Annotated in this window: 62 protein-coding genes and 1 riboswitch (1 of these 63 cut by a window edge); of the genes, 23 read left to right on the top strand and 39 right to left on the bottom strand. The window is 60.5% G+C overall.

The features are described 5' to 3' along the window. Positions 1–904, bottom strand: partial view of a protein adenylyltransferase SelO gene (locus AKG12_RS02955; RefSeq protein WP_052817894.1) — the 5' portion only. The gene continues 557 nt to the left of window position 1, outside the view; the window shows 904 of its 1,461 coding nt (coding positions 1–904); its start codon is at positions 902–904; the stop codon falls past the left edge of the window. 187 nt (positions 905–1,091) lie between these two features. Between AKG12_RS02955 and AKG12_RS02950 the strand changes: the two genes are divergently transcribed. Then, entirely contained in the window at positions 1,092–2,810 is a 1,719-nt protein-coding gene (locus AKG12_RS02950) for a glycoside hydrolase family 32 protein (protein WP_052817892.1), read from the top strand. A 72-nt stretch (positions 2,811–2,882) separates the two neighbouring features. Continuing rightward, positions 2,883–3,056 carry a hypothetical protein gene (locus tag AKG12_RS02945; RefSeq protein ID WP_020009686.1) on the top strand — a complete coding sequence of 58 codons (174 nt, stop codon included), beginning with the start codon at positions 2,883–2,885 and terminating at the stop codon, positions 3,054–3,056. A 27-nt stretch (positions 3,057–3,083) separates the two neighbouring features. Here AKG12_RS02945 and AKG12_RS02940 read toward each other — a convergent pair whose 3' ends face one another. Continuing rightward, the gene (locus tag AKG12_RS02940; protein WP_197283296.1) at positions 3,084–4,472 is read right to left on the bottom strand and encodes an MFS transporter; all 1,389 of its coding nucleotides are present in this window, start codon (positions 4,470–4,472) and stop codon (positions 3,084–3,086) included. Positions 4,473–4,648: 176 nt separating this feature from the next. Between AKG12_RS02940 and AKG12_RS02935 the strand changes: the two genes are divergently transcribed. Further along, entirely contained in the window at positions 4,649–4,897 is a 249-nt protein-coding gene (locus AKG12_RS02935) for a hypothetical protein (RefSeq protein WP_046798648.1), read from the top strand. A 17-nt stretch (positions 4,898–4,914) separates the two neighbouring features. Here the strand turns inward: AKG12_RS02935 and AKG12_RS02930 are convergent, their stop codons facing one another. The 8 genes from AKG12_RS02930 to AKG12_RS02895 all read right to left on the bottom strand — a co-directional run bounded on the left by AKG12_RS02930 (position 4,915) and on the right by AKG12_RS02895 (position 11,086). After that, on the bottom strand, positions 4,915–5,256 hold the full coding sequence (locus AKG12_RS02930) for a type II toxin-antitoxin system RelE/ParE family toxin (RefSeq protein WP_052817596.1): 342 nt from the start codon (positions 5,254–5,256) through the stop codon (positions 4,915–4,917). Further along, positions 5,246–5,515 carry a ribbon-helix-helix domain-containing protein gene (locus tag AKG12_RS02925; protein WP_052817595.1) on the bottom strand — a complete coding sequence of 90 codons (270 nt, stop codon included), beginning with the start codon at positions 5,513–5,515 and terminating at the stop codon, positions 5,246–5,248. The genes AKG12_RS02930 and AKG12_RS02925 overlap by 11 nt, the downstream gene beginning before the upstream one ends. A 75-nt stretch (positions 5,516–5,590) precedes the next feature. Then, positions 5,591–5,791: a heavy-metal-associated domain-containing protein gene (locus tag AKG12_RS02920; protein WP_052817593.1), complete on the bottom strand. Its 201-nt coding sequence runs from the start codon at positions 5,789–5,791 to the stop codon at positions 5,591–5,593. 53 nt (positions 5,792–5,844) lie between these two features. Next, positions 5,845–6,267 (bottom strand): Cu(I)-responsive transcriptional regulator, encoded by a 423-nt coding sequence (gene cueR, locus AKG12_RS02915; protein WP_052817590.1) that lies wholly within the window; start codon positions 6,265–6,267, stop codon positions 5,845–5,847. Beyond that, a complete protein-coding gene (locus AKG12_RS02910; protein WP_052817589.1) occupies positions 6,264–8,849 on the bottom strand; it encodes a heavy metal translocating P-type ATPase in 2,586 nt (861 codons plus the stop codon). The genes cueR and AKG12_RS02910 overlap by 4 nt, the downstream gene beginning before the upstream one ends. Before the next feature lie 163 nt (positions 8,850–9,012). Further along, the gene (locus AKG12_RS02905; RefSeq protein ID WP_052817587.1) at positions 9,013–9,621 is read right to left on the bottom strand and encodes a class I SAM-dependent DNA methyltransferase; all 609 of its coding nucleotides are present in this window, start codon (positions 9,619–9,621) and stop codon (positions 9,013–9,015) included. 48 nt (positions 9,622–9,669) lie between these two features. Beyond that, on the bottom strand, positions 9,670–10,494 hold the full coding sequence (blaOXA, locus tag AKG12_RS02900; RefSeq protein WP_046798641.1) for a class D beta-lactamase: 825 nt from the start codon (positions 10,492–10,494) through the stop codon (positions 9,670–9,672). 112 nt (positions 10,495–10,606) lie between these two features. Further along, positions 10,607–11,086, bottom strand: coding sequence for a YcgN family cysteine cluster protein (locus AKG12_RS02895; RefSeq protein WP_046798640.1), 480 nt, complete (start codon positions 11,084–11,086; stop codon positions 10,607–10,609). A 266-nt stretch (positions 11,087–11,352) separates the two neighbouring features. Here AKG12_RS02895 and AKG12_RS02890 point away from each other — a divergent pair, with 266 nt between their 5' ends. Beyond that, positions 11,353–13,545, top strand: coding sequence for a transglycosylase domain-containing protein (locus AKG12_RS02890; protein ID WP_052817585.1), 2,193 nt, complete (start codon positions 11,353–11,355; stop codon positions 13,543–13,545). Positions 13,546–13,800: 255 nt separating this feature from the next. On the opposite strand, the gene AKG12_RS02885 is transcribed toward AKG12_RS02890, so the two are convergent. Further along, positions 13,801–14,700, bottom strand: a complete 900-nt coding sequence (locus AKG12_RS02885) for a LysR family transcriptional regulator ArgP (RefSeq protein ID WP_052817583.1) — start codon at positions 14,698–14,700, stop codon at positions 13,801–13,803. A 285-nt stretch (positions 14,701–14,985) separates the two neighbouring features. On the opposite strand from AKG12_RS02885, the gene AKG12_RS02880 reads away from it, so the two are divergent. From AKG12_RS02880 to AKG12_RS02870, 3 genes are all read left to right on the top strand, one after another. Continuing rightward, on the top strand, positions 14,986–15,594 hold the full coding sequence (locus AKG12_RS02880; protein ID WP_052817581.1) for a LysE/ArgO family amino acid transporter: 609 nt from the start codon (positions 14,986–14,988) through the stop codon (positions 15,592–15,594). A 111-nt stretch (positions 15,595–15,705) separates the two neighbouring features. After that, complete coding sequence (locus AKG12_RS02875; protein ID WP_046798636.1) at positions 15,706–16,293, top strand: DUF1214 domain-containing protein; 588 nt, start codon at positions 15,706–15,708, stop codon at positions 16,291–16,293. Next, positions 16,286–16,834, top strand: coding sequence for a DUF1254 domain-containing protein (locus AKG12_RS02870; protein ID WP_046798635.1), 549 nt, complete (start codon positions 16,286–16,288; stop codon positions 16,832–16,834). The genes AKG12_RS02875 and AKG12_RS02870 overlap by 8 nt, the downstream gene beginning before the upstream one ends. 20 nt (positions 16,835–16,854) lie before the next feature. Here the strand turns inward: AKG12_RS02870 and AKG12_RS02865 are convergent, their stop codons facing one another. Beyond that, positions 16,855–17,043, bottom strand: coding sequence for a hypothetical protein (locus AKG12_RS02865; RefSeq protein WP_046798634.1), 189 nt, complete (start codon positions 17,041–17,043; stop codon positions 16,855–16,857). A gap of 554 nt (positions 17,044–17,597) precedes the next feature. Between AKG12_RS02865 and AKG12_RS02860 the strand changes: the two genes are divergently transcribed. Then, the gene (locus AKG12_RS02860) at positions 17,598–18,542 is read left to right on the top strand and encodes a DUF2336 domain-containing protein (protein WP_285277722.1); all 945 of its coding nucleotides are present in this window, start codon (positions 17,598–17,600) and stop codon (positions 18,540–18,542) included. Between the two features lie 22 nt (positions 18,543–18,564). Here AKG12_RS02860 and AKG12_RS02855 read toward each other — a convergent pair whose 3' ends face one another. The 3 genes from AKG12_RS02855 to AKG12_RS02845 all read right to left on the bottom strand — a co-directional run bounded on the left by AKG12_RS02855 (position 18,565) and on the right by AKG12_RS02845 (position 21,617). Continuing rightward, positions 18,565–18,918 (bottom strand): DUF1491 family protein, encoded by a 354-nt coding sequence (locus AKG12_RS02855; protein WP_052817577.1) that lies wholly within the window; start codon positions 18,916–18,918, stop codon positions 18,565–18,567. 283 nt (positions 18,919–19,201) lie between these two features. After that, entirely contained in the window at positions 19,202–20,116 is a 915-nt protein-coding gene (locus AKG12_RS02850; RefSeq protein WP_046798942.1) for a peptidoglycan-binding domain-containing protein, read from the bottom strand. Continuing rightward, the gene (locus AKG12_RS02845) at positions 20,088–21,617 is read right to left on the bottom strand and encodes a sensor histidine kinase (RefSeq protein ID WP_052817575.1); all 1,530 of its coding nucleotides are present in this window, start codon (positions 21,615–21,617) and stop codon (positions 20,088–20,090) included. Before AKG12_RS02845 ends, AKG12_RS02850 begins: the two co-directional genes overlap by 29 nt. A gap of 485 nt (positions 21,618–22,102) precedes the next feature. On the opposite strand from AKG12_RS02845, the gene AKG12_RS02840 reads away from it, so the two are divergent. Together AKG12_RS02840 and AKG12_RS02835 are read left to right on the top strand one after the other, a co-directional pair. After that, entirely contained in the window at positions 22,103–22,528 is a 426-nt protein-coding gene (locus tag AKG12_RS02840; RefSeq protein WP_046798630.1) for a DUF5330 domain-containing protein, read from the top strand. Between the two features lie 194 nt (positions 22,529–22,722). Beyond that, on the top strand, positions 22,723–23,139 hold the full coding sequence (locus tag AKG12_RS02835) for a SufE family protein (RefSeq protein ID WP_046798629.1): 417 nt from the start codon (positions 22,723–22,725) through the stop codon (positions 23,137–23,139). A gap of 3 nt (positions 23,140–23,142) precedes the next feature. On the opposite strand, the gene AKG12_RS02830 is transcribed toward AKG12_RS02835, so the two are convergent. From AKG12_RS02830 to AKG12_RS02785, 10 genes are all read right to left on the bottom strand, one after another. Then, entirely contained in the window at positions 23,143–23,991 is an 849-nt protein-coding gene (locus AKG12_RS02830) for a DUF6456 domain-containing protein (protein WP_052817573.1), read from the bottom strand. Next, positions 23,984–24,406, bottom strand: a complete 423-nt coding sequence (locus AKG12_RS02825) for a helix-turn-helix domain-containing protein (protein ID WP_052817571.1) — start codon at positions 24,404–24,406, stop codon at positions 23,984–23,986. The genes AKG12_RS02830 and AKG12_RS02825 overlap by 8 nt, the downstream gene beginning before the upstream one ends. Before the next feature lie 392 nt (positions 24,407–24,798). Next, entirely contained in the window at positions 24,799–25,227 is a 429-nt protein-coding gene (ros, locus tag AKG12_RS02820) for a MucR family transcriptional regulator Ros (RefSeq protein WP_003497181.1), read from the bottom strand. Positions 25,228–25,660: 433 nt separating this feature from the next. Continuing rightward, entirely contained in the window at positions 25,661–25,993 is a 333-nt protein-coding gene (gene mnhG, locus AKG12_RS02815; RefSeq protein ID WP_046798626.1) for a monovalent cation/H(+) antiporter subunit G, read from the bottom strand. Then, positions 25,990–26,376: a cation:proton antiporter gene (locus AKG12_RS02810; RefSeq protein ID WP_052817568.1), complete on the bottom strand. Its 387-nt coding sequence runs from the start codon at positions 26,374–26,376 to the stop codon at positions 25,990–25,992. Before AKG12_RS02810 ends, mnhG begins: the two co-directional genes overlap by 4 nt. Then, entirely contained in the window at positions 26,373–26,852 is a 480-nt protein-coding gene (locus tag AKG12_RS02805; protein WP_046798624.1) for a Na+/H+ antiporter subunit E, read from the bottom strand. The genes AKG12_RS02810 and AKG12_RS02805 overlap by 4 nt, the downstream gene beginning before the upstream one ends. Next, positions 26,849–28,423: a Na+/H+ antiporter subunit D gene (locus AKG12_RS02800; RefSeq protein ID WP_046798623.1), complete on the bottom strand. Its 1,575-nt coding sequence runs from the start codon at positions 28,421–28,423 to the stop codon at positions 26,849–26,851. Before AKG12_RS02800 ends, AKG12_RS02805 begins: the two co-directional genes overlap by 4 nt. A 21-nt stretch (positions 28,424–28,444) precedes the next feature. Beyond that, complete coding sequence (locus AKG12_RS02795; RefSeq protein ID WP_046798622.1) at positions 28,445–28,822, bottom strand: Na+/H+ antiporter subunit C; 378 nt, start codon at positions 28,820–28,822, stop codon at positions 28,445–28,447. Next, positions 28,822–29,241 (bottom strand): Na+/H+ antiporter subunit B, encoded by a 420-nt coding sequence (locus AKG12_RS02790; protein WP_052817566.1) that lies wholly within the window; start codon positions 29,239–29,241, stop codon positions 28,822–28,824. Before AKG12_RS02790 ends, AKG12_RS02795 begins: the two co-directional genes overlap by 1 nt. After that, complete coding sequence (locus AKG12_RS02785) at positions 29,238–31,607, bottom strand: putative monovalent cation/H+ antiporter subunit A (RefSeq protein ID WP_052817564.1); 2,370 nt, start codon at positions 31,605–31,607, stop codon at positions 29,238–29,240. Before AKG12_RS02785 ends, AKG12_RS02790 begins: the two co-directional genes overlap by 4 nt. 202 nt (positions 31,608–31,809) lie before the next feature. Between AKG12_RS02785 and msrB the strand changes: the two genes are divergently transcribed. Continuing rightward, a complete protein-coding gene (gene msrB / locus AKG12_RS02780; RefSeq protein ID WP_046798941.1) occupies positions 31,810–32,217 on the top strand; it encodes a peptide-methionine (R)-S-oxide reductase MsrB in 408 nt (135 codons plus the stop codon). Positions 32,218–32,434: 217 nt separating this feature from the next. On the opposite strand, the gene AKG12_RS02775 is transcribed toward msrB, so the two are convergent. The 5 genes from AKG12_RS02775 to AKG12_RS29105 all read right to left on the bottom strand — a co-directional run bounded on the left by AKG12_RS02775 (position 32,435) and on the right by AKG12_RS29105 (position 35,044). Next, complete coding sequence (locus tag AKG12_RS02775; RefSeq protein WP_052817562.1) at positions 32,435–32,932, bottom strand: GNAT family N-acetyltransferase; 498 nt, start codon at positions 32,930–32,932, stop codon at positions 32,435–32,437. Between the two features lie 122 nt (positions 32,933–33,054). After that, complete coding sequence (gene trhA, locus AKG12_RS02770; protein WP_046798618.1) at positions 33,055–33,723, bottom strand: PAQR family membrane homeostasis protein TrhA; 669 nt, start codon at positions 33,721–33,723, stop codon at positions 33,055–33,057. 232 nt (positions 33,724–33,955) lie between these two features. Next, complete coding sequence (locus tag AKG12_RS02765) at positions 33,956–34,276, bottom strand: TraR/DksA family transcriptional regulator (protein ID WP_046798617.1); 321 nt, start codon at positions 34,274–34,276, stop codon at positions 33,956–33,958. Between the two features lie 60 nt (positions 34,277–34,336). Beyond that, positions 34,337–34,747: a universal stress protein gene (locus AKG12_RS02760; RefSeq protein WP_046798616.1), complete on the bottom strand. Its 411-nt coding sequence runs from the start codon at positions 34,745–34,747 to the stop codon at positions 34,337–34,339. Between the two features lie 48 nt (positions 34,748–34,795). Further along, a complete protein-coding gene (locus AKG12_RS29105) occupies positions 34,796–35,044 on the bottom strand; it encodes a hypothetical protein (RefSeq protein WP_082178664.1) in 249 nt (82 codons plus the stop codon). Between AKG12_RS29105 and AKG12_RS02755 the strand changes: the two genes are divergently transcribed. Both AKG12_RS02755 and AKG12_RS02750 read left to right on the top strand, forming a co-directional pair. After that, complete coding sequence (locus AKG12_RS02755; protein WP_052817560.1) at positions 35,027–35,887, top strand: VOC family protein; 861 nt, start codon at positions 35,027–35,029, stop codon at positions 35,885–35,887. The genes AKG12_RS29105 and AKG12_RS02755 overlap by 18 nt on opposite strands. 87 nt (positions 35,888–35,974) lie before the next feature. Further along, positions 35,975–37,159, top strand: a complete 1,185-nt coding sequence (locus tag AKG12_RS02750; RefSeq protein ID WP_046798614.1) for an AI-2E family transporter — start codon at positions 35,975–35,977, stop codon at positions 37,157–37,159. Positions 37,160–37,466: 307 nt separating this feature from the next. On the opposite strand, the gene AKG12_RS02745 is transcribed toward AKG12_RS02750, so the two are convergent. The 4 genes from AKG12_RS02745 to AKG12_RS02730 all read right to left on the bottom strand — a co-directional run bounded on the left by AKG12_RS02745 (position 37,467) and on the right by AKG12_RS02730 (position 40,931). Beyond that, positions 37,467–38,564, bottom strand: coding sequence for a bifunctional transcriptional activator/DNA repair enzyme AdaA (locus tag AKG12_RS02745; RefSeq protein ID WP_052817558.1), 1,098 nt, complete (start codon positions 38,562–38,564; stop codon positions 37,467–37,469). Positions 38,565–38,727: 163 nt separating this feature from the next. After that, positions 38,728–39,453, bottom strand: coding sequence for a polysaccharide deacetylase family protein (locus AKG12_RS02740; RefSeq protein ID WP_052817556.1), 726 nt, complete (start codon positions 39,451–39,453; stop codon positions 38,728–38,730). A gap of 62 nt (positions 39,454–39,515) precedes the next feature. Further along, positions 39,516–40,424, bottom strand: coding sequence for a dihydrodipicolinate synthase family protein (locus AKG12_RS02735; RefSeq protein ID WP_052817554.1), 909 nt, complete (start codon positions 40,422–40,424; stop codon positions 39,516–39,518). 105 nt (positions 40,425–40,529) lie between these two features. After that, positions 40,530–40,931 carry a DUF930 domain-containing protein gene (locus AKG12_RS02730; protein ID WP_046798610.1) on the bottom strand — a complete coding sequence of 134 codons (402 nt, stop codon included), beginning with the start codon at positions 40,929–40,931 and terminating at the stop codon, positions 40,530–40,532. Positions 40,932–41,167: 236 nt separating this feature from the next. Between AKG12_RS02730 and AKG12_RS02725 the strand changes: the two genes are divergently transcribed. The 5 genes from AKG12_RS02725 to AKG12_RS02705 all read left to right on the top strand — a co-directional run bounded on the left by AKG12_RS02725 (position 41,168) and on the right by AKG12_RS02705 (position 47,660). Further along, positions 41,168–43,267, top strand: coding sequence for a S9 family peptidase (locus AKG12_RS02725; RefSeq protein ID WP_052817552.1), 2,100 nt, complete (start codon positions 41,168–41,170; stop codon positions 43,265–43,267). Positions 43,268–43,765: 498 nt separating this feature from the next. Then, positions 43,766–44,776, top strand: a complete 1,011-nt coding sequence (locus AKG12_RS02720) for an ABC transporter substrate-binding protein (protein WP_046798608.1) — start codon at positions 43,766–43,768, stop codon at positions 44,774–44,776. Between the two features lie 244 nt (positions 44,777–45,020). Continuing rightward, on the top strand, positions 45,021–45,929 hold the full coding sequence (locus AKG12_RS02715) for an ABC transporter permease (RefSeq protein WP_052817551.1): 909 nt from the start codon (positions 45,021–45,023) through the stop codon (positions 45,927–45,929). Continuing rightward, positions 45,922–47,058 carry a quaternary amine ABC transporter ATP-binding protein gene (locus AKG12_RS02710; protein WP_052817549.1) on the top strand — a complete coding sequence of 379 codons (1,137 nt, stop codon included), beginning with the start codon at positions 45,922–45,924 and terminating at the stop codon, positions 47,056–47,058. Before AKG12_RS02715 ends, AKG12_RS02710 begins: the two co-directional genes overlap by 8 nt. Positions 47,059–47,372: 314 nt before the next feature. Further along, a complete protein-coding gene (locus AKG12_RS02705) occupies positions 47,373–47,660 on the top strand; it encodes a hypothetical protein (protein ID WP_046798605.1) in 288 nt (95 codons plus the stop codon). A 10-nt stretch (positions 47,661–47,670) separates the two neighbouring features. On the opposite strand, the gene dmeF is transcribed toward AKG12_RS02705, so the two are convergent. Beyond that, the gene (gene dmeF / locus AKG12_RS02700) at positions 47,671–48,669 is read right to left on the bottom strand and encodes a CDF family Co(II)/Ni(II) efflux transporter DmeF (protein ID WP_052817547.1); all 999 of its coding nucleotides are present in this window, start codon (positions 48,667–48,669) and stop codon (positions 47,671–47,673) included. An 84-nt stretch (positions 48,670–48,753) separates the two neighbouring features. Further along, entirely contained in the window at positions 48,754–49,026 is a 273-nt protein-coding gene (gene dmeR / locus AKG12_RS02695; RefSeq protein WP_003509296.1) for a Ni(II)/Co(II)-sensing transcriptional repressor DmeR, read from the bottom strand. Between the two features lie 127 nt (positions 49,027–49,153). Between dmeR and AKG12_RS02690 the strand changes: the two genes are divergently transcribed. The 5 genes from AKG12_RS02690 to AKG12_RS02670 all read left to right on the top strand — a co-directional run bounded on the left by AKG12_RS02690 (position 49,154) and on the right by AKG12_RS02670 (position 52,328). Then, positions 49,154–49,507, top strand: a complete 354-nt coding sequence (locus tag AKG12_RS02690) for a hypothetical protein (RefSeq protein ID WP_052817545.1) — start codon at positions 49,154–49,156, stop codon at positions 49,505–49,507. Between the two features lie 109 nt (positions 49,508–49,616). Beyond that, positions 49,617–50,030 carry a MerR family transcriptional regulator gene (locus AKG12_RS02685; protein ID WP_046798602.1) on the top strand — a complete coding sequence of 138 codons (414 nt, stop codon included), beginning with the start codon at positions 49,617–49,619 and terminating at the stop codon, positions 50,028–50,030. Positions 50,031–50,109: 79 nt separating this feature from the next. Beyond that, on the top strand, positions 50,110–51,057 hold the full coding sequence (gene pip, locus AKG12_RS02680; protein WP_052817543.1) for a prolyl aminopeptidase: 948 nt from the start codon (positions 50,110–50,112) through the stop codon (positions 51,055–51,057). 194 nt (positions 51,058–51,251) lie between these two features. Further along, a complete protein-coding gene (locus tag AKG12_RS02675) occupies positions 51,252–51,740 on the top strand; it encodes a GNAT family N-acetyltransferase (protein ID WP_003509304.1) in 489 nt (162 codons plus the stop codon). 21 nt (positions 51,741–51,761) lie between these two features. Further along, complete coding sequence (locus AKG12_RS02670; protein WP_052817541.1) at positions 51,762–52,328, top strand: type 1 glutamine amidotransferase family protein; 567 nt, start codon at positions 51,762–51,764, stop codon at positions 52,326–52,328. 174 nt (positions 52,329–52,502) lie between these two features. Here the strand turns inward: AKG12_RS02670 and AKG12_RS02665 are convergent, their stop codons facing one another. The 3 genes from AKG12_RS02665 to AKG12_RS02655 are packed head-to-tail and all read right to left on the bottom strand — an operon-like array spanning position 52,503 to position 53,729. Then, on the bottom strand, positions 52,503–52,817 hold the full coding sequence (locus AKG12_RS02665) for a hypothetical protein (RefSeq protein WP_052817539.1): 315 nt from the start codon (positions 52,815–52,817) through the stop codon (positions 52,503–52,505). 4 nt (positions 52,818–52,821) lie between these two features. Then, positions 52,822–53,535, bottom strand: a complete 714-nt coding sequence (locus AKG12_RS02660; protein WP_052817537.1) for a CbtA family protein — start codon at positions 53,533–53,535, stop codon at positions 52,822–52,824. A gap of 11 nt (positions 53,536–53,546) precedes the next feature. Further along, complete coding sequence (locus AKG12_RS02655) at positions 53,547–53,729, bottom strand: CbtB domain-containing protein (RefSeq protein ID WP_046798597.1); 183 nt, start codon at positions 53,727–53,729, stop codon at positions 53,547–53,549. 160 nt (positions 53,730–53,889) lie between these two features. Beyond that, positions 53,890–54,118, bottom strand: a riboswitch (cobalamin riboswitch). Between the last annotated feature and the right edge of the window lie 313 nt (positions 54,119–54,431).

Below are 54,431 nucleotides of genomic sequence, written 5' to 3'. Positions count from 1 at the left end.
ACAGGCATTCCGCCAGCCTGGCGATGTTCCATTGGGCGATGCCAGGCTGGTTGTTGAAGGCGTAACGGCCCTGTGCATCAATGGAAGAGAAGACCTTGTTGGGGTGGTATTCATCGAGGAAGGCGCAGGGGCCGAAATCGATCGTCTCGCCAGAAACTGCCATATTGTCGGTGTTCATCACGCCATGGATAAAGCCCACCATCATCCAGCGGGCGATAAGGTCGCATTGCCTTTCAGCGATGCCGCGCAACAAAGCGAGGTAAGGATTATCGGCGGTTTTTTCCTCGGGGTAATGGCGATCGATCACGTAATCGGCGAGGCTCCTGATTGCCTCGTCATCCTCCCGCGCGGCGAAGAACTGGAAGGTGCCGACACGGATATGGCTTGCCGCGACGCGGGTGAAAACGCCGCCCGGCAGCCCCACTTCACGCTGCACCCTTTCGCCGCTGAGAACGGCCGCCAAGGCCCGCGTGGCGGGAATGCCAAGCGCATACATCGCTTCCGAGACGATATATTCACGCAGCACCGGTCCGAGGGCGGCACGCCCGTCTCCCCTGCGTGAAAACGGCGTAGGGCCGGAGCCCTTCAGCTGGATATCCCGCCTTTTGCCATTCACGTCGATCACTTCGCCGAGAAGAATGGCGCGGCCATCACCAAGCTGCGGCACGAAGCCACCGAACTGATGGCCGGCATAGGCCATGGCCAGCGGCTCGGCCCCCTGCGGCACCACATTGCCGGAAAAGATCGCCGCCAGCCTTTCGTCGTCGAGACCGGAAACATCCAGAAGGAGTTCGTCTGCCAGCCGGCGATTGAAGGCGATGAGGCGCGGCGCCTTCACCGGCGTCGGCAGCACGGCGGCGCTGAACCGTTCCGGCAGGCGGGCATAGGAATTGTCGAATCTGATCACGGGTAAACTCCCTGCTTTTGCCTTTATATGGGGCCGGAAGGCGAAGGATGCGAGCGATAAATGCCACATCCACCCGTCACACTATGCCTATAGCGCCGCTGATTGTATTTTGCGCAATGAACTTTCCAGCGCCATCATCGTTCCTATGCTTGACCCGCAGAATGCCGAAATGAAAGGAACAGCAATGAGCGTCGTTGAAACCGTGACGGAAGTACCGGAAAGCGCCATCCGCACCATTCACACCGACTTGCCCGTCAACGCCACCTTCCATGTCTGGCTGAAAGCGAAAAAGGCCGCCGAACCCGGCGCCGTCTCCTTCTCCAACCAGAATGGAAAATTCGCTGAAGTTTCAAGCGTCAATACGGAAGAGTTCGGTTTTCGAATCTATCAGGTGTTCGGCGGTGGTCATGTGGAATTGAGTTACGATACGGTGACGACAGCCGTTTCCGTCATCTATTGGTTCACTGCTTCCGATGTGCTCGAAACCGGCATCACCGTCGTTCATACCAAGCCTGACAATGCCGCCCCGGAACTGCCTGATAGTTATCATTTCCGCCCGCCCTTCGGCTGGATGAACGATCCGAATGGCTTTGGACGTTTTGAAGGCCGGCCGCATCTGTTCTATCAGCATTATTCGCATGGGCTGCGCTGGAACACGATGCATTGGGGCCACGCCGTTTCTTCGGACTACCTGCGCTGGCGGCATCTGCCAATCTTCCTCTTCCCGTCGGAGGATCTGACAACCCGCCCGGACAAGCGTGGCGGCGCCTATTCCGGCTCCACCATTCCGCTGGTCGAAGGGTCAGGCATCCGCGTCTTCTTCACCGAACAGGTGCAGGACCGCGTTCCCGAACAGCAGATCCAGCTCACCGCCACCTCCTCCGATCTCATCATGGCGGGGCAGGCAGACGTCATTCTGGCCCACCGCCCGGACGGACAGGGGCTGACACCGGATTTTCGCGATCCTTACGTATTTCGCGGCCCCGACGGGCTGTGGAAAATGCTGCTCGGCAGCCAGAGTGACGGCGGCGGCGTCATCCTGCTTTACGAGACGCTGGACCCCACGGCCGCATCGGGCTGGACCTATGTCGGCAAGCTGTGGGTGGAAACACGCTACAGGACGACAGCTATCGAATGCCCATGTCTGCTGCCATTGGACGGCCCGGCCAATGCCCGCTCCACCCGCTGGGTGCTGATCTACGGGCTGATGCATTCGGAAGATCCGCAAACCGGCCGCAAGAACCTCACCATGGCCGATGTCGGCTGGTTCGACGGCAAGATCTTCACCAAGGAATCCGGTCAGGAACTGGATTTCGGCACCGATAACTACGCCTTTCAGGCCTTTCTAGATGGCGACAGCATCATCGGCATCGGCTGGCTGGCCAATTGGGCTGATGCCAATCCGGAAATTGATTTTCCCACTTCCATGACGCTGCCGCGCCGGATTCACTACGTCAACGGCGAGCTTCTGACCCCGCCCATCGGCGCTGCGGAAAGCCTGCGCAGCCATATTCTCGACCGCACCCGCCTGGCGACGGGTGAGCGTGTCACCTTCATCAACGGCGCGGTGGAAATTCTGATCGAGCTTGCCTCCCCCGGCGCTCCTTTCGAACTGGCGCTCGAGCATCCGACAGTCACGCTCGGCCTCGTTTCCGATGAAACGGGCCTGTGGATCCGCCATGAAGACGGGCGCGATGGCCCCTCGCCACATTATATCGCCAAGGGCGCACGGGCCTCACGCATCCGCATTTTCCTGGATTACGGTTCCATCGAAGTCTTCGCCAATCGCGGTCGATATGTGGGCACAAAACGCATCGAGGGTTTCGAACCCGTGCGTTCGGCGCTGCTGAAGGCGGCTGCCGGCGCGGTGGTGCACGCGACCAGCTGGGCGCTCAAACCGTGAGGAACCTTTTGGCGGATATGGCGGTTGATAGACCAGCAACAGCCGACCAGCCCGCAAAAAAGGAGAAACGGCATGACCAAAATCCGCGATACCAGCGACCCCATTCTGTTTCCGACCGAGGCCAATGAAAACAAGGCCGAGAAAAAACGCGCCGGCAAGGGCATCATCATCATTATCGGCGCGATCGCGATCATGTCCTTCGTCGTTTATCTGGCGGCGATCACCATCGCCGCCACGCAGTCTTAACGCTTCGCCTTGTCCGGAAACCCGTGCTCAGCCCCGTGCGCTTCGCAGCCCGCGGGCGGTCAGGAGCGCAATGAGCGACACGGCGGCACCCAGCCCGTAAAGATAGACCATCGGCATCGTCACATCCGCATGCTCGATCTGCGCAACGAGATCGGTGGCGGCAGCGACGGTGCCGCTCGCCCCCGCGCCGGCCGCCGCCCCCAGCGTGGAGACCGTGGGAAGCAATGCACCGGTCATCTTGCGCTCTTCTTCCGGCGCTGCCTCCATGGCGGCCTGGCTGATGCCGGCCCATGACATGCCAAAGGCAGACCCGATCAGGATTTGCCCGAGCAGCATTTCACCCCAGTTTCCGCTTGCAAGCCCCAGCCCCAGCAGGGCGCAGCCCGGCACCATCTGATAGGGACCATAATGCAGGAAAATTTCTCTCAGGCGGATCGATCGCAGGCTGCCGATCAGCATCGCAACGAAGCTCCAGGCAAGCGGCATCGTCACCACGATGAAGCCAGCGAAGGTCGGCTCATAGTGCCACAGATTGATGGCGACATAAGCGAGATAGACGCTGCCCAGCGCATGGGCATAGGACATCAGGAACAGTACCCAGAAACCGCTGCCCAGCACGGTTTTCAGCCGGAAAGAATCCTTTGGGAACAGGCCGGAAGAAGGACGGATGCCCACCCGCAACGAGGCCCATAACAGCGCCGCACCTGCCAGCAGGCAGATCGCCCGCAGGCTCGCATCCTCGAAGGCGGAAGGCGCGGAAAAAGCCAAGGCGCCAACAAGGCACAGAACCAGCGGCAAGAGTGGTTTACGCGTCGCCGCCACCGGCCGCTCGACTGAGACGGCGACGGTCGTGTAGACCAGCAGAAGCACGATCAACGGCGCCGACAGCAGGAATGTGGCGCGCCAGGACATGTGCTCGGTGGCGAAACCACCGGTCAGCGGGCCGATGAAGGAGGCGACCGCCCAGATCGCCGCCTCGATGGCAAAGACCTTCGGCAACAGGCCGGAGCGGAAACCGGCGGGAATGAGGCTGTAGCACACCGCCACGATCAACCCGTCGGCCAGCCCCTGCAATCCCCGGCCGACGACGACCCATAAAAAATCCCCGGCGATTGCCGAGAGGACCGAGCCGAAGGAAAAGATCAGGCAGCAGAGAAGCAAAACGGCGCGTGCGCCAAAACGCTCGCAAAACAGCACGGCAGTGACACCGCCGGCCACGGAACCAACGAAGTAGAGACTATAGGCCCAGCTATAATAAGCGGCGCCGCCGATTTCGTTGACGGCGACGGGCAAGGCCGTCACCACCGCGAACTGGTTGAAGGCGTGCAGGCCGATACCGGAGGAAATGACGGTCAGAAGCGAGAGGTTCGCCCCGCTCAGCAATTCGCCCCAGCCGTTTTTCTCCGTCATTTCCATACTCGTCAAAGCCGTATCCTTTCCATTTTTGCGATACGGCGGGCAAACTAGAACCTCAAGCGCCATTGAGGTCAAGACGGCTTTTTCACGCAATTTGGTTTGAAGGAATTGGCGGGCGACAGGAACCCTGCGCGCGGCCGGCCGTTTGCTGAAGAACCGACAGAAAGGATATCGTCATGAACCGCAAGAAAATCATGCCGCTCAACGAAGACGCCATGAACGAGGATCTGCTCGATGTCGACATCGACGCCCTTCCCGCCAAGGGAGAAATTCCGCAATCCATCGAACAGGAAATAGAGGAGGAAGAAGCCGAGAGCGAAGATGATCCCTATCAGGAAAGCGACGAGGCCCTTCCCGACGACGCGGAAGAGCGGGTGATCAACCGCAATCCTTCGCGGGAAGGCGGGGCTTTCGACGAGGTTTAATCGGGGCTGCCAGAGCCTTATGCAAGGCGCTGCAGCATATGGCGCTGATGGTCCTGCCCGCCGAAGAAGACGGCAAGAATACGCACGGTCTTTTCGCCCTCATCGACATCGAAATAAAAAACTGCCTGATTTTTCGTTACCCGGCGAAGGCCGGGTAGCAATTCTGGTGTTAGCGTTCCCTGGAACGGCGCTTTGTGAAGAGCGTCCATATCCGCCTCAATCGATCCCACCCGTCGTGCAGCCCGCGTGAATGCGGCCGGCAAAGCATCGCCAAGATCGAGATAGGACTGGACGAGATGGTCGAGAATGAGGCCGAGGTCCTTGTCCGTCTGTGTCGAACGCAGGACCCTAAAGGCCATAGCCGGCCTTTTTGGCCGCGATCATGGCCGCGGTTCTGTCCTTGCCCTCCCCGATCGATACAAAGTCGCCCTGCCTGCGTTCGACAAGCAAGTCGCGAAGCGCGGCGAGCTCCGCGTCCTTCAGTTCGGTTTCCTGCCGAAGCAGTTCCAGCCCGCGCTGTACCACGGCGCTGAGGCTGGCATAACGCCCCTCCTCCACCAGCCTGCGGGCGAAGCTATCCTGCTGATCGGAAATGGATACGGATGCCTTGACGGACATTGCGGCACTCCTTTTGCATGGAGGGTGTGCTACTCAGTAGCACACCCTCCATATTCATTCCAGCACCAATGACTTTCAGCCCACCCGTTCCGGCGAATAACCGGCATCACGGATCGCCGCTTCCGCCGCTGCGGCGTCGCCCGCCACTGTGAGTTTGTGGGTAGCGAGATCGATGCTGACAGACGCGTCGGGCAGCACCTCGGTGAGAGCGCCGCGCAACGTCTTTTCGCAATGGCCGCAGGTCATGTCAGGGATGAGGAAGGTGGTTGCACTCATGGTTTTCTCCAGTTGACCGGCACGCCTGTTTGCGTGCCGGGTGTCATTGCAGTTCAGTGGGTTCTGGCGGGCTTGCCTTCGTTCTTTTCGGAACCCGCGAGATCATCGAGGATCGGGCAATCGGGCCGGTGATCGCCGCCGCAGCAATGGGCGAGATGGGACAGCGTCTTCACCATGCTCTTCATCTCGGCGATCTTCTGCTCGAGATCGGCGATATGGACGAGCGCGATCTCCTTCACCGCGGAACTCTCGCGGCTCTTGTCCTGCCAGAGTTTCAGCAACGTCTCGGTTTCTTCCAGCGAGAAGCCCAACGTGCGCGCCCGCTTGATGAAGCGCAGATTGTGCACGTCCTGCTCGCCATAGACCCGGTAGTTATTACCGGTGCGGGCGGCGGGATTGATGAGGCCGATCTGCTCGTAATAACGGATCATCTTGGCGGAGACGCCCGATGCTTCCGATGCCTGGCCGATATTCACGACGTCACCTCCCGATGGGCCACCTTGGCCCGTTTCAACCGCAGCGCATTGGCAAGAACGAAGACGCTGGAGAGCGCCATGGCGCCCGCGCCGATCATCGGCGACAGCGTGATGCCGAAGGCGGGATAAAGCACGCCCGCCGCAACCGGTATCAGCGCCACGTTGTAACCGAAGGCCCAGAACAGGTTTTCCTTGATGTTGCGCATGGTCGCCCGGCTCATCTCAATGGCGTTGACTGCGCCGAGAAGATCGCCACCGACCAGCACGACATCGGCGCTTTCGATGGCGACATCCGTACCGGTGCCGACGGCGATGCCGATATCGGCCTCGGCCAGCGCCGGCGCATCGTTGATGCCGTCGCCCACGAAGGCCAGCACCTTGCCGCCTTCGCGCATCTCGTGGATCGCCTTCACCTTGCCCTCGGGCAGCACTTCGGCCACCACGCGGGAAATACCGACCTGCCGGGCGATTGCGTTTGCCGTGCGGGCATTGTCGCCCGTCACCATCGCCACTTCGATACCCATGGCCTGCAGCGCCCGGATGGCGGTCACACTCGAGGGCTTCAGCGGATCGGCGACGGCAATCGCAGCCGCCAGCCTGCCGTCGATGGCGGCATAAAGCGGCGTCTTGCCTTCGTCACCCAGCCTTGCGGCGGCGTCAGCGAAGATATCGACCGAATGACCGAGTTTGGCCATGTAACGATCCGCGCCGACTTCGACCCTACGGCCATTGACGGTGGCGGCGATGCCGTAGCCCGTCACGCTTTCGAAGTTTTCGACAGTCGCAGGTTCGAGTCCTGCAGGGGTCGCAACCTTCTTTTCTTCCGCAGCCCGGACAATGGCTTCGGCAATCGGATGTTCCGAGCGGCCTTCGACGGCGGCGACCAGCGCCAGCACTTCATTATCGGCAAACCCTTCCGCAACCACCAGATCGGTCAGTTCCGGACGGCCCTTGGTGACAGTGCCGGTCTTGTCAACCACGACGATCTCAGCCGAACGCAGTTCCTGCAGCGCCTGTCCCTTGCGGAACAATACGCCCAGCTCCGCCGCCCGGCCGGTGCCGACCATGATCGAGGTCGGCGTGGCAAGACCCATGGCGCAGGGGCAGGCGATGATGAGCACCGCGACCGCATTGACCAGCGCGAAAGTATAGGCAGGCTCAGGACCAAAGATTGCCCAGACGATGAAGGTCAGCACCGCAATGGCGATGACAACGGGTACGAAGAGCGCGGTGACGCGGTCGACCAGCAGCTGGATCGGCAGCTTGGACCCTTGAGCCTCCTCCACCATGCGGATGATCTGCGACAGCATGGTGTCGGCACCCACCTTGGTCGCCTTGAACTTGAAGGCGCCGGTCTTGTTGATGGTGCCGCCGACGACCGCTGCGCCGACCGTCTTTTCCACCGGCACGGGTTCGCCTGATATCATCGATTCATCGACATAGGACGAGCCTTCGATGACTTCGCCATCCACCGCCAGCCTTTCGCCGGGGCGGATGACAACGATATCGCCCATCACCAGATCGTCAGGGGAAATATCGATGGTCGCACCGTCGCGCTCCACGCGGGCGGTCTTTGCCTGCAGGCTCATCAACTTGCGGATGGCGTCTCCCGTGCGGCCGCTGGCGCGGGCTTCGAGAAGCCGCCCGGTCAGGATCAGCGTAACTATGACGGTGGCCGCCTCATAATAGACGAACTGCGCTTCTGCGGGCAGAAGATCTGGCGCGAAGGTCGCCACCACGGAATAGAGATAGGCCGCCGTGACGCCCAGCGCCACCAGCGAGTTCATTTCCGGCGCGCCACGCAGCAGGGCCGGAAAGCCGGTCTTGAGGAAGCGCAGGCCCGGCCCGAAAATCACCGCCGTCGCCAGCACGAAATAGATGTAATAGAGGTTCTGCGTATCGATGATGCCCATCAGCCAGTGATGCATCGGCTCATAGAGATGGCCGCCCATTTCCAGCACGAAAAGCGGCGCGGTCAGGATGGCGGCAATCGTCAGGTCGCGTTTCAGCGCGCCCTCTTCACCCGCATGCTGCATATGGTCATGGCCGCCACTTTCGCCAGCCGTCGCCATCTGGTCGTGGCCCTGATGATGTCCATGGTGCTGGCTGTGGCCTTGATGGGCGGAATGATCGTGCGGCTTGCGTGTCGTCAACGCAAAGCCGGCGAGCTTTGCCGTTTCCACCAGCGCATCCCGCTCACGCCGGCCGCCGATGGTTTCCACCGCGACCTTTCCGGCCGCAGCGTCCACCTTCACGTCGACGGTGGTGGCAACGGCGTCCAGAACGGCCTTCAACCGCCCGGCATCCGCATCGCTGCGCAGGCCTTCGACCGCAAATTCATGCCGGTCCGGTGCGATATCGTAACCGACCTTTTTGATGGCGGCGCCGAGCGTCTTGGCCGAAAAGCCCTCGGCGGGCTCGACAGTGAGCTTCTTTGTCGCGAAGTTCACCGAGCTTGATGCAACGCCCGGCACCTTGGCCGCGGCCGTTTCCACGCGCCGCACGCACGACGCGCAGGTCATGCCTTCCACGGGAATGGAAACCGGCTGATTTGAATGGGCGTGTCTGACTGTCTCGTTCATGGGAAATCCCCTTTCGAGACCTTATGTAGGGCTTCCCATGATGGGAAGGTCAAGGTATGGGCAAGCTTTTTGTTGAACACACAATCGTGAGCACGGGCACCGGCCATAAAAGCAGGGATTTCCATCGTTTACCTTTGCTGTCGGGTCACCGCGGGCTCGCCTTTCAGGCCGCGACGCGTCTGGCGAGATAAACCGTCGCCCCACCGCATTGCGGATCATTGACGATGTGATCGAGAAGCCGGAACCCATGTGCGGCGAGCAGGCTTTCATAATCATCGCGCGCAAGGCTGGCGTGATAAAGCGGCTTGCCCTGAAACGTGCCGATCGCTTCGCCATGTCCCGGCCCGGCCGTGAACATCAGGACCGCACCGTCATTGGCGTGCCGGCGGAAAATACCGAACATCAGGCGCTGATCTTCAGGCTTCAGGTGGAAAAAACTGTGCCAGGCGATCAAACCGTCAAAACGGCGACCGAGAGCCAACTCACGCATATCTGCGACCACCCACAGATTTTCCGGAAACCGGTTGCGGCAAAGTTCGATCAGCGGCAGCGACGCGTCGATGCCCGTGACGTCATAGCCATTGGCGATGAAATAGCCGGCAATCGGTTCGCCAGAACCGCAGCCGATATCGAGAATGGAACCGCCGCCGAGCAAAAGCGAGGTGAACCTGTCCAGCCAGGGTTTTTCGGCAAGGGACCGGCCGCGCTCCTTGTCGAAATCAGCGCCGTGTTCGGTATAGAGCCCGATGACATCACGGGAGGCGTTCGACATTTCCTGATGTCCTTTCCCGGGTTCAGCGTAACGCGGCGACGCCGTTCTTTACCGATGCACCGCCAGCCGCGGAATATCGCGCAGGAAGGCGTCGCGTACGGCGGGGCCGAGCGGTTCGTTGGATGGTTTGTCGGAAACGCGCAGCCTTGCGAAGACGATGTGCTGGCCTTCCCGCTCCGCCCAGCCGACGAACCAGCCGAAGGGGCGGTTGCGATCTGGGTTGCCCTTTTCATCACGCATGTAGCCGGTGCCGGTCTTGCCATGCACGGCCCAGCTTTCGGGCGCATCAAAGACGGGCACGATCGCCCGGGTCTTTGCCTGCGCGTCACGGGAAAAAGGCAGGTTACCGGCCAGCAGACGGCGGATGAAGCCGACCTGTTCCACCGGTGAGATGGTCAGCGACGAACCGAGCCAGGAATGGGTGAGGCCGTTATTCTTGCCCGGTTCGCCGGAAACATCGGCATTGCCGTAACCGAGACGCTTTACATAAGCGGCGAATTTTTCCGGGCCGAGACGGCGGGTGACTTCGCGCGAGTACCACAGCACCGAATCCTGCTCCCATATGGTGGGATCGACCGTCTTGCGGTCCGAAGCGCGGGCCTCCGTGCCCGGTTTCCAGTCCCAGGCGGGCGACTTCTCATCCTGAAGGATGCCGGCATCGTAGCCGATCAGCGCCAGCGGCACCTTGAAGGTGGAGGCCGGGGCGACGCGCTGGTCGCAGGCGCCCTGCTGGTTGATGACGGCCCCCGTCTCGATGGAGGTGACCAGCGTGCATTCAAACGCCTGCGGCTGTTGCTGGGCAGAAGCGGAAAGCGGCAGGAAGCCCGGAAGGGCAAGGCACGAAAGAACGATGGCGGGCAGCCGGTAGCGCATGCGTTTTGATGTCCCTCGTCCGCATTTTGCGGATCATTTGCCTGAATGGTGAGAGCGGTCTAGGTGACTGATGGGGCAGGAATAGGACCAAAACGAAAATTGACGTCTTCCGTCAAGTCCGTTCCTTTTCGCCTGCCCTCTCACCCACTGTCAGGGGCCAATCGACCACATAATCCTCGAAGTCGTCAACATCCACATCCGCCTCGCTGATGGTTCTGCCGCGTGCCGAAATGCCGGCCTGATGCACCGTGTCCGTGTCGCCGGAGACGAGATAGTGCCACCAGTACAAATCCTTGCCGTCGCGCACCAACGCATAGGCGCAGGTGGGCGGCAGCCAGCCGATCTCATGCACCTTCTTCAGGTCAAGCTGGATACAGTCCGGCACGGTGGCGCGGCGGTTTTCATAGTCGGAGCATCGACAGCTTTCACCGTCCAGCAGCACGCAGCGGACCGAGGTGAACACCACTTCGCCGGTGTCCCAGTCTTCCAGCTTGTTCAGACAGCACAGGCCGCAGCCGTCGCACAGGCTTTCCCATTCCTCGCCGGTCATCTCGGTGAGCGATTTGGTTTTCCAGAACGGCGCGTCATTCATCGTTAACATTTCCGTTTCATTTTGATCTCTTGGACGGGAGTGTTTAACCGGTCCCTAATCCTTTATATCGTATCGCCAAGGGCTGGTTTGTACGATATTTTAGCATATTGGCGGCGGTTGAAGGGTCATTGGCCCGCAAGAAGTCACTACGTCAAGCAATTCCGACATAACCATGCCACGCTTTTGCGTCGGGAATGGGTTGAAGCAGGAATTTCGGGCAGGCATATCGACGGGCCGCGTTGCGTTGAACAGGAAAACATCGCCAGGTGCAGGAAGAAAAAGACGATAAAAACGGCCGCAAAAAGCGGCATATCCTGCTCCGGATCGATAGCTTCATCGACTCCGGCCTGTGGACGGCTGCGGCACGGCTGGTGGATTTCTGGGAAGACGTCACCATCGCCTCACGCAAACTGCATGTGCGCGGCTGGAAGAAACTTGTCGTCAACCTGACCTGTGATGCGCTGACCTTCGGAACGGCAGGTGCAGTCGTGCTTCTGGCGCTGGCCATGCCCGCTTTCGAAGAGACCAAGAAGGACTGGCGTTATCGCGGCGATTTCGCCGTCACCTTCCTCGACCGTTACGGCAACACCATCGGCCATCGCGGCATCATCCATGAAGACAGCGTGCCGATCGACCAGATGCCGGATCATTTCATCAAGGCGGTTCTGGCGACCGAAGACCGGCGTTTCTTCGACCATTTCGGCATCGACTTCATCGGCCTTGCCCGCGCCATGAGCGAAAATGCCCGCGCCGGCGGCGTGGTGCAGGGCGGCTCGACGCTGACGCAGCAGCTCGCCAAGAACCTGTTCCTCACCAATGAGCGCTCGCTGGAGCGCAAGATCAAGGAAGCCTTCCTCGCGCTCTGGCTTGAGAGCAACATGTCGAAGAAGGAAATCCTCAGCCTTTATCTCGACCGCGCCTATATGGGCGGCGGCACCTTTGGTGCTGCTGCGGCGGCGCAGTTTTATTTCGGCAAGAACCTGACCGACGTGACGCTTTCGGAATCCGCCATTCTGGCCGGCCTGTTCAAGGCGCCGGCCAAATATGCGCCGCATGTCAACCTGCCGGCGGCCCGCGCCCGCGCCAACACGGTGCTTTCCAACCTGGTTCAGAGCGGGTTGATGACCGAGGGCCAGGTGATCGGCGCGCGGCGCAACCCGGCCACCGTCATCGACCGCGCCGATGTGAAGGCGCCGGATTATTTCCTCGACTGGGCTTTCGACGAGGTGCAGCGGCTGGCTGCCGAAGGCAAGTTCAAGGACCATACCGTCGTCGTGCGCACCACCATCGATACCGGCCTGCAACAGGCGGCCGAACAGGCGATGGAAATGGAGCTGCGCGAATATGGCGAGGGTTACCGCGTCAAGCAGGGCGCGATGGTAATGATTGAAAACGGCGGCGGCGTGCGCGCCATGGTCGGCGGCCGCGACTATGGCGAAAGCCAGTTCAACCGCGCCACCGCAGCCCTTCGCCAGCCGGGCTCCTCCTTCAAGGTCTATACCTACTCGGCCGCCATGGAAAAGGGCATGAAGCCGGAAACGCTGATTTCCGATGCGCCGGTGACCTGGCGCGGCTGGTCGCCGCAGAATTACGGCCGGTCTTATGCCGGCAAGGTGACGTTGCAGATGGCGCTCGCCAAATCCTACAATACCGTGCCTGTGCGGCTCGCCAAGGATGTGCTCGGCACGCAGGTGATCGTTGATACCGCCAAGGCCATGGGCGTGGCCACGCCGCTGCGCAGCGACAAAACCATTCCGCTCGGCACTTCGGAAGTCACCGTTCTTGACCAGGCCACGGCCTATGCCGTGTTCCCGGCCGATGGCATGCAGTCACGCCGCCACGGCATCGAGCAGGTGATGGATTATGAAGGCAACGTTCTCTACGATTTCAGCCATGACGAGCCGCCCGCCAAGCGGGTGCTTTCCGAAGACGCCAATTCCAAGATGAACCAGATGCTGGTGACCATTCCGGTCATGGGCACGGCCCGGCGCGGCGCACTGGATAACGGCATCGTCTCCGGCGGCAAGACCGGCACTTCGCAGGCCTATCGCGACGCCTGGTATGTGGGCTTTACCGGCAACTACACCACGGCCGTCTGGTTCGGCAATGACGAGTTCACGCCGATGAACAACATGACCGGCGGCGCGCTTCCGGCCATGACCTACAAGCGGCTGATGGACTATGCCCATCAGGGCATGGAACTGCGTCCCATTCCCGGCATCCAGAACCCGCTGCCGACAGGCGCGCGCCCGCAACCCTCGGCAGAAGTCGCATCCGCATCCGCCAGCACGCCCGCCATGCCGGCACTCACGCGCCCGCGTTCGCTCTCGGCAGAGGCGACACGCGTCATCCGCTCCATCGCCAAGAAGATGAAGGACGCTTCGGCTTTGAGCGTAGCGACGCAGAAGGTGGCGGATGCGTCCTTGCGCGAGGGCGCGGAGGATGCGGCGCGGCGGTGAGGTTGCATCGCGTGGAAGACGTTGCCTTCCGAACCTGTGGTTCACCCCCCTCTGCCCTGCCGGGCATCTCCCCCTCAAGGGGGGAGATCGGCAGGAGGCACTACCTCCACTTCATTCTCAAGCCTAGAGATGGGCGAGACCTTGCCGCAGATCGATCTCCCCCCTTGAGGGGGAGATGCCCGGCAGGGCAGAGGGGGGTGAGCCACTCGCTCAACCGCTACCGTCTCCCTAAACCGCAACCCGGTGTGAAATGCATCACCGCAACAACACCGCCCTCGCCGTCTCCACCACATGCGACGTCAACACCCCGAGGCGCTCCGCCGCAAGCCGATTGACCTGCCAGTAAAGCGGAATATCCAGCGGCGTGCCGGGAACGACTTCCACCAGCCTCCCCGCCTTGAGGTGCTCCCCCACAAGCTGCACCGGATTGAGACCCCAGCCCATGCCGGCAAGGCTTGCCTTCACGAAACCATCGGTCGAGGGCAGCCAGTGGGTGGGATAGGAGATGTCTTCTCCCAGCGCCTGCCTGATCCAGCTCGCCTGCAACCTGTCCTTCTGGTTGAAGGTCAGCCCAGGCGCGCGGGCAAGGGCGGCCGGGGTGACGCCATCGGCGAAATGACGGGCCATGAAATCCGGGCTGGCGGTAGCGTGATATCTGAGCACACCGAGTGGTGTGACGCGGCAGCCCTGCACGGGCTTGGCATGGGCGGTGACGGCGGCAAGCACCCTGCCCCCGCGCAACCATTCCACCGTGTGATCCTGATCGTCCACCGCGATATTGACGAGATAATCGCTGCCGCCGGTGAATTTCGAAACCGCATCCAGAAACCAGGTGCCGAGGCTATCGGCATTGGTGGCGATGTTGAGTGTCACGCGCTCCTGCACCGATCCCGCTTCCGCCAGCGCCGGAAGCTGGCGGAACAATTCGCTTTCCAGCATACCGACATGATCCATATGCCGGCAGAGCCATTCGCCCTTTTCCGTCGCCACGCAAGGGTTGCCGCGCACGATCAGCACCACGCCCAGCCGCTCCTCCAGCTGTTTGATACGCTGCGAGACGGCCGAAGGCGTAACGCACAGCACTTGCGCCGCCTTTTCGAAACTGCCGGTCTGGGCCACGAGCGCCACAGCCCGCATGGAGGGATAGTCGAGCACTACGGCACCTCATGCAGGGTTTGGAGGTGGCGTGGGGGCCTTGGAAGCCATAGGCAACGGCCTCTCCTTCCCTCATTCCTGTGCTTGTCACAGGAATGAGGGTAGAGAGATGGCAACGTTGTGGAAAATCGAGAGGTTGAAGAGAGAAGTTCGACATTAGACCAGCTTATCTGGATTGAGTTTATTTAATTGGATTAAACTATCTGGCGGAAATATCCAAGCACTCGGTCGGGAAGCAACGCCTTCGGCCATTACACATGGAAAGAGGCAGGGGCCGCGACACGCATGGACATTCAAATCTTCTTCACTGGCCTGACGATGGGCCTCAGCCTCATCGTTGCCATCGGCGCGCAGAATGCTTTCGTTCTGAAGCAGGGGCTGGCGCGCTCGCATGTGTTTGCGGTCTGCGCCACCTGCGCCATTGCCGATGCGCTGCTGATCACCGTCGGCGTCTTCGGGTTTCAGCGGATAAGCGCCGTCATGCCGGCGCTCGATCCCATCATGCGTTATGCCGGGGCTGCCTTCCTCATCTGGTATGGCGCCAAAAGCCTGCATTCGGCGCTGCGTTCATCCGAAGCGCTGTCGGTGGCCGAGCGGCAGGAGGCGAGCCTGTGGCAGACGCTGGCCATTTGTCTGGCGCTCACCTTCCTCAATCCGCATGTCTATCTCGATACAGTCGTGCTGCTGGGCACCATCTCGACGCAATTTCCCGGCTTTGAAAAGACCTTTGCGGCGGGTGCGGCCACCGGCTCGGTGCTGTTCTTCTTTTCGCTGGGTTATGGCGCCCGCTGGCTGCGGCCGATCTTCGAGAAACCTTCCGCCTGGCGCATTCTCGAAGGCGTCATTGCGGTTACCATGTGGGCCATCGCCTTCAAGCTGGTCATGGGTGCGTGAGAACCGGAATTCGCCATCCCGCTCATTTTCACAAAGACTAAACAAAGGGCACCATTTTCCAAACGGGGAATCAGTGATAGTCCTCGACCTGTTCAAAAACGGGAAAACAGCGTGTTCCGAGTTCCATTCCTTGTCGGCATTGCCCTTCTGATCGCCTTTGGCGGCGGTATTGCCGTAACACTCGCGGCGCTTGAGGCGACATCCGGTTTCGGATCGATCCGCATCGGTTCCTGGGACGCGTTTCCCGAAGCGCAGACGATCGAGGCTGACCCTTACGCCAAATCGCACCGCGCCGATGCCGGCAGGCTGCTCTACGGCACGACCGAGGGGCTGGCCTTTACCGCCTCCGTCGACAGCGATGGCCAGCGGCTCAGCGGCGAATGCCGTTACCGGCTGGCCGGCGCGGTGCCGCCTTCACGGTTCTGGACGCTTTATACCGCCGATCAGCAAGGCAATGTGCTGGCCGAAGATGCCGGGCGGCCCTTCGCTCTGAATTCCCGCACACTCCTGCGCAGCGCCGATGGCGGCATCGACGTCACCATCGCCCCCGACGCCCAGACCTATAACTGGCTGGCGGTGCCGCAGGGCCAGACATTCAAGCTGGTCATGACGCTGCTCGACACGCCGGTTGCCGGCAGTTCCGGCCTGATCGACATCGCCATGCCGCAGATCCGCAAGCTGGGGTGTGGCAATGCTTAGGGTTCTGCTCGCCATCCTCACCGGCCTTGTCGCCGCCGCCGTGCTGCACGTCATCATTCTTCTGGCGATACCGCATTTCAGCAATCGCGATGCCTATACCCGCGCGGTCGCGGAAGGAAAGCCGCATCTGTTTCATCTGCTCGAAGAGACGACGGAGAAAAAGACGTTTGCCAGCGGCGATCCCTTCATGCGGGTCGCGGTCTGCACGTTCAATATTGAGGAAAAGCCCGTCCGGCTCACTGCCGTTGGCGTTGTGCCCTTCTGGTCGGTCGCGGTTTACGACAAGGCCTCGAACGAGGTGTTCAGCATGAATGACCGCACGTCTGCCGGCGGGGTGATGGATATTCTGGTCGCCGATGCGGTGCAGATCGCCGCCATCCGCAAGGCGCAGCCGCCATCGCTGTCACAGGCCATTCTGGCGGAATCGGATCAGACGGAAGGATATGTGGTGTTGCGGACCCTGGTGCCGCAGCCAAGTTTCGGAGAAGAGGCAGAACGTTTCCTGAACGAAGCGAAATGCCAGCCGACGCCGTGGAAATAACGCCGGTCTTTCAGATATAATCAGGATTTCAAGGCAGTTTCCGGTACGGATTTGCCCTTGCGAACGACCTTGCCAGCGGGCTCGGTTTCGCGCTTTTCATAACGCACGCCGGTAAACAGCACCACCTTCGCGGGGCCGATTACCCTGGCCGCAATGCCGGCGGGACGCAGGCTTCGTCGGGCGTCACCAATTGGAATAATCTCTGCCATGCTTCTCTCCTCTTCGGGAGTCAATGTTGCCCATGGGAACCGCGCAAGCCTCGTCTTGCGTCGGGAATTTCATCACCATCACATTGCGCATAATCCAGCCCACAGGCTGGTTTTCGCATGTCCCTAAAACCGCAGAAGGCTTTAGCGCGGGACTATGCGGACATTCAGGCATTTCGCCGCCATTTTGGCTTTTATTCCGAACGTCAGAATAACATGGAATCCTAATACTGCCCATGAAATTACAAACAGACAGAGGTTAATGATCCGTTAACCCTAATCGCTGGACGGCAATTTATCGCCGACAGGGCTGCACCCGTTGAAAACAAAGGCGATGCGGCAAAGTTCCATGACATTTTTTCCGTCATGAAGGTTTTAAAATTTCCTTGTTGATAGAGGCAGAATATCTCTTGCCACCCCCCATAGTTAACAGGACGTCAACGGATTTGCTCTAATTTGAGCCGATATTGTGTTTGCGTTTGTTGGGTAGTGCGTTGACCGACCGGTTTCGAGAACTTGAGAGGCCAAGAGCCGTGAGGAAGAAAGATGTGGTGCTTATGGCCACGGTGACGAATTTCGAGAATGTTTCCCATCCGTCAAAAACGGACCTTCGGCAGTTTGCCGAACTTTTCATGCCGCTTTTCAACGCCTCCACCGAAGAAGCCAAGCGGGAAGCGATTGCCGCCCTGTCGCAGCATCCGAGCGTGCCTTCGGCCGTCGCCTTCTTCATCGCCTGCCAGCCGATTTCGCTTGCGGCCCCCTTCCTTATCGCGTCGAAGTGCCTCACTGACGAAACGCTGATCACCATTGCCCGCACGCAAGGTGCCGCGCATGCCCGCGCCATCGTGCGCCGCGAAGACCTCTCCCCCACCGTCATCGATGCGCTGGTTGGCCTGCGGCATGCCGAAGATCTGAAGCGGCCGGATGAGCCGACGAATGCTGCCGAACCGCAGATCGTGGCAGAAGCCGTCGAGCCGCAGGTGGTGGACGTGGCCATTCCTGAGACGACCACGAAAACTGATGCCGTATCCGCACTTGAAGAAGAAATGCGCCAGCGGATCAAGCAGATGGCGCATCATCTCAACCGCCCCGAAGGTGACGTGCTTGGTCTGCGCCGCCTGAGCGAAGTGCAGGAAGCGCTGCTCGTACGTTTCGCCCGTGAGCGTAACGCCCGGCAGTTTGCGGTGGCGCTGGCGGATTCGCTGTCATCCAGCTACTGGCTGTCGGAACGTATCATGCTCGATATTTCCGGCGCGCAGCTTGCGACCACGCTCACCGGGCTTGGCATGGAGTTTTCCGAAGCCGCTTTCGTCTTGCAGTGCTTTTATCCGCACCTTGCCGCCGCAGAAGATGACATGAGCCGCGCCGAAGCGCTGCTCGACCGTCTCGACATCGTCGAGTCCGAAGAGCGGGTGGAAAGCTGGCGCAGGGCGGACAGCTATACCCATGGCCGCGAGCGGCCGAGCCGTATTACCGTCGTTCCCCGCAAAACCGGGACGTGAGGGGCAAGCGGCCTTTGGCCGTCTAAACCGGCGGCTGGTCCACCAGCGTCAGCAGAGCGCCGATCTCATCCGTCTCGATCTCCACGATCCACAGATCGCTGTCGAAGCGCCGTTCCTTTTCCAGCAGGGCGGCACTTTCCTCACCCTCCGCACCGGCAAGACGCGTTTCGAAACGGCGCTCAGCGCGGATTTCCTCGTCATCGGCAAAACTTTGCGGCGCCGGTCCATAGAGATTTTCACGGCCATCGCGCAGGCGCTGGCGGATGAAGATCGCACCCGCTTCCTCCGCACCCTTCTTTTCGACCGCGGCAAATCCACCGGCGGCGAAAACGCGGCGGATGAGGGCTGAGACGAAGATTTCGGATTTGAGGCGCATTGGCAGTGCTTTCGATGGAAACAATGAGACGTGCTCTCGATGTTGGATTTGGCAAAGGTGAGTGTGGCTTTCCCCCCCTCTGCCCTGCCGGGCATCTCCCCCTCAAGGGGGGAGATCGATCTGCGGCAAGATCTCGCCCATCTCAACGTCTGCGAATGAAGCGGTGGTAGCGCCGCTTGCCGATCTCCCCCCTTGAGGGGGAGATGCCCGGCAGGGCAGAGGGGGGTAAAGCCACACTTACCTCCGGCCCGCAGTCAACGGACAACCTCTTGAAGCTTAAACCTCAAATCGCGCCGATCGACTTCAGTTTCTTCAGCACCACTTCGCTCGGTTCACCGGTTTCCGGCAGGCGATAGTGTTTTTCGAAAGCACGGATGGCGTTGCGGGTCTGCTGGCCGGCCACACCGTCCACCTTCACGTCGGCATAGGCGATATTGATCAGCCCCTGCTGGATCTTGGCGATCAGCGCGCTGCTTGCGGGTTTTGCGCCAGCAGTCGCGCTGTTGAGGGAGGCTGGTTCGGCCTTGACCTGCGGCTTCTCCGCCTTGCGGATGGCGGCGGCGACCGGGTCGATTTCCACTCCGCCGCCGGTATTGGCGTCGGATGGCCGGTCCTTTGGAATTGCAGCAACGGTGGCGCCGTCGATCCTGAGGGCTGCCAGCACCCGGGTCGTCGGCTCGCCGGTCTGTTCCATGCCGAGCGTTTCTTCGAAGAACATGATGGCGGCGGCGGTCTTCGGCCCCATGCGGCCATCCGCGTCGCCTTCGTAAAGCCCGCGTTTCTTCAGTTCACCCTGAATATCGGCAACGATCTGCTGCGGCTTCTGGCTTTCGGCTGGCGGCAGCGCCGCAGTCTCGGCGGCCGGTGGCTGCGTCGCTTCCGTCTCTGCCGGCCGCTCTATGCGAAAGGTGGTGACGTTGCCGTGGGTGCCGAGCGGCTCTGCCGGGCGATAACCGGCGATCCCGTTCGGGTTTTCCGCATCGCGCGTGCGCAGGAAGGGAGACGGGTGAATGCCCGGCTGATACCAGAGCGCATTGGCCGCGACAAAGCCGAAGACGACCGCGAAGGCACCGCAGCCGCCAACCAGTTTTGGATGGCGCAGGACTTCGCGCCCGATGGCCGCAACCACCAAGGAAACAAACCCGGCGCCAATCTGGGCCGTTGTTTTCTTAGGCGATTTTCGCTTTCGCGGGGCCATCGTCACCATCCTTCTTCATAATCGCAGCCATTTCGCCGAGTTGCCGGATGCGCGGCGGAAATTCCACCATGCGTTCAGTTTCGGCGTCTTCGCCACCCGCCATGCCGGAACCATCGGCAGGCAACATGATCGTTACGACCGTCCCCTCGCCGGGCTGGCTGGCGATGACGAAGGTGCCGCCATGCAGTGCCACCAGCCCCTTGACCAGGGACAGCCCAAGACCCGTGCCCTCATAGCGACGGGTATATTCATTCTGAACCTGCATGAAGGGCTGGCCCAGCAGGTCAATCTTGTCGGAAGCGATGCCGATGCCGGTATCGCTGACCGTGAGTTTCAGCATCTTGCCTTCACGCGCGGCGTCGATTGACACAACACCACCCGCATCGGTGAATTTTATGGCATTGCCGGCCAGATTGATGAGAACCTGGCGGATGGCGCGCTGGTCGGCCGAGATTTCGCCGATGCCACGCTGGATGCGGCTCGTCAAAGTCAGGCCTTTTTCCTTCGCCTGCAGGCCAAGCATCGCCTCGCAGGACGAGATGGTTTCGGCAATCGGGAAGCTTTCCATCAGCAGCTCGTAGCGGCCGGCTTCCAGCTTGCTCATATCAAGCATGGTATTGACGACCGACAGGAGATGCGCGCCGGACTGGCGGATCAAGCCGACATATTCGCGCTGACGATCATTTTCCAGCCGGCCGAAATATTCACCGGCCAGAATATCGGAAAAACCGAGGACGGCGTTGAGCGGCGTGCGCAGCTCGTGGCTGACGGCGGCAAGGAAACGCGACTTGGCGTCATTGGCCGATTCCGCCTCTGCCGCCTTGCGGGCGACATCGCGGCGCAGCAGTTCGACCTCGGTGACATCGGAAAGCTGGGCAACGACGCGGCGAAGCCGGCCGGCCGTGCTGCGGATCGCCGTCATCTCGATACGGGCATGCATGAACTGCGCCGGGCGCGATTTCGCGCCGGTCTCAAACCGAAGCTCGGCGCTGGCCTTGTCCTCGCCCTGCCGCAAAAGGTCGAAGGCCTGCATCAGGTCGATACGGTCAGAAACATAAACATATTCGGCAAAGACGTGGTCTTTGCAGGCCTGAAGCTCGGCCGGAAATTTCTCGCGGTCACGACCGGAGACGCGTTCGACAAGGCCGTTTTCATTGATGGTGAGCACGAGGCCCGGCACCTGCGACGCTGCAACAAGGTCGTCATCAGCCGCAGGGGCGGACGAGGATGCCGAACCATGCAGCGGCCGGGAAAAAGCGATCGACACGGCGGCAGCGGACAGGAACAGCGCCAGCACCAGGGCTGCGCCGATGGGCAGCGCGATGGCGGGGCTGAAGACGAGGCTGAAGAGGGCGGGCACAACCAGAAGGCCGACGGCGCCGAAGGCAATCAGCCGGCGCAGGCGCGCAATGGTTCCGGCGCGCCTTTCAGCGTCCTCTTCCATGCGCGCAAGCCATCTGCCCGCGGCATGGTCGACCAGTGCGACCGCTTTTTCTCTCATATTACGCAATACCAAACCTAAATCCCTGAGGCGGATCTTATGGTCCCGACAATAGAAGGCGGCGGCTTAAGGAATGGATAAAAAGAATGGCCTCAAACGGCCTTCAAATGCACCGCAGTCCCAATACGGGGCATTTATTCGAAGCTTTGCCAATCATGGTTAATGACGGGTAAGCGACGGATTTCGCTTCATTTTTGCCATCGTGTTAACCTTTGTGGCAAAGCGTGCCGCCGCTTTGCCCCGGAACGCGCGGCCTCTGTCGCAATTATGCTTAACATGGACTGTTAAAATGCGAATGAATTGAGGGCAGACGTCCCGATGCGAGGAGAATAGATACAATTTGAATTAAATTGCGCCGCTTTTTGCAATTGGCTGTTCGCCGGTCGCCTGTAGCTTCTCCCCAAGCCCGAAAAACGGGACAAAGGCCAATGACCCGAAACCGGGCGGGGCTTCAAAACAAAGATCATCTGGCAGGGTGTCTGACAATGTGGTTTCTGATCAAAGGAACATTCTGGTTTTCGCTGGTGCTGGTGGCGCTGTCCTATTTCGGTAGCTACAACGACCCCACCAAGGAACCTTCGGCATTCGATCTTCCCAGCGCCGTTTCGGCCGCCGGTGAGGCCTATCGTTATGTCAGCGCCATCTGCATTGAAAAGCCTGATGTCTGCGTCAAAGGCGCCGAAACCTTCCACGCGCTCGGTGAGCGGGCAAAGGAAGGCGCCAAGGTCGCCTATGAACTGCTCGACGCGCAGCTTGCCGCCGGTGACAAGACCGCTCCCGCCGCCGAAGTGGCTGTCGAAACCGAGAAACTGGCCGAAGCGCCTGCTATCAGCGTCGAATTTCCCGGAAATACCGACATGCTGAAGACCGGCACGGTCATTCCCCTGCCGCAGAAGCGCCCTGCCCCCTGATTATTTCCCGGTCGCGCACCGCCGCGCCGCCCCTTCTCTGCAGCCGGATATGCCCGTCTGCGTGACTGCCTGCCAAACTTGCCCACGGAAACCTGTTTTCCGTGGGCTTTTTCATGGCCTGCACGGTTCAAAAGCGGTCGCACTTGCCCTATATCGTAGCAAAGACATGCAATAATGGACGATACGGCGCGCAAATGGCCTCTCTCGAAACGATCCTTGATGACTTCGCCTTCCTCGACGACTGGGAGGATCGCTATCGCTATGTCATCGAACTCGGCAAGGCGCTGCCCGACCTACCGGAGGACAAACGCACGCCTGAGAACAAGGTGCAGGGTTGCGCCAGCCAGGTCTGGCTCGTCAGCCATAGCGACGGTGCGGAAGACCCTCTCATGACCTTCGAGGGCGATTCCGATGCGCATATCGTGCGCGGCCTCGTTGCCATCGTCCTTGCCGTCTATTCCGGTAAAAAGGCCTCCGAAATCGCCGGCCTGGATGCCATCGAGGTGTTCGACAAGATCGGGCTGGTGGAGCATCTGTCGTCGCAGCGTGCCAATGGTCTGCGCTCCATGGTCAAGCGCATTCGTGAAGAAGCAAGGCTGCTCGCCGCCTGACCATTACCCGCCTGAGCACCACCGTGTCAGCGTCATTGCCGCCATCGGCGGACGATAATCCTCTTCGCCCCAATGGTGGCTTGTCCGGCTGGCGCGGCTGGGCGGCGGTGCGTAGTGTCTCGCGAGCGACAGAAGTGCCGCCCTGAGCAGGAGTTTTGCGGAACGCGCCGGCCATTGCCGCTCCCGCTCCACCACCTCCAGCCCCTTTTCAAAACAGCAGACATCGATGGCGACGCCCGCAAGCTCTGGCCCCATGGCATCGGCGGCGCGGGCAAACCGGACCCGTGCGGCCATCGCCGCCTCGGTGAGATCAAGTGTGCCGCCCGCCTCCCCCTTTGTTCGGTTCGCTATTCGCGGCTCCCAAGTTGCCGTCACCTTCGGGCTGAGATGGCCGCGATGGAAATCAGCCGAGAGGCGTTCGCCCGCCTGCAAGGCTTCCGTTGGGAAAAAAGCCGTGCCATCCCGCTCCTTCAGGCGGGAAAAGGCCATGAGGGGCGACGTGTTGAGGTTCTGCCGGGCCGGTTGTCTGTCGCCATCGACATCAACGACAACGCTCTGCAAATCCCGATGCTGCTCCTGAAATATTTCGTCCCGATCCTTCGCCATCGCGCGCTTGAGATAAGAGGCGAGCGGCGGCGCGGCAGACACCCTGTCTTCCCGCCTCTCGACCAGCCCGGAGGAGAGCGCAAGCTGCATCAGGGCCGCCGGCAACCGCAGTGCCGAACGCCCCTCCCGCGTTCGGTGCAGGAGGATATCGCTCCCGTCTTCGCGGATTTCAGCCGGGCCGGCTGCGATGCAACGCAGAAGCCGCAGCAGGGCCGGATCGACCGGAGTGCCTGTTGCCTCACTCATCCCGCACTCCTTTCATCACATTGAAAATGCTGCCGGCCAACCGTTCCAGCGCAGCGACGAATTCGTCAAAGGCCGGCTCGTCACGGCGGTCCTCGATAACCTGGCAGGCATGGCCGACCGTGGTTCTGTCCCGGCCGAAACAGGGGCCGATATCCGACATGGGAATGCCAAGCTGCACATGGCACACATACATGGCGATCTGGCGGACATGGCATTCGCTGCGCCGCCTGTCGCGGCGTGCGCCCAGCCGCTCACCGGTCAACTGCACCATTTCAGTGGTCAGCTGCCGGATCAGCCGGCAGATGCGGGCAACCTCATCCCGCCCGGCGGCAGGCGGAAAACGGCGAAAATGACGATCGGCGACCGGCACACATGGCCGCGCTGGAGCAGGCAGGGGCAATATATCCGACGGCATATGCAACTCCTCTACGAATAGGAATTAATTCATACACCTGAGAACGACTGTGGGGAAGCGTGAATTTGCCGGGAGAGAATATACGCTTGATATGGTTTTACTTTTGCAGAAATGCCGCGCGCGATAAAGGATTTTTTTCCTCACACAAGATTCGACGCGGCAATAAAAAAGCCGGTCGACGGACCGGCTGGACATTCATGTGGCGGGAAAGACAGCTTCAAAGGAAACATGTGAAGCGGGCAGGCTCCGCTTGCCGCCTTCTTCCCGCCGGGGAGAAGGCGGCAGCGGGTAGGTTGAGGGGGGCCACGTCGGCGATATGCGGAGTGCTTGCCCCCTCATCTGACCCTTCCGGCCATCTTCTCCCCGGCGGGGAGAAGAACAGGCAGATTCGATTAGCGGCTGGCCTTGCGGCGCTGACCGAGACCCATTTCCTTGGCGAGCCGCGAGCGGGCTTCGGCATAAGCGGGTGCAACCATCGGGTAGTCGACCGGCAGATCCCATTTTTCGCGGTATTCTTCCGGCGTCATGCTGTGGTGTGTCGTGAGATGGCGCTTCAGCGACTTGAACGAGCCGCCGCATTCCAAACAGACGATATGATCGTCCTGAACAGACTTGCGAACCGAGACAGCAGGCTTCTGCTTTTCGACATTGACCGCCACCGATGCCGGTGCCGAGGTGCCGCTGAGTGCCGTGTGAACATCCGAAATAAGGCCGGGAAGGTCTGTTACCGGAACGACGTGGTTGCTAACATAGGCAGCCACAATATCCGCCGTCAGTTCGACCAGCAGATCCTGGGCGTTACCGTATGCAGTTTCCGTCATTTAAGTATCTCCTGTTTATTTATCCCCGGAAGCGGACGAACGCCGCTTCGAGCGATGTGAAGTTACCCGGTGCCCCACCTTCGCCCTGTTGAAACCAACGTGAAATCTACCCCTAGATTTCAAGCGAAAACCGGAAACGTATTGATCCGAGATTCAACTTATGGCCCGCGACATGGGCAGCAATGGTCTTATGGACCATAGATTAGACATTAATAAAATGTCTATGCCGACTATGAAGAGGCTAGATGCAAATCGCGATTAGCAACTTTACACTTAATTTGGATAACAGCAAAACAGCAAAAGTCAAATTGCTATTGTGAATTTTTCAGTTCAAAACAGTCTAATGGCAATACAAAAAATTACGGGTAATAAAATACTATGCCAAGTAGCAATTGAAAATGAACACCCCCTATTATTAGGGGGATTTTCAACTTCAAATTTTCTTGAGGTCATCAACTACCGATTTAACATGAAGCGGATAACCTGCCTTGTGAGCGGCCATAGCCAGAAGATGTGCAGAGACCGGTGCGGTCAGAATGAAGAAAAAGAAGCCGGCAAGCGCCCGTGCCAGCGTCGACAAGTCCATCGAATGAATGCCCACGGCCAGAAGCAGAAGCCCGGACCCCACCGTTCCCGCCTTGGAAGCCGCATGCATGCGGGTATAGACATCGGGCAGGCGATTGAGGCCGATTGCGGCGATCAGTGAAAAGGCGGCTCCCGAGACCGTCAGTGCCGCAACGAGGATAGCCACCAGCCAGCCGGTCATTTTCCGCCCTTTCGCTTTTTGCCAAGATTTTGATTTTGCGATTTTTTTTCCATGGATTCCGACGCTCTTCCGCCATCCAGAACCGCCTTCGACTTCCGCCCGCCATCTGCGCCGCGCGCCAGCACGAACCGGGCAAAGGCCACCGTTGCCAGAAAACCGACAAGCCCGAGCGCAATCGCGATATCAACATAAAGGGTGAAGCCGGTGCGGATGGCGATGACCGCAATGAAGCCGATGGCGATGCCGACCAGCATGTCCAGTGCGACGATCCGGTCCGGCAGAGTCGGCCCGATGACAACACGATATACTGTCAGCAAAAAGGCTGCCGAGAGTACAACCGAGGCAAGTATAGTTGCAAATGAAACTATTTGTTCCGGCGTCATTTCTGAAACGCCTCCATGATCTTTTTTTCAAAGCCGTTGCGGATGTCGTTCCTTGCGGCTTCGATATCGCTGCAATCGATTGCGTGGACGTAGAGCGTTTTCCTGTCCTCGGATACATCAACCGACAGCGTGCCGGGGGTGAGCGTGATGAGATTGGCGAGCAGCGTGATCTGGAAGTCCGTCGTCACCGTCAGCGGATAGGCGAAGATACCGGGCTGCACGTCGAGTTTCGGCCGCGTCACCAGCACCGCCACTTTCCAGGCGGACAGCGCCAGTTCCTTGAAGAACAGCAGCACGAGCGACAGTATTCGCGTCAGCCGCAGCCAGTGATTGTTGCCCCTGGGTATCTGATGGCGGATAAGCCCGAGCGCCAGTGCCGAAACGATGACGCCGAAAACGATATTCGCCGGCGTGACGCTGCCGGTTATGGCAAGCCAGATGGCGAGGAACATCGACAGGACGATATAGAGGCTCATGGTTTGCCTCCCTCGGGAAAGACCGACTGGATATAAGCCTGGGGATCACCGAGCCCCGCAGCCGCCTGCTGGCTGAGACTTAGCAGGCTTTCCGGGAACAGGCCGAAAAATACCACCAGCAAGGTCAGTCCGAGCAGCGGCACGACGGAGGGCACCGCCAGAGAGGACTGTGCCTGCAATGGCGGCTGGCCTGCCAACGTTGCCGGGCGCCAGAAACACAGCAGGAAAATCCGTCCGAAGGCGATGGTGGCGATGAAGCCGGAGACAAGAATGGCGGCGGCGAGCCACCAGGCGCCGATATCGATCGCCGATTTGACCAGCACCGCCTTCGGCCAGAAGCCGGAAAACGGCGGCAGGCCGGAGCCGGCGAAAAACAGCGCCAGCGCCAGCGCCGAAAACCATGGAGCCTGCCGGTAAAGACCGCTGAGCGCCGTCAGGCTGAAGCCGCCACCGAGACGGGCGGCATGGCCGGCGGCAAGATAAAGCGCCGTCATCAGCACCATGGAATGCAGCGCGTAAAAGATCGCGCCTGACACGCCCGACGGCGTGCCGATGGCGATGCCGGCCATCATGTAACCGATGCCTGAAATGACGATGTAACCGAGCATGCGGCGGATATCGTTCTGGGCGAGTGCGCCCATCGCGCCCAGAACCATGGTCAGCGCTGCGGAAACGGCGATGACGATGCTGAGTTCCTCCCTCTCGACCGGAAACAGCATGACCATGACGCGCAGCAGCGAATAGATGCCGACCTTGGTGAGCAACCCGCCGAACAGGGCCGACACGACGATGCGTGGCGTGTGATAGGAAGCGGGCAGCCAGAAATTCACCGGAAAGGCGGCGGCCTTCATGGCAAAGGCGAGCGCGAAGAGGCTGGCGAGCGTCATCAGCGGCGCGGTTCCGCGCAACCCGTTCGCCTTCAGCGCGATATCGGCCATGTTGAGCGTGCCGAAGATGGCATAGAGATAACCGACCGTGATCAGGAACAGCGTGGTGCCGATGAGGTTCAGGATGGCATATTTCAGCGCCCCGTCGATCTGCTCGCGGGTCGAGCCGAGCACGATCAGGCCGAAGGACGAGATCAGCAGCACCTCGAACCAGACATAGAGGTTGAACAGATCACCCGTCAGGAAAGCGCCGGTGACACCGGCCATCAGCAGCATCAGGAACGGATAAAACCCGTATCGTCTGCCGCTTGAGTCGATATCGCTGCCGGCATGAATGGCACCGGCGAGCGCGACGATGGCAGCCGCGAGCGACAGCAGCGTGCCGGTGAGATCGGCGGTAAATGCGATCCCGAAAGGCGGCAGCCAGCGGCCCATGACCATGGTGAACGGGCCCTGCGTCGCGACCTTCCACAAAAGCGCTGCATCGAGAAGCACGAGCAGGAAGAGCGCGGCGACGGCAACGGCCGCGTGGTGGCGAATGGCGTGGCGCATCATCATCAGCACCGCGCCGGTGCCGATGCAGAGCGCGACCGGCAGGATGATCAGCCAGTCGGACAGCGGCACGGGTGCCATGACAAGTGCTGCGGAAAGATCGGTAACTGCGGAAGGGGTGGAGGAAGCCATGTCTGTCTCAGCCTCGCCCGCTCAATAACCGAGCGGCGGCATAGGCTCGCCGGCCGGTTCTGCGGTGCGCATTTCGTCCGTATCGTCGGTCTGCAATTCCTGGAAGGCACGCCAGGTCAGCACCAGAAGGAAACAGAAGAAGGAAAAGGAAATCACGATTGCCGTGAGGATCAGCGCCTGCGGCAGCGGATTGGCAGCACCCGCCGGCAGGGCATCCATGCCGGCCGGGATGATCGGCGGCACTTCGCGCGTCAGCCGGCCCGCCGTAAATAACAGGAGGTTTACGGCATTGCCGAGAATGGCGATGCCGAGCAGCACGCGGATGCTGTGTCGCGAAAGCATGAGATAGATCGCCACCGAAAAGAAGATGCCGACGAGAATGGAGAAGACCGCTTCCATCAGTCGCTTTCCCTTTCTTCCAGTGCCAGGGCAATGGAGGTGATGGCGCCGACCACAACGAGATAGACCCCGATATCAAAGGACATGACGGTGGAAAGCGGCACTTCGACGCTAAACAGGCTCGGATAGACCCAAAGCCCGGTCATGAACGGCACGCCGGCAGCAATCGAAACGAGGCCGGACAGCATCGCCATCAGCAGACCCGCTCCTGCAATCGCGAGCGGATGAAACACGATGGCGCGCCTGACAGCCGCCACGCCATAAGCGATGCCATAGATCGCCAGCGCCGAAACGGCGATCAGCCCGCCGATGAAACCGCCACCCGGCTCGTTATGGCCGCGCAGCAGCACGAAGATCGAGAAGAGCACCATGAGGCTGGTGATGACCGGGGCGACGGTGCGCAGAATGAGCGTATTCATGCCTGCGCTCCCTTCTTCTTCGTGGTCTTTACCGGCCCCTTGACGGACGCAGCCGGGCGGATGCGGATGAGCGCAAGGATGGCGAGACCGGTGATCATCACCACGGCGATTTCGCCCAGCGTATCCGTACCGCGGAAATCGACGATGATGACGTTCACGACATTGGCGCCGTGGGCGATGACCTTGGAATAGGTATTGTAGAAGTCCGTAAGGCGGTTATCGAAGCTCGCTTGCGTCGCCCGCATCAGGAACAAGGCAAAGCCGGTTCCGCAGGCAATGGCGATGGTGCTGTCCAGGAGCTTCTGGCCAAGACCGCGATGGTCCGACGGCGACAGGCGAAGCCGCGTCATCACCAGCGTCAGAATGACCACCGACAGGGTCTCGACCATGAATTGCGTAAACGACAGGTCGGGCGCGCCGAACAGCAGGAAAATGACCGCTACCGCAAAGCCCTGAATGCCAAGCGCGATAATGGCGGTGAGCCGGCTCGACGCCGTCAGCACCGCAACAAGCCCCACCACCGCAATGGCGATGAAGGTCAGTTCATGGATCTGAATATCGTGCGGCCAAGAGGGCATCGCCGGAAGTTCGCCGTAAAGAAACAGCGGTACAAGCAGCACGGCGGCGATGACGGCGAAGGTGGCGGTGACGTAAAACTCCAACCGGCCGGGCTGAATGAGCCGTGTGACGTGGAAGGAGATTTTCACCAGGGCTTCGATGAAGACATCAAAACCCCTGTCCGGCCCGGCTCCCAGCGCCTTGAACGTGCGGTCCACCAGGCTGCGAAGGGGGACAAGCTGCGTATAAAGGACGATGCCGAGCGCGATCGTCAGCAGCGACAGGCCGAGCGGCACGCCGATATGGGGAATGAGCGAGATTTCCACCGGGCGCGGCTCACCGGCGATGGCGCTTGCCATGGGGATGGAGATGTAGAAATGCGCGATGCCGGAAAAAAGCGCGATGGTGAGCCCTTTCAGCGCCAGGAGCGCCGGGCCGAGCCAGAGCAGCAGCGGGCCTTCATGCGCGTGTTTCGGGGTTTTCACCGGCTTGCCGAGGAAGGGCTTCAGCCCCACTGCGAAGGCAACCGCGAACATCAGCGCATTGCCGAGAATGGCGATGCCGGTAAACAGCACGGCGCGCGGATTGCCATGCGCCAGCGCGTAATAAATCTCTTCCTTGGCGAGGAAGCCGAAAAACGGCGGCAGGCCAGCCATGGAAATCGCCGCCGCCAGCGCCGCCGCAAAGGTGACAGGCATGGCCTTGCGCAAGCCGCCAAGCTTCGTGACATCGCGCGTACCGGTCTCGTGGTCGATGATGCCGGCGACCATGAACAGCGCGCCCTTGAACAGCGAATGCGCCACGAGATAAAGAACGGCCGCCTCGATGGCATGGTCCGAGCCGAAACCGGTGAGCATCACCAAAAGGCCGAGCGACGACACCGTGGTATAGGCGAGCATCAGCTTCAGATCAGTCTGGCGCACAGCCAGCAGCGCGCCGGTGAGCATCGTCAGCCCGCCGAAGAAGGGCAGCAGGATCTGCCATGCGGCCGTGTCTCCGAGAACCGGGTTGAGGCGCATCAACAGATAGACGCCAGCCTTCACCATGGTTGCCGAATGCAGATAGGCGGAAACCGGTGTCGGTGCTTCCATGGCGTTGGGCAGCCAGAAATGGAAGGGAAACTGCGCCGATTTGGTGAAGGCGCCACCGAGGACCAGAAGCAGCGCCGCCAGATAAAACGGGCTGTCGCGCAATATATCGCCGCCGCGCACCAGCATAGACAGTTGCGTCATGCCGCTGATGTCCCAGATGAAGATCAGCCCGGCAAGCAGCAGCAGACCGCCGCCGCCCGTCACCACCAGCGCCTGCAGTGCGGCGCGGCGCGAGGCCGGGCGCTCATGATCGAAGCCGATCAGCAGGAAGGAGGTGATGGAGGTCAGCTCCCAGAAGACGAACAGCATCAGCAGGCTGTCGGAAACGACGACGCCCAGCATGGCTCCCATGAACAAAAGCAGGAAGGACAGGAAGCGGCCCTGCTGCGGATGACCTTTCATATAGCCGCCGGCATAAAGCACGATCAGCAGGCCGATGCCGGTGATCAGCAAAGCGAAGGTCAGCGACAGGCCGTCGATGAACCAGGAAAAGCTGAGATTGAAGCTCGGCACCCAGGCATAACCGCCGGTAATCACGCCGCCCGCTGCGATCTCGGGCAGCATCAGCGCGAAATGCACAAAGGCCAGACCCGGCGCAAGCGCCAGCACCCAGGCGGCATTGTGCCCAAACCTTTTCACCAGCACCGGTGCGGCAAGTGCTGCCAGAAACGGCAAAAACAGCGACAGGAATGTCAGCGCTGTGACATCTGATGTCATTCACATCTCCCGGGGTGTCCCCCACCCCTGCGCGCCAATGAATGGCGTTCTTTTTCAAATCGATTTTTCCAGTTAAGGCATAGACAAAGCCATCTCAACCCAAATCGACACTTACGGCTCATAACGAACGCGTTATGACGCCCGCCCCTTTCAATCGGAAGCGGCGATGATTATCTGTGGCGAGAACAGAAAGGATCATTCCATGAGCGATCTGACACCCCCCAAAGTGAACAAGAGCGATGCCGACTGGCGTGAACAGCTGACGCCGGAGCAATATCACATCCTGCGCGAGCACGGCACGGAGCGCCCTTTTACCGGTCCCTATTGGAACTCCACCGAAAAAGGCCTCTACCGCTGTGCCGCCTGTGACGAGCCGCTATTCCTCTCCGACACCAAGTTCGATGCCGGCTGTGGCTGGCCAAGCTATTTCGAGCCGATCAAACCGGACGCGGTGACCGAACTGCGCGACGCCAGCCACGGCATGGTGCGCACCGAAATCCGCTGCGCCAATTGTGGCGGCCATCTCGGCCACGTTTTTCCGGACGGCCCGAAGCCGACCGGCCTGCGTTACTGTATCAATGGGCATTCGATGGTGTTCGAGCCGGTTTGAGCGATTAAGGATATCTCAGTCGACCGCATGCGGGTCAAAAACGGTGCCGGTTGTTTCTTCTCCCCGCCGGGGAGAAGGTGGCCCGAAGGGTCGGATGAGGGGGCAACGTTGCCGGATTTCGGAGAGCTCGCCCCCTCATCCCGCTGCCGCGACCTTCTCCCCGGCGGGGAGAAGAACAACGCGGCACTAGCCCGATCTACAGGTGGCCTTCAACTTCTTAGCTCAGCTTCAGCTCCATACACGTCAAATCCAGCCAGCGGCCGAACTTGGTGCCGACTTCCGAAAACCTTCCGACGACCCTGAAACCGAGGCTTTCGTGCAGGCGGATGGAAGCGGTGTTTTCCGCTTCGATGGCGGCGATCAGCACATGCACGTCATTGCCGGAAGCGTGGTCGATCAGCGCCTGCATCAGCCGCTTGCCGATGCCGTGGCCGCGGGCTTGCCTGTGCACATAGACCGAATGTTCGCGGGTGTGGCGATAGCCGTCGAAGGCGCGCCAGTCGCCATAGGATGCGTAGCCGGCAACCTTGCTGTCGAGGATGGCGACGATGACCGGAAAGCCCCGCGCCTTGCGCGCAGTGAACCACTCCTTGCGGTTTTCCAGATCGACCAGTACGTCGTTCCAGATCGCCGTCGTGTTCACGACCGCATCATTGTAAATCTCCATGATGCCGGAGAGATCATCCACGGTCGCGTCACGCAGTTCCACGGTCATTATCCTTCGCCCTCGCTCATTGCAGAATACGCGCCGGCATTGTTGCGGTCGCGATCCTCACGAGCCTTAAGCGATGACGCCGCGGCCTGTCCAGTGTCTCCGGCGCGATATGGGGAGGCTATTCAGGACGCCAGAGGAACAAGGCTGAAAGCGGTGACCACGGCGAAATAATGAATGGCGGCGGCGGTAACGACAAAACCGTGCCAGATGGCATTCTGGAAGCGCAGTTTTTCCCAGACATGGAAGATCACGCCAAGCGAATAGATGACGCCGCCGGCGACGATCAGCCAGAGCGTGACGGGAGCGAGATGCGACGACAGGGGCTCGACAACCATGATGCCGCTCCAGCCCATGGCGAGATAAAGACCAATGGCCACCCGGTCGTATCGGCCGGGAAACAGGCATTTCAGGAGGATACCGCAGAGCGCGGTGAGCCAGATCAGCCCCAGCATGGTGGCGATCAGCGGATCGTGAATGCCGCGCATCAGGAAGGGCGTATAGGTGGCGGCGATGAGGATGAAGATCGCCGAATGATCCAGCCGGCGCAGGAACCATTTTACCCGGGAATGGGGCCAGATATTGTAAGTGAAGGACACGGAAAGACAGGCAACCAGACCGAGACCGTAAATCCACGCGGCCGCGATCGCGCTCAGCGTACCCCAGACGGTGGCGTAAAAAATCAGCGCCGTGGCGCCGACCAGCGCAAAAACAATGCCGACGCCATGAACGATGCCATCGGCGACAATCTCGTGAAAATCATATTTGCGCCCGAACCGCCACAAATCACTCATAGTTCATTCCCGTCTGCGTGCTTCCACCAAAGCATGGAGACAATATTAGACAGGAACAAGACAGCGGCCGGTTAACGTCGATCAAATTGCGTTCGAGGCTGTTGCGAAAGGAGAGGTGACGTTTCGCGTGCGCCAGTGAACACCTCTGGAGCGAGCGGTGGCCGCGGGCTCCGCCGGGGAGAAGAAATCTGCCGTGATGTCGTACCAACCAATCCTTCATTGCAACGGCGTTTTACAAAGCCGCAGCGCATTCCTGACAGAACGGCGTGTAAGGCACCGCCTTCAACCGGTCCTCCGAGATCGTCTTGCCGCATTTGACGCAGGTGCCGAAGGTGCCCCTCGCGATGCGGTCGAGCGCCGCGTCGATGGCGCGCAGCTCGTCCTGCCCAACCTGCCCCATCTCATCCAGCACCTCGTCATTGTTGCGCTCAGTGGCGCGTTCTTCGTCATCGGGATTGCGCGGCTGCTCAAAATCGGCCTCGATCCGGTGCAGACGGCGGTAAAGCTCACGCTGGCGGTCGCGCAGGATTTTCTCGTAACTCTCGACATTCATGGTGTTTTCCTCCAGCCAATGCGGGCGGCCATTCGCCCGCACCCTTGCGTCTTAGCCCGGTTACCGGTCCACCAGCACCGAGCATTTGGCGTGGCGCACCACGCGGTCGGCGGTGGCGCCGATGAAATAATTGCTGAAATCCGGCGTATGCGAGGCGATGATGATCAGGTCCGCCTTGTGCTGCTCGGCGGCGGCGATGATCTCACGCGCTGGCGCGCCGCTGCGGATTTCCTGGCTGCCCTTGAAACCGAACTTTGCCTTCAGGTCCGCAAGTTTCGTCTTGGCGTCCTTGATGGCGTTTTCGATAAGATCGACGGGCAGGTCGATCGCCATGTAGCCGGGCAGTTCCTCAACCACGTTGATGAGGACGATCTCGCCATCGGCGTCCAGCAGCGCCTTGGCCTTTTCAAGGATCTTTTCCCCCTTGTCGGTGGCGCTGAGGTCTACCGGTACGATGATCTTCTTGTACATGGCTGTCTCCTTTGGCTTATTCCGCCGTTTCGCGTGTCGTGCTCAAGCTCATATTTCCCTGCCATCGCTTGATCCGCCTTGATCGAAGTCAAGGCTGTGCTGGTCTCGCAACAGGGCATTGTCAACGAATAGTGGACGGTCAATCGCCAGACGGCGACCTTTGCTGAACGACGAAATCCGCCCATATTCACCACAGACAAACGCCGCAAAGCGGCGTCGGCCAATGCCGGTGACCGCCGATCCGCTTTCCGGTGCGTCATATTCAATATGGAGATTATGATGAGTGAAATCAAACAATTCGCCCTGACGCGACCGGCCTATGTCGGCCAGGCTCATCTCGTTGTCCACGACCTGCCGCGCGTTTCGGATTTCTACCAGAAGATCATCGGCCTTTCGGTGCTTGAAAAGACCCCGAGCCGCGAGGTTCTGGGCGTGAATGGCCAGCCGCTCTTGACGCTTTCCACCTCCAACACGGTGGAACGCGCACCGCGCAATGCCGCCGGCCTGTTCCACACCGCCTTCCTGATGCCGAGCCGCGATGATCTCGCGCAATGGCTGGCGCATGCCGCGCATAACAACGTCCAGCTTCAGGGCGCGTCCGACCATCTGGTCAGCGAAGCGATCTATCTTGCCGACCCCGAAGGTAACGGCATCGAGGTCTATCGCGACCGTTCACCGTCCGAATGGACCTACCAGCCCGACGGCACGGTGGAGATGGCCACCCTCGCCCTCAATCTTCAGGCGCTTTACGACAGCGCACCGAAAACCGCATTCGCAGGTGCGGCGGAGGGAACCGCCATCGGCCATATTCACCTGCAGGTCGGCAATATTCCGCAGGCGGATGAATTTTATCAGGACGTGCTGGGCCTGAACATCATGGCGCGTTATCCGGGCGCGAGCTTCTTCGGCTCCGGGGCCTATCACCACCATGTGGCCGCCAATATCTGGAACAGCCGGGGGGCTGCGGCACGCAAGGACAATATGACGGGGCTTTCCGGTTACTCGCTGAAATTCAACGAGCCTGAAGCACTCGACAAGGCTGTCGCCGCGCTCGACCGGCTGGAAATCACAACGGAGCGGCAAAGCGATGGCATCGTCCTGAAAGACCCCTGGGGCATCGGACTAAAGCTTTCCGCATAAACATAAAAAAGGGGCGGCCAAAAATTTGCGCCGCCCCGGAACCGCCATATTTTTCGAACGTTTGTCCCTTGATTGGGGGACCGTTCAATGAATGAAAATGCCAGACCGGACAAAACCGGCACTTTCGGCCATCACGTGGCCAGCAACGCAGCCGCCCCGGCGACAAGGGCCGATCCGCTGGAAACCCCTGCCTCCGGTTCACGCCGCGACGATGCGCGCAGCCAGCAGCCGCTCGGCCGCGAAGCGCTTGATGTCGTTGTCGCATGGTCGGTGATCGGCATCTTCCTCATCATGCTGATGGCGGTCATCCACGAATTGTCGCTCATCCTCATCCCGGTGGTAATGGCCATCGTGGTCGGCATGATCCTCGGCATCGCCGCCGAAAAACTCGGCTCCTACGGCATTCCCGGCTTCGGCGTCGCGCTCATCCTCTCCTCTCTCGTGGCGGCGGTGATGTTCTTTGTGGTCAATTCACTGACCGAGCCGCTTTCCCTGCTCGCTTCGGAAGGGCCGGCGCTGGTGGAGCGCAGCATCGACCGTTTCCTGCCCTATCTGCAAAGCCTCAGATGGCTGAATATTTCGGCGGCGAGTTTCAGCATGGGATCGATGTCGATGGAATCGCTGATTTCGCGCAGCGGCGAGATCATCTCCGTGCTCGGCGCCAACGTCACCCCGGCGGTCATTCAGGGGCTGATCTTCCTCGCCGCACTGCTGATGTTCCTTTATAGCCGGCTGCGGCTGCGCAAGGCGATCATCATGGCCTTTCCGGCCCGCCACCAGCGGCTTCGCACCATCCGCATCATCGGCTCCGTGGAAGAAGTGCTCGGCACCTATTTCGCCACGGCAGCGCTGATCTATGCCGGGCTTGGCGTGACGATGGTGGTTATCGCCTATCTTGGCGGGCTGGCCATGCCGCTGCTCTGGGGGCTGTTCGCCTTCCTCTCCAGCTTCGTGCCGTTTCTCGGCATTACCGCCATGACGATTTCGCTGACGGTGGCCGGTATCATCACCCATGACAACATCGTTCTGGCGCTTCTGCCGGCGGCAATATTCTTCACCATTCACCTGTTGATGGAAAACCTCGCCTTTCCGGCTGTCGTGGGCCGCAACATGGAGATCAACCCCTTCCTCGTCTTCGTGATGATCATCTTCTGGACGTGGATGTGGGGGGCGGCAGGGGCCATGCTGGCGCTGCCCCTATCGCTGATTGCCATGACGGTGACGCGGGAACTCTTCCCCTCACGCCGGGTGGTGCCCAAACTGCCGGATTGACCGGCGGCTTTCGGGCTGGAAATGCGAACCACTCCGGGTTTGAACTGTAATTAGATTGTCCGTCGACGGAGGGCGCGCGAGGGGTTTACCCCCCTCTGCCCTGCCGGGCATCTCCCCCTCAAGGGGGGGGAGATCGGCAGGAGGCGCTACCGCCACTTCATTCTCAAACGTTGAGATAGGCGAAACATCGCCGCAGATCGATCTCCCCCCTTGAGGGGGAGATGCCCGGCAGGGCAGAGGGGGGTAAAGCCCCACGCACCCCGCTCAACTAAATGAACAACCTCCCGAAACCCAACAGCCAGGCCGCTCAGGAAGCGAGCGACATTCGCTGCCTCTGCCCCTGCCCCTGCCCCTGCGCCATGCGGCGCTCGTGCTCGATCAGCCATTTCTTGCGCCATAGACCGCCACCATATCCGGTCAGGCTGCCATCCGCTCCCAGCACCCGGTGGCAGGGAACGACGATGGCGATCTGGTTGGCGCCATTGGCGCGGGCCACGGCGCGCACGGCGGAAGGTCTTTCCATGGTGTTTGCGAGCGAGGAATAGCTGACGATCTCACCCACCGGAATTTGCCGCAAGTTCTGCCAGACATCGCGCTCGAAGGGCGTGCCGTGGCCGGCAAGCCGGGTTTCGAAGGCCGCTGAACTGCCGGCGAAATAGGCGGCGAGTTCCGCCGCGATCTGGCCGGTCACCGCGGTGCGGCCAAGCACCATATCCGCGCCGGTGCGGGCCTTAAGCCGCTTCAGCTCGGCTGGAAGGGCCGGCCGGTCGGCGAATTCGAGCAGATGCAGGGCATGATCGTCGGCAATGACCAGCATCGGGCCGATCGGCGTATCGATCCAGTCACCTTTCAAAAACCCCTTGCCCTTCATGGCGACGGGCGACGTGCCGAAGAACTGGTTGATCGCCGAGCGAAAGCCGCTGCCGGATTCGTAACCCGCATCGATCTGCGCGCCGATCACCGCCTCACCCGAGGCAAGGCTCGTCGCCGCATCCCCCAGCCGGCGCAGCCGGGCTATTTCCAGAAAACTCATGCCGAAACGACGCTTGAAGGTGCGGCGCACGGTGGAAGGGTCGTGTCCCAGCGCCACCACATCCTCCTCTCGCCAGCGCCGCGCCGGTTCGTTTTCCAGCGCCGTCAGAAGCGAGGTGACGGTCTCGTCGGCGGTGCCGTAGGCGAGCATCGGCTTGCAGCGCTTGCAGGGGCGGAAACCCGCCTCCAGGCATTCGGCGATGGTCTCGCGGAACCGGCAATTCTCGATCTTCGGCTTTCGCGCCGTGCAGGTGAAGCGGCAGAAAATCTTGGTCGAGGTCACGCAGACATAGGCCACGCCTTCATAGGCGGGATCCTTGTTCACAAGGGCGGAATACAGGGTTTCGGTGTCGGGGCGTTTGAACAGCATCATGGGAGGATGCTAGCGCAATTTTTTCCGGCGCGCCGCCGAAAAACGGGCATGGATGTGGATGGCGTTTCCTGTTTCTTCGGGAGAAACATCGCCAGCGGAGTGAGCGGGGGCAGCCCATTTCTTCTCCCCGGCGGGGAGAAGAAACGGGCGGCGACCTTGCGGATCAATTCCCCGGCGGAGCGAAGGACGGGTCGTCCAGCCTCGTGAAAATCACGCCGCGCGCCTTCAGCGCCAGCAGGCCTTTCACCACGCCTTCGCCCGCTTCATGGGTGGGCTGGTTGATGTGGGAGATGATGACGTCGCCGTCTTTTGCCGAGGCGATGTGTTTTGCCGTCGCGCCCGCGCCCAGCAGCGAGCCGCCATCGCCATTGACGGAATAACCGGCCACCCGCATGCCGAGCCGGTTGATGGTGGCCATGGAGGTGTTGGTGTATTTCGCCGTCGCACCACGGAACCATTGCGGCTGGAGGCCGGTGGCGGCGACGATGGCCTGACGGCCGCCTTCCACTTCCTGCTCGACCGCCATTTCAGAACCTGCGGCGGCGATGCCATAGATGGAAACGGGCTTGTCCACCGCCGGCACATGGTTTTCGCCGTGGTTTTCGATCTCGAAGAGGTCCGGATGCGCCATGAGCACGGCGAGCGCCTCGCCATTGTGTTTCAGCCAGCGGGCGGTGACGAAGATCGTCGCGGGGATGCGCTCGCGTACCAGCGTATCGAGGATGCGGTGATCGGTCTTGCCCATGCAGGCATCAAGCGTCATCGCCACCCGCACCTTGCCGTCATGCTGCGGCGTCATCTTCAGCGTCGGCTCGACAAGCCCGGTGCCCGCGAGCGCGGCCGACGCGGCGAAGGCAAACAAGACAGCAAGGAGGAAGCGACGCATCATTTTCGTTTTCCGCAGTGTAATAACGTATAATCCCGTGGCAATCCGCCCGTAAAGCGCCCGAATTATGGCGCGGTTTCCAGCGCGGACAGGGCTTCAAGCGCCTCTTCCACCCGCTGGCGTTCCGCGCTGGTGAGCGGCAGGATCGGCCGGGGCGGTTCGCATGCCGTCAGTTGCAGTATGTTGGCGGCGGCGTACACCACGCGGATGCTGCCGAATTCCTTGAACAGCGCCCAGAGCGGCTGGAAGGCCGCATCGAGCCTTTTTGCCTCCTCCGCATTGCCGGCCTGAGCCGCCCGCATCAATTGCAGGGCGGGAACGGGCAGCAGGCCGGCAACGACGCTGTACCAGGTATCGCCACCGGCAAGTGTCGCCTCGGCGCAGCCCCAGTCACCGCTGTAACCAATGGCGAAATTATCCGACAGCTTCGGCCTCAGCCGCGCAAGCTCACCCGCATAATCGGAATCGGCCGGTAGCGGCATCTTGATGGCGCGGATATTCGGGATATAGGCAAGCCGCACCAGAAGCTCGTCGCTGAAGGAAAACCGCGTCGTCGTCGGGTTGTTGTAGATGGCGAGCGGCAGGCCCGTTGCGCCCGCCACGGCGGCGAAATGATGATAGGCCTCTTCCTGCGTCAGCGGCGTGTAGGAGACGGGTGCGAGCAGCAGCGCATCGGCACCGGCCGCTTCCGCATCCTTCGCCAGCGCCACGGCCTCATCGGTGCGCAAGGCGCCGACACCGGCCATCAATATGCGCTTGCGCTTGAGGATGGCGGCTGCCGCCTCGATGGCGCGGCGTCTCTCTTCCCGTGTGAGATACATATAGATGCCGGTGCTGCCGAGAATGCCGACGGAATCGACCGCCGCCGCATCCAGCCGCTCGATCAGGGCGGAGAAGGCCTGCGTGTCCACCCGCCCGGCCTCATCGGCCGGCGTGATCGGAAAAGCCGAAAGTCCCTTGAATCGTATCGCCATGCCCGTCTCCCTCGCTTTGATCAGGCGGCAGGGTTACAGAGCCGGCGGCGGAGCGGCAAGAAAAGTGGCGGCTAAACGCCTGCCGACAACCGAAAAAATCCTTGCTTAGTCATAAAGATACAACTTCTTCCACTGCTCCTCGGGAATCCTGTCGCCCACGCGGTAATCGAAGGACTGGATGCTGAGGCTGTCGCTCTTCAGCTGGCATTTGTATTTGAGCTTGTACCATTCGCCGGAACTTCTGAAGACCGCGCCCGGCGCCTTGATGGAGTTCTTGCCGACTTCCGGATCCCCGAACGTATAGGCGATGACCTTGTCCGGCCGCATGCCCTTCTGCTCCGTCGCTATCCTTTCCATCGCCTCGATATCGCAGCGCTGCTCCAGACGCTCTTCAGGGGCAAGCGCATTCAGCTGCCGCATGACGCTGGCGTCGATTGCAAAAGCGGGAGTAAAGGCCTGCAAGCTGAGGAAAAAGGCAGAAAGGGCAGCGGGAAGAAGCTTTCGCATGGGGTCCTGTCAGTTTTTTCGTTTGTTCTTGTCGATAGACGGCGGGCCGGAGACCGGCGCGCATCATCGCTGATTTGCCGGATATTGCCAAAATGTGATCGAAAGCTGACCAAATTGTGCCCAAGCCGCATTACGCCTGTGGAGATTTGAAACTTGATCGGCCGGGAGGGGCACTCTACATCTTGGTGCCACACCTTGGTATTGCCCATGGATTTTTATAGGAAAGCGAGTTTCCATTGCCGATTTTCAAGAACCTGCCCGCTGCCCCGACCGCCGAAAAAAGGCCCGTTCAGGACACGCATCACGGCATTACCCGCACCGACGATTACGCATGGTTCCGGGCCGATAACTGGCAGGCCATGTTCAAGGACCCGACCCTGCTCGACCCGTCGATCCGCGCCCATCTGGAGGCGGAAAACGCCTATATGGAAGCGGCCATGGGTGACACCAAGGCGCTTCAGGAAAAGCTGTTCGAAGAGATGAAGGGCCGCATCAAGCAGGATGATTCCTCCGTGCCGGTCAATGACGGGCCTTACGCCTATGGCACGCTGTTCGTGACCGGCGGCGAGCAGCCGCATTATTTCCGCACCCCGCGCGGCGGCGGTGAAAAACATGTGCTGCTTGATGGTGACAAGGAGGCCGAGGGCAAGGATTATTTCCGTCTTGCCGGCCTCGACCAGTCCTCCGATCACAGTCACGGCATCTGGGGTTATGACGACAAGGGCTCGGAATATTTCACCCTGCGCATCCGTAACCTCGAAACCGGCGAGGACCTTGCCGACGTCGTGGAAAATACCGGCGGTGGCGGCGCGTGGGCGCCCGATGGCAAAAGCTTCTTCTACACGCTGCAGGATGAGAACCACCGCCCCTCCAAGGTGTTCCACCATATCATCGGCGAGCCGCAATCGGCCGACCGGTTGGTTTATGAGGAGAAGGATCCCGGTTTCTTCATGGGCGTCGGCGCGTCGGTTCTCGACGATTTCATCTTCATCGACATTCACGACCATGAGACCAGCGAATATCGCATCCTTTCCACCAGCGACCTGACCGCCGAGCCTGCTATCGTAGCGGAGCGCGAAGAGGGCATCGAATATTCGATGTGCGAAGGCGGCGACGTCTTCTTCATCCTCACCAATGACGGCAACGCCAAGGATTTCCGCATCGTGGAAGCGCCGGTGACCGCGCCGGGCAAGGAAAACTGGAAAGAAGTCGTGCCGCATGAGCCGGGCCGTCTCATCCTCTCCGTCGATGCCTATGCCCGCCACCTGATCTGGCTGGAACGCCGCGACGGCCTGCCGCGCATCGTCATCCGCGACCGCCGCACCGGCGAGGAACATTCCATCGCCTTTGCCGAAGAGGCCTATTCCCTCGGCCTGCATGGTGCGGCGGAATATGACACTGATGTCATCCGCTTCTCCTATTCGTCGATGACGACGCCGAGCCAGCTGTTCGATTACGATATGGTGACGCGCGAGCGCACGCTTCTGAAGACGCAGGAAGTGCCCTCCGGCCACAATCCGGACGATTACATCACCCGCCGCATCATGGCGCCCGCCCATGATGGCGAGCTGGTGCCGGTCTCCCTGCTCTACCGCAAGGATGTAGCGCTTAACGGTTCGGCCCCTTGCCTGCTTTATGGCTACGGCGCTTACGGCATCTCCATTCCCGCCTCTTTCTCCACCACCACGCTGTCGCTCGCCGACCGTGGTTTCATCTATGCCATCGCCCATATCCGCGGCGGCAAGGACAAGGGTTTCGAATGGTATGAAACCGGCAAGATGGAGGACAAGCAGAACACCTTCAAGGACTTCATTGCCGCTGCCGATCATCTGGTTCAGGAAGGTTTCACCTCCTATGAGCGCATCATCGCCGAAGGCGGCTCGGCCGGCGGCATGCTGATGGGGGCTGTCGCCAATATGGCGCCGGAAAAATTCGCAGGCATCATCGCCGCCGTTCCCTTCGTGGACGTGCTGACCACCATGCTTGACGACACGCTGCCGCTCACTCCGCCGGAATGGCCGGAATGGGGCAATCCGCTGGAATCGGCAGAGGAATATCAATGGATCGCCGCCTACAGCCCCTATGACAATGTCGGTGCGAAACCCTATCCGCCGATCCTTGCGCTTTCCGGCCTCACCGACCCGCGTGTGACCTATTGGGAACCGACCAAATGGGTGGCGAAGCTGCGCGAAAAGACGACGGGGGAAGCCCCGATCCTGCTCAAGACCAACATGGCGGCCGGCCATGGCGGCAAATCCGGCCGTTTCCAGCGGCTGGAAGAAATCGCCTTCGAATATGCCTTCGCGCTGAAGGTGGCGGGCAAGGACGCGGCATGACACGCTGACTGCCGAACGGGCGACGGACTAAACCGTCGCCCAACGCTATCCCGAACGAAAATACCTATAAAAAACCTCTTTTTGAATATTTTTTCCACAAAATCTCCACTGTGCCTTTTCTACAAATGCCACTTTCGTCACTAGTGAATTTTTATTTTCTGTTACTGTAACTCACAATATATCTGACATAAAAGCAAATAACGCTCATGTATTACCCGACATGAGAAAATGTTCCGAAAATCGAATGCATGGCTGCAATGCGCCTTTTCGCGTTGCAATATCACTTTTTGGCCGTATTATGCCGGTCGTTGACATATTCATGCGCCTTTTCGCCGCACCTCTTGCGGCATTCCCGCAGCACGTCTTGCGGATATTCTTTACGCCGGAATTTTTCGGCTTTTTCACGCGCCATGTCAGTTCGCCCTTGGCAATCCGGGCTTTGCAGTGCTCCCGCTTTGCCAATTGAAAACACTGCATCAGACTTGGGGGTCTTACACCATGAAGAAACTCCTAGCCTCGACCATTCTCGTAACGGGCTTTATCATCGCTGCCGGTGCAGCAAATTCCGCCAATGCCGCCGAAGAGTGCGGCAGCATCACCATCGCCGAAATGAACTGGGCATCCGCCGGTGTCGCGGCTTACGTCGACAAGTTCATCATGGAAAACGGCTATGACTGCACGGTCAACGTCGTCAGCGGCGACACCATGCCGACCTTCGCCTCCATGAACGAAAAGGGCCAGCCGGACATGGCGCCCGAATTGTGGGTGAACGCCGTGCGCGAACCGCTCGACGCCGCCGTCAAGGACGGCCGCATGGTCGAAGCGTCCAAAATTCTTTCCGAAGGCGGTATTGAAGGCTGGTGGATCCCGAAATTCATCGCCGATGCACACCCAGATATCAAGACCGTCGAGGATGCGCTGAAACATCCCGAACTCTTCCCCGCTCCGGAGGATGCCAGCAAGGGCGCCGTACATAATTGCCCCTCCGGCTGGAACTGCCAGGTGACCACCACCAATCTTTACAAGGCGCGCGAAGGCGACAAAAAGGGCTTCACACTGGTCGATACCGGCTCTGCCGCCGGCCTCGACGGCTCCATCGCCAATGCGTTTGAAAAGAAGCAGGGCTGGCTCGGTTATTACTGGTCGCCCACCGCCATTCTCGGCAAATACGAGATGGTGAAGCTGGATGACGGCGTCGAACTCGACCGCGCCCATTTTGACGAGTGCACGGCCAAGGTCGATTGCGCCGATCCCAAGGTCAACGCCTATCCGGTGGCCGATGTCTTTACCGTCATCACCAAGGATTTCGAAGGCAAGGCCGGGGTGACGATGGATTATCTCAAGGCCCGCAACTGGGACAACAAGATGGTCGCCGAAATCCTCGCCTGGATGGATGAGAACCAGGGCACCAACGAGGATGGCGCGGAATATTTCCTCGAGAACCATGAGGAAACCTGGACAAAGTGGGTTCCGGCCGAGGTGGCGGAGAAGATCAAGGCTTCGATGTGATCGTTTTGGGTGGGGTTGGCGCAAGCCGCTTACCCCCCCTCTGCCCTGCCGGGCATCTCCCCCTCAAGGGGGGAGATCGGCAGGGCGCGATTTCGCCACTTCATCCGCAACCATCGAGATGGGCGAGACCTTGCCGCAGATCGATCTCCCCCCTTGAGGGGGAGATGTCCGGCAGGACAGAGGGGGGTGCCCCGCGCTCCAGCCTTAACCGCCCATCCCAAACCCCAAAGGGAAAACAACAATAATGGCCCTCTGCAATTACCTGCCGGACATGCTCTGCAAGTTCCCGGCCATCGACAACTCCACGATGCGTGTGGCACGCAAGACCATCGATGATGGTTTTCGCGACATCGTGCGCAATTACGGCGATGCGATCGATGTGATCGTGCATCCGTTGCAGCTGTTCCTCAATTCCTCGGAGCGGCTGTTCATCCAGACGCCGTGGATCATCACGATGCTGGTCATTCTGGCCATCGTGCATCTGGCCGGGCGCAGCCTGAAGATCACCGGCGGCACCGCCATCTCCCTGTTGATGATCGGCGCGGTCGGCCTGTGGCGCGATGCCATGACGACACTGTCCATCGTCGCCATCGCCACCCTGATCGCCATCGTCATCGGCCTGCCGCTCGGCATCCTGATGGGACGTTCCGAACGCCTGCAACGCCTCATCAATCCCGTGCTCGACGTGATGCAGACCCTGCCCAGCTTCGTTTATCTCATCCCCGTGGTGGTGATTTTCGGCATCGGCAAGGTACCGGGCCTGATCGCAGTGGTGATCTATGCCATTCCGCCCGTCATCCGCCTGACCAGCCTCGGCATCCGCCTGGTGGACCGCGAGGTGCTGGAAGCGGCGGACGCCTTCGGTTCTTCCAACCGCCAGAAGCTGTTCAACGTGCAGCTGCCGCTGGCGCTGCCCACCATCATGACCGGCATCAACCAGACCATCATGATGGCGCTCGCCATGGTCGTCGTCGCCTCCATGGTCGGTGTCGGCGGGCTTGGCAAGAACGTGCTGCAGGCCATCAACAACCAGTTCTTCACGGTGGGCTTCCTGAACGGTTTCGCTCTGGTCGCCATCGCCATCATGTTCGACCGGGCAAGCCAGGCTTTTGGCAAGCGCCTGCAGAAATACCGCGAGGTCTCCCATGGCTAAAAGCATCGAAATCAAGAATCTTTACAAGATCTTCGGCAAGCATCCCGAGAAATACCTCGAAGCGGTGCGAGCAGGCATGGACAAGGTGGAGCTGAATGACAAACACAGCCACGTCCTTGGCCTCAACAACATCAACATCACCATGCCGGGCGGCAAGATCACCGTCGTCATGGGCCTTTCCGGCTCCGGCAAGTCGACGCTGATCCGCCACATCAACCGGCTGATCGACCCGACGGCGGGCGAAGTTCTCTATGACGGCGAGGATATCTGCGGCATGAGCGCCTCGGCGCTGCGGCAGTTCCGTCGTCACAAGACGGCGATGGTGTTCCAGAAATTCGGCCTTTTGCCGCATCGCACCGTGCTGGAAAACAGCGTCTACGGGCTCGACATCCAGGGCGTGCCGCGCAGCAAGAGCGAGGAAAAGGGCCGTTACTGGCTGGAGCGCGTCGGCCTTGCCGGCTACGAGGATTATTATCCGAACCAGCTTTCCGGCGGCATGCAGCAGCGTGTGGGCCTTGCCCGGGCGCTTGCCAATGACGCCGATATTCTTTTGATGGACGAGGCCTATTCGGCGCTCGATCCGCTGATCCGCGTTGATATGCAGACCATGCTGCTCGATCTGCAGCAGGAGCTGAAAAAGACCGTGGTGTTCATTACCCACGATCTGGACGAGGCTTTGCGGCTCGGCGACCACATCGCTATTCTGAAGGACGGCGAAGTGGTGCAGCAGGGCGACGGCCAGAGCATCATCCTCTCTCCTGCCGATGGCTACGTCACCGACTTTGTGCGCGACGTCAATCGTGGCCGCGTATTGCAGGCCACCACGGTCATGGAGCCGCTGGACAGCAAACCGGAAGGCATGTCGGTGCCTGAGAACGCGACGCTGGAAACCATTGCCCGCGATATGTCGGAGGCCAACGAGACTCAGGCGCATGTGGTTGATGAGGATGGCAAGCCGGTCGGTTCGATCGGTCTCGACACGCTGGTGGCGGCGATGGTGACCCCGGCTGCGCAGGAACCGGACACCACGGTTGAGGCGGCGACGCCGGCGCCGCAGAAGACCGAGACGGTGGAGGAGCCTGCGAAGGTGCGGGAGGCGGTTTTGCCGGTGGAGAAGGAAACGGCATAGTTCGATAAGTTTTGAGGTTCACTCCTCACACCGAACTGGTCATCCCTCACCCCGCACTCCGCGTCATCCTCGCCTCAAGGGCGAGGATGACGTGGAGGGTGGGGCGAGGAGGCCTGTAGTAGCGTCAGCATCGCTTCATCTTATTCGTCTCCGTTGCGCGCCCTCAGGGAGTATCACTTCCTCTTCCCCGCCTGAACGAAGCACCACTTCACCGCCTGTCAAGCCGGGACAGTCGCTGCAACGCAACAAGCGCAAGTTTCAGACAAGTCGCCGCCGTTAACCCTTCGTTAACTTTTGAACGCGGAATCACCGACATGCAGATCGAAAGCAATATCGGCGGATACAATTATCAGGGACGTATCCGCGAGATCGAAAAAACCGGCAGCGCGCAGAGCACACCGGAGGAGCAGGCCGTCAAACGCGGCCCCGGCAACCCCACCGTTTCCAGCACCATTCTTTCGCATTCGCTGGCCAACGTGTTGTGGGCCGTGGGCAATGGCAGCGCGCCGGCCTATCAGGATACGCCCGCAGTGGCTTCCGCCGAGGACAAGGCGGAAGCACAGGCCGAGTGGGTGCGCAGCGCCTATTCCGAATACGAATAGGCGATTCTTCTCAGGCCCTTGCCGGGCTGACCTCCACCGTCACATGCGAGAGTTCATGTATGGCGGCAAGTTTCTGCTTGTAGAAAGCCGGCGCTTGCGGCGCCTGCGACTGGATCGCCACGATGGCGGCATGGTGCCCCGGCCCCACCTGCCAGACATGCAGGTCGGTGATGCGATCCTCTTCCGTCTCGACGCTTTCACGGATTTCCTGCGGCAGATCTTCCGCCTGCGGCATGGCATCGAGCAGGGTTGTCGCCGTCGAGCGCACCAAGCCCCATGACCAGCGGGCGATAACCAGACCGCCAACGATACCCATTGCCGGGTCAAGGAAAGACCAGCCGTTCCATTTGCCGAGCAGCAGGGCGACGATGGCGAGTACCGAGGTCAGCGCATCCGCCAGCACATGCAGATAGGCGGCGCGCAGATTATTGTCCCTGCCGCCCTTTGCTGCGCCATGGTCTCCATGATGCGCGTGCGAACCGTGATCGTGGCTGCCGTGGCCGTGATGGGCATGTGAGCCGTGACCATGGCCGTGGTCATGCCCGTGATCGTCCTTCAATAGCACGGCACTGACGAGATTGACGGCAAGGCCGATGACGGCGACGATGATCGCCTGGTTGAAGTCGATTTCGACCGGATTGACGAGGCGCATCGCACTTTCGACGGCGATGAGCAGCGCCACCACCGCCAGCACGATGGCGCTGGCAAAACCCGCGAGATCGCCGAACTTGCCGGTGCCGAAGGTGAAGCGCGGGTTGCGCGCCTCGCGCCGGGCATAAAGATAGGCCAGCGCCGAAATCAGCATAGCACCCGCATGGGTGGACATATGCCATCCGTCAGCCGTCAGCGCCATGGAGCCGAACCAGTTGCCGGCGACGATTTCGGCCACCATCATCACGGTGGTCAACGCGATGACCATCCACACGCGCTTTTCATTGCGCTCATGGTTCTGGCCTAGAAAAACATGGTCGTGGCCGGTCGCGGCAGGGAATTCGGATGTCGTCGTCATGTCGCTAATCCTGTTCGATCTTCAAGGTGTTTTTTCCACGCATGTCTTCTCCCCAAATCGCGGACACTTTGGGGGGGGGACGTGCTAGCGGATGTAAGTCTTCAGCACCTGAGCCAGCTCTTCCGCCGCCCGCGCCCGCTCGTCTTCATTTTCGGCATGCACCACATGTTCGTGCAGATGCTCCTGCATCACCTCCCCCGTCAGGCCGGATAGCGCACCACGCACCGAAGCCAGCAATTGCAGCACCTCGCCGCAGGGCTTGGCATCATCAAGCGCCCGCTCCACCGCCTCCATCTGGCCCTTGAGGCGACGGATGCGGGCGAGCAGCTTCTCCTTGTTGCGGATCGTATGGGACATAAGCACCTCATATAGTATAGGGGGGTATACTATATTGTGTTGGTTTTTCGTTCAAGTCCTGCGTGACGCAATCCTCGCGAATGTTTCGGCCCCTAAAAATACCCCATCAGAACTTGGGGACTCAGTCATGACGACTATCGCAGCAACCACCACCAGCTATTATGCATCTCCGGTCCGGACCGTTGAGCCGACGAAAAACAGGGAAGCCCACTCCACCACCGAAGCCCTGCTGGAGTTGACCCGCGCCGCACACCGCGCCATCTCAAGCGCCGAGAGCGTTGCCACGGCGGTCGCACCGGCTGCCGCGAGCGTATCGGCCGGTCTTGCCGCCGCATTGTGGAATCTCGACAGCGGTGCCTCCGATGCGGCCAAGCCGGCCGTTGAAATGGCGACCGCCGCCCAGCCTGAAGCCGCCGCCAATATCGAGAACGAAGTTCTGAAGGCATTGGCTGAGGCGCTTGGCGTGAACGAAGCGGCCTGACCCCATTGAACAGCAGGCAAAAAAGCCATATCTCTAGAGACTAGAGCATCGGATAATGAGCGGCGGGACCATTCCGCCACTCAGCCGCGTCCGCGATATGGAGAAAGCCATGCTGTCCATCGGTGAATTGTCGAAACGCACCGGCGTCAAGGTGCCGACGATCCGTTATTACGAGCAGATGGGCCTCATCCGTGAGGCGGATCGTTCGGATGGCAACCAGCGCCGTTATGAAAAATCCGATCTCGAAAGGCTGGCCTTCATCCGCCATGCGCGCGATCTTGGGCTGAACATCGATGCCATCCGCGAGCTGATCGCGCTCAGCCAGCACCGGCAGATGCCCTGTGAGGGAGCGGATCGCATCGCCGCCGAACATCTGGCCGATGTGCGCGAAAAAATTGCCAAGCTCAGGAAACTGGAACACGAGCTGGAACGCATCGTCGCCCATTGCGACGGCCATTCCATCGAGGATTGCTACGTCATCCGTGCACTTTCCGACCACGGCATGTGCGGCGGCGAACACTAGGCCCAAGCCGGAACAGGGCTGACATTCCACTGTCATCTGCGCCCTGTATGCGCTCTCCTGCTTGAGGAAGGGATGCCGGATGGCCGAAATATTTTCCGAAACCACCCCGTTCGACACTGTTTTCCTCGACGTTTCCGAAGGCCACAGGCTGCATGTGACGATTGCCGGCAATCCGGCGGGACGGCCGGCGATCCTGCTGCATGGCGGCCCCGGTTCCGGGCTTTCGGCGACTGCCAGACGCTACTTCGATCCCGCCCTTTACCGCATCATCCAGTTCGACCAGCGCGGCTGCGGCAAAAGCACGCCGAATGCTAGCGAGAGCCTTGCGCACAACAGCACACATCACCTGATCGACGATATGGAGGCCATCCGCTTCGCGCTTTCGGTGGATGACTGGCTGGTTTATGGCAGCTCCTGGGGCGCCACGCTCGCGCTGGCCTATGCCCAGCGCCACCCAAATCGGGTGCGCGCGATGGTGCTGGCCGGCGTCACCACCACGCGGCAAAAGGAGATCGACTGGCTTTACAAGGGGCTGGCGATGTTTCTGCCGCAACAGTGGCAGCGTTTCATCGCGGCTATCCCGGATCACATGGCGAAGGAAGATCCCGTCGGCGCGTATCTCCAGCTTTTGAACGATCCTGACCCGGCCATCCGCCGCATGGCAGCACTTGAGTGGCATGTGTGGGAGGCGGGCTCGATCAGCGCGGAGGCAAGCTCGGCCTTTCCGGAAAAATGGCGCGACGCCGATTATATTCTGACCCGCGCCCGCCTCTGCGCCCATTACTTCCACCATGCGGCATGGCTGGAGGACGGCGTGCTTCTCCGCAATGCCGGCCTGCTTGCCGGCATTCCCTGCGTGCTCATCCAGGGCATGCGCGACCTGCAGGGACCGCCCGTCACCGCTTGCGAACTTGCCGCCGCATGGCCGGGAAGCGAGCTGATGGCCATAGGTGGAGCCGGGCATTCCACCGGGGATGCGGGGATGGAAGATGCGATTGTTTCAGCAATCGCACGATTTGCAAATTGAAGCCGCTTGACAGATTACGGATTCGGGCGCATTGCAATGACATGATCAACGAACGCGCACCCATCTCCTGCTCGTACTTTTGGGCCTACCTTTAAGGGCGGCTCGACAGATCATATTGTCAACAAGCCGCCGTCAGGCGGCTTTGTTGTTTTCAAACGTCCTGACGGCACCGATAAGACCAAAGGACCGAAAAAATGACCGAAGATAGCTCCCTTACACTGGAAAGACCGCCCGTCGTCATCATTCGCGGTGCGCGCAAGACGGACTTGCCCGAGCTTAACGAGATGATCACGCTGCTTGCCTCCTACCACGGCGATGCGGCGGCAATCACGCCGGCCAAGCTTGAGCGCGACCTGTTCGGCCCCCTGCCCTGGGTGCATGGTCTCGTTGCCGAAGCCGATGGCGCGCTGATCGGCTACGCACTGCTTCTGCCGCTCTACAGAGCGCAGGAAGGCCGGCGCGGGCTTGAGCTGCACCATCTCTTCGTGCGCGACGGTCATCGCGGCCACGGCACCGGCCAGCATCTGGTTTCCCGCGCCCGTGATATCGCCAAGCGGCTGGGTTGCGACTATCTTTCCGTCAGCGCCACGACCGGCAATGTGGCGGCGCATCGTTTCTACGAAAACATGGATTTCGCGCCGCGTCCGGTTACCGGCATGCGCTACATGCAGTCCATCGCCTGATCAAAACCGACGGAGACGGCCATGACACGGATCGCCATTGCGCTGGCGCAGGATTTTGCGGACTGGGAACCGGCGCTGCTTGCAGCGGCGGCACGCAGCTATCTCGGCGTCGAGATCGTTCATGCCAGCCCGGACGGGCAGCCGGTAACATCGATGGGCGGGCTGAATGTGACGCCCGAAACCTCCTATGCTGCGCTTGATCCTGACAGCATCGATGCACTCGTCATTCCCGGCGGTCTCAGCTGGGAGAAGGGTACGGCCGCCGATCTTGGCGGGCTGGTGCATCGCTTTCGCGAAAAGGACCGGCTGGTTGCCGGTATCTGTGCGGCGGCAAGCGCGCTGGCGGGCACGGGCATCCTGAACCATGTCGCCCATACCGGCAATTCGCTCGCCTCACACAAGGCCTATCCGGCCTATAATGGCGATGGTCTTTATCGCGACCAGCCGAAGGCGGTCAGCGATGGCGGCATCATCACGGCAGCCGGCAGCGCGCCGGTGAGTTTTGCGGTGGAAATTCTGAAAAACCTCGGCCTCTTTGGTCCGGAAGCCGAGGCGGAACTTCAGGTTTTTGCAGCGGAGCATCGGTAAGGCGCAGCCGTCTTGATGCCGTACAATCTCTCCACTTCCCCGTCATTCCGGCCTTGAGCCGGAATCCAGCCGACGCGCGTCTGCGCGGCGAGAAGAGTCTTTTCAGCCCAGGGACCTGGGCTGGCCGGATACCGGCTCAAGGCCGGTATGACGGAAGTGGGAACATCAGGCCAGTCAGTGCCGATCAAGCACCCGGCACACACGCGCCGCAAACTCCGGCCCCTCGCCGGCAATCGCACGGCGGATATCGCGGCTGTTCAAATGCAGGCTGCGGCCGGCGGGCAAGTTTGATCGTTTGAGCTTGGCGAGTGCCGCAGCGACGAAGGCAGCCTCGTGGTCATGAAAATAGGCGAGCGCCGCATCACGATCAGGACTTGCGCCCAAAACTGCCTTGAAGGCAAGGCGGTGCACGGCGCAGAAAGCGCCGTGACCGGGAACGGCAAAACGCAGCGCATCGAGTTCGTCACTCCACTCCGCTGCGTCCTGCATGGATTTACGCCGACTGGAAGCGTTTCAGGAAAAACGCGCTCAATGTTCCAAGCAGCGCCCAGAAAACGAAGCTGGTGATGGTGGCGGCAACGATGAACTGCCGTTCCAGCGGCAGCGGCGCCAGCGCATGCTCGCCTTCCGGCGGCAGCGGCGCGCCCACCACATGCGGCGCGACGATCAACACCAGAGCCATAACGATGGCCCAGGGCTCGCGGCGGAACGCGATCAGTGCAATGCCGCCCGCGGTTGCGGCAACCGTCGAGAGCCACCAGATCTGCCGCGCCTCAAGTGCTGCGGCCGGGCTTCCCGGCAATTCCGGCGGCAGGCCGATCATCGGTGCGAGCATCACGGCGGCAAAACCGGCAACGCCCCACAGAAGGCCTTCGCGCCAGCCGGCATCGGTGCCGCGCAGCGAGATGAGACCGGTCAGAACCAGCGCGTAACCGATAGCGGTCAGCACATTGGCAGCAACAGTATAGGCGGTGCGCTCGAAACCATCGGCTGGAGCCCATGCCTCGTCATTATGCTCATGGGCGGGAACAGCAGCGCCGGGTGCTGCCGCATCATGGCTATGGGCCGCTTCGCCGCCGGCGCTTTCAAAGGTTTCGGCCTGAAGGATGAGCGGCGTGGTGCCGAAAGCCTGCATGGCCGAGACGGCCAAACCGCCGACGATGCCGACCAGAACGGCGGTAAAGACGATATTGCGAAAAAATGACATGCCGTTTCCCCTCAATGGCAGGGGAAGGCATTGGCATGACGCGTGTCATGCGCGGCATTGTGAACAGCTTCCACATGCGAAAAGCCGACAAAACCGACGACGAACAGGCCCAGCACGATCGCCGTCAGCGATTGCGCGAAGCTGCCCGTTTTTGCTGAAACGGCTGCATTGGCCGTATTCTGCTGGATAGACATGGTGACCCCTCTCCCGGCGCGACCCCGCGCCATAAGAAGCGGCCGAATGGCCAAAGCCACAAGACCGCATATGATACACTTCACCACGGGGATACGAGACTGACACAGGGGTATCGAACCGACGACCCTGACATTCCGCTCTTCCGGACACCCCGCCGGCATGGACATTTCCGCGATGGCAGGTCTCCTGGCTTACGGGTCAAAACCTGAAACACCTTCCCGGCATCGCCCTCGCCTTGAATAGGGGCGAGATGGCTTGCCAGTGGCATTTCGTTTCAGGCTCTCCGCTCACAGTTGCGGGGGCAGCCACGAATGAGGATCGACTCCCTATCGTGTTCCCTTTTCACCTTCCGGAACGCCCGGAAGGAACCATCACGTTCATGTTATCCGACGGGTAAGTGCGGGAGTCAATGGTGGCGAGATGTTGGCACTGCCGGCAACGCACCTCATTCAACGTCGTCTTCGGGTTTAACCCACTTCTGTCCGGTTTAACGTCTATGCGGCAGACGAAAGACGTTGGTACTGTTTTATTTTCAGCGTTACCGCCCTGAATTGGGCACTAAAAGAGCAGTGTTTTTTGCTTGGAATGCATGCCAATCACGCAGACGTCATCCTCGGGCTTGTCCCGAGGATCTGCAATGTCTTGATTTTGTTGACGTGATTAGATCCTCGGCACAAGGCCGAGGATGACGTCGCGAGCAT

Origin of the sequence: Agrobacterium sp. SUL3, assembly GCF_001263295.1 — a bacterium.
Classification (GTDB): Bacteria; Pseudomonadota; Alphaproteobacteria; order Rhizobiales; family Rhizobiaceae; genus Agrobacterium; species Agrobacterium tomkonis.
This window is presented reverse-complemented; position numbering and strand designations above follow the sequence as displayed.

Coding starts and splice junctions, on each gene's coding strand:
- AKG12_RS02925 (WP_052817595.1), bottom strand. CDS start 5,515: ATGTCCGTCAAGGCATCCGTATCCATTTCCGATCAGCAGGATAGCTTC.
- AKG12_RS02730 (WP_046798610.1), bottom strand. CDS start 40,931: ATGCGAAAGCTTCTTCCCGCTGCCCTTTCTGCCTTTTTCCTCAGCTTG.
- AKG12_RS02665 (WP_052817539.1), bottom strand. CDS start 52,817: ATGCAGGACGCAGCGGAGTGGAGTGACGAACTCGATGCGCTGCGTTTT.
- AKG12_RS02795 (WP_046798622.1), bottom strand. CDS start 28,822: ATGGAAGCGGTCTTCTCCATTCTCGTCGGCATCTTCTTTTCGGTGGCG.
- AKG12_RS02910 (WP_052817589.1), bottom strand. CDS start 8,849: ATGAACGAGACAGTCAGACACGCCCATTCAAATCAGCCGGTTTCCATT.
- AKG12_RS02755 (WP_052817560.1), top strand. CDS start 35,027: ATGAGTGAAATCAAACAATTCGCCCTGACGCGACCGGCCTATGTCGGC.
- AKG12_RS02860 (WP_285277722.1), top strand. CDS start 17,598: ATGGCCACGGTGACGAATTTCGAGAATGTTTCCCATCCGTCAAAAACG.
- mnhG (WP_046798626.1), bottom strand. CDS start 25,993: ATGACCGGCTGGCTGGTGGCTATCCTCGTTGCGGCACTGACGGTCTCG.
- AKG12_RS02765 (WP_046798617.1), bottom strand. CDS start 34,276: ATGAATGTCGAGAGTTACGAGAAAATCCTGCGCGACCGCCAGCGTGAG.
- AKG12_RS02740 (WP_052817556.1), bottom strand. CDS start 39,453: ATGATGCGTCGCTTCCTCCTTGCTGTCTTGTTTGCCTTCGCCGCGTCG.
- AKG12_RS02745 (WP_052817558.1), bottom strand. CDS start 38,564: ATGATGCTGTTCAAACGCCCCGACACCGAAACCCTGTATTCCGCCCTT.
- blaOXA (WP_046798641.1), bottom strand. CDS start 10,494: ATGCGCTACCGGCTGCCCGCCATCGTTCTTTCGTGCCTTGCCCTTCCG.
- trhA (WP_046798618.1), bottom strand. CDS start 33,723: ATGAGTGATTTGTGGCGGTTCGGGCGCAAATATGATTTTCACGAGATT.
- AKG12_RS02945 (WP_020009686.1), top strand. CDS start 2,883: ATGACCAAAATCCGCGATACCAGCGACCCCATTCTGTTTCCGACCGAG.
- AKG12_RS02760 (WP_046798616.1), bottom strand. CDS start 34,747: ATGTACAAGAAGATCATCGTACCGGTAGACCTCAGCGCCACCGACAAG.
- AKG12_RS02870 (WP_046798635.1), top strand. CDS start 16,286: ATGCTTAGGGTTCTGCTCGCCATCCTCACCGGCCTTGTCGCCGCCGCC.
- pip (WP_052817543.1), top strand. CDS start 50,110: ATGGCCGAAATATTTTCCGAAACCACCCCGTTCGACACTGTTTTCCTC.
- AKG12_RS02855 (WP_052817577.1), bottom strand. CDS start 18,918: ATGCGCCTCAAATCCGAAATCTTCGTCTCAGCCCTCATCCGCCGCGTT.
- AKG12_RS02850 (WP_046798942.1), bottom strand. CDS start 20,116: ATGGCCCCGCGAAAGCGAAAATCGCCTAAGAAAACAACGGCCCAGATT.
- AKG12_RS02660 (WP_052817537.1), bottom strand. CDS start 53,535: ATGTCATTTTTTCGCAATATCGTCTTTACCGCCGTTCTGGTCGGCATC.
- AKG12_RS02685 (WP_046798602.1), top strand. CDS start 49,617: ATGCTGTCCATCGGTGAATTGTCGAAACGCACCGGCGTCAAGGTGCCG.
- AKG12_RS02865 (WP_046798634.1), bottom strand. CDS start 17,043: ATGGCAGAGATTATTCCAATTGGTGACGCCCGACGAAGCCTGCGTCCC.
- AKG12_RS02895 (WP_046798640.1), bottom strand. CDS start 11,086: ATGAATGACGCGCCGTTCTGGAAAACCAAATCGCTCACCGAGATGACC.
- AKG12_RS02690 (WP_052817545.1), top strand. CDS start 49,154: ATGACGACTATCGCAGCAACCACCACCAGCTATTATGCATCTCCGGTC.
- AKG12_RS02880 (WP_052817581.1), top strand. CDS start 14,986: ATGGACATTCAAATCTTCTTCACTGGCCTGACGATGGGCCTCAGCCTC.
- AKG12_RS02905 (WP_052817587.1), bottom strand. CDS start 9,621: ATGTCGAACGCCTCCCGTGATGTCATCGGGCTCTATACCGAACACGGC.
- AKG12_RS02715 (WP_052817551.1), top strand. CDS start 45,021: ATGGCCCTCTGCAATTACCTGCCGGACATGCTCTGCAAGTTCCCGGCC.
- AKG12_RS02705 (WP_046798605.1), top strand. CDS start 47,373: ATGCAGATCGAAAGCAATATCGGCGGATACAATTATCAGGGACGTATC.
- AKG12_RS02825 (WP_052817571.1), bottom strand. CDS start 24,406: ATGCCGTCGGATATATTGCCCCTGCCTGCTCCAGCGCGGCCATGTGTG.
- AKG12_RS02940 (WP_197283296.1), bottom strand. CDS start 4,472: ATGGAAATGACGGAGAAAAACGGCTGGGGCGAATTGCTGAGCGGGGCG.
- AKG12_RS02920 (WP_052817593.1), bottom strand. CDS start 5,791: ATGAGTGCAACCACCTTCCTCATCCCTGACATGACCTGCGGCCATTGC.
- AKG12_RS02720 (WP_046798608.1), top strand. CDS start 43,766: ATGAAGAAACTCCTAGCCTCGACCATTCTCGTAACGGGCTTTATCATC.
- AKG12_RS02775 (WP_052817562.1), bottom strand. CDS start 32,932: ATGACCGTGGAACTGCGTGACGCGACCGTGGATGATCTCTCCGGCATC.
- AKG12_RS02785 (WP_052817564.1), bottom strand. CDS start 31,607: ATGACATCAGATGTCACAGCGCTGACATTCCTGTCGCTGTTTTTGCCG.
- msrB (WP_046798941.1), top strand. CDS start 31,810: ATGAGCGATCTGACACCCCCCAAAGTGAACAAGAGCGATGCCGACTGG.
- AKG12_RS02935 (WP_046798648.1), top strand. CDS start 4,649: ATGAACCGCAAGAAAATCATGCCGCTCAACGAAGACGCCATGAACGAG.
- AKG12_RS02750 (WP_046798614.1), top strand. CDS start 35,975: ATGAATGAAAATGCCAGACCGGACAAAACCGGCACTTTCGGCCATCAC.
- AKG12_RS02735 (WP_052817554.1), bottom strand. CDS start 40,424: ATGGCGATACGATTCAAGGGACTTTCGGCTTTTCCGATCACGCCGGCC.
- AKG12_RS02950 (WP_052817892.1), top strand. CDS start 1,092: ATGAGCGTCGTTGAAACCGTGACGGAAGTACCGGAAAGCGCCATCCGC.
- AKG12_RS02675 (WP_003509304.1), top strand. CDS start 51,252: ATGACCGAAGATAGCTCCCTTACACTGGAAAGACCGCCCGTCGTCATC.
- AKG12_RS02655 (WP_046798597.1), bottom strand. CDS start 53,729: ATGTCTATCCAGCAGAATACGGCCAATGCAGCCGTTTCAGCAAAAACG.
- AKG12_RS02835 (WP_046798629.1), top strand. CDS start 22,723: ATGGCCTCTCTCGAAACGATCCTTGATGACTTCGCCTTCCTCGACGAC.
- AKG12_RS02830 (WP_052817573.1), bottom strand. CDS start 23,991: ATGAGTGAGGCAACAGGCACTCCGGTCGATCCGGCCCTGCTGCGGCTT.
- AKG12_RS02810 (WP_052817568.1), bottom strand. CDS start 26,376: ATGACGCCGGAACAAATAGTTTCATTTGCAACTATACTTGCCTCGGTT.
- AKG12_RS02790 (WP_052817566.1), bottom strand. CDS start 29,241: ATGAATACGCTCATTCTGCGCACCGTCGCCCCGGTCATCACCAGCCTC.
- AKG12_RS02840 (WP_046798630.1), top strand. CDS start 22,103: ATGTGGTTTCTGATCAAAGGAACATTCTGGTTTTCGCTGGTGCTGGTG.
- AKG12_RS02670 (WP_052817541.1), top strand. CDS start 51,762: ATGACACGGATCGCCATTGCGCTGGCGCAGGATTTTGCGGACTGGGAA.
- dmeR (WP_003509296.1), bottom strand. CDS start 49,026: ATGTCCCATACGATCCGCAACAAGGAGAAGCTGCTCGCCCGCATCCGT.
- AKG12_RS02800 (WP_046798623.1), bottom strand. CDS start 28,423: ATGGCTTCCTCCACCCCTTCCGCAGTTACCGATCTTTCCGCAGCACTT.
- dmeF (WP_052817547.1), bottom strand. CDS start 48,669: ATGACGACGACATCCGAATTCCCTGCCGCGACCGGCCACGACCATGTT.
- AKG12_RS02930 (WP_052817596.1), bottom strand. CDS start 5,256: ATGGCCTTTAGGGTCCTGCGTTCGACACAGACGGACAAGGACCTCGGC.
- AKG12_RS02710 (WP_052817549.1), top strand. CDS start 45,922: ATGGCTAAAAGCATCGAAATCAAGAATCTTTACAAGATCTTCGGCAAG.
- AKG12_RS02805 (WP_046798624.1), bottom strand. CDS start 26,852: ATGAGCCTCTATATCGTCCTGTCGATGTTCCTCGCCATCTGGCTTGCC.
- ros (WP_003497181.1), bottom strand. CDS start 25,227: ATGACGGAAACTGCATACGGTAACGCCCAGGATCTGCTGGTCGAACTG.
- AKG12_RS02845 (WP_052817575.1), bottom strand. CDS start 21,617: ATGAGAGAAAAAGCGGTCGCACTGGTCGACCATGCCGCGGGCAGATGG.